The sequence below is a fragment of the Kitasatospora sp. NBC_01266 genome, assembly GCF_036242395.1.
Taxonomy (GTDB): Bacteria; Actinomycetota; Actinomycetes; order Streptomycetales; family Streptomycetaceae; genus Kitasatospora.
Window position 1 is genome coordinate 7,036,071 of sequence record NZ_CP108458.1, and the last position, 55,111, is coordinate 7,091,181.

52 protein-coding genes and 1 riboswitch (2 of these 53 only partly in view) are annotated in these 55,111 nt (G+C 73.4%); of the genes, 30 read left to right on the forward strand and 22 right to left on the reverse strand.

The window, feature by feature from the left end; translation table 11 throughout:
- A protein-coding gene (locus OG403_RS30280; RefSeq protein WP_329569995.1) for a MerR family transcriptional regulator crosses the window boundary here: on the reverse strand, positions 1-394 show its 5' portion. The gene continues 398 nt to the left of window position 1, outside the view; the window shows 394 of its 792 coding nt (coding positions 1-394); it begins with the start codon at positions 392-394; its stop codon lies off the left edge, out of view.
- A 154-nt stretch (positions 395-548) separates the two neighbouring features.
- Between OG403_RS30280 and OG403_RS30285 the strand changes: the two genes are divergently transcribed.
- The 6 genes from OG403_RS30285 (at position 549) to OG403_RS30310 (ending at position 7,902) form a co-directional block, all read left to right on the forward strand.
- The gene (locus OG403_RS30285) at positions 549-2,090 is read left to right on the forward strand and encodes a flavin-containing monooxygenase (RefSeq protein ID WP_329569997.1); all 1,542 of its coding nucleotides are present in this window, start codon (positions 549-551) and stop codon (positions 2,088-2,090) included.
- Positions 2,087-3,022 carry an alpha/beta fold hydrolase gene (locus OG403_RS30290; RefSeq protein ID WP_329569999.1) on the forward strand — a complete coding sequence of 312 codons (936 nt, stop codon included), beginning with the start codon at positions 2,087-2,089 and terminating at the stop codon, positions 3,020-3,022. The genes OG403_RS30285 and OG403_RS30290 overlap by 4 nt, the downstream gene beginning before the upstream one ends.
- Entirely contained in the window at positions 3,019-3,915 is an 897-nt protein-coding gene (locus OG403_RS30295; RefSeq protein ID WP_329570001.1) for an SDR family oxidoreductase, read from the forward strand. Before OG403_RS30290 ends, OG403_RS30295 begins: the two co-directional genes overlap by 4 nt.
- Before the next feature lie 114 nt (positions 3,916-4,029).
- Positions 4,030-5,079, forward strand: a complete 1,050-nt coding sequence (locus OG403_RS30300; protein WP_329570003.1) for a glycosyltransferase family 2 protein — start codon at positions 4,030-4,032, stop codon at positions 5,077-5,079.
- Positions 5,080-5,124: 45 nt separating this feature from the next.
- On the forward strand, positions 5,125-5,898 hold the full coding sequence (locus tag OG403_RS30305) for an SDR family NAD(P)-dependent oxidoreductase (RefSeq protein ID WP_329570005.1): 774 nt from the start codon (positions 5,125-5,127) through the stop codon (positions 5,896-5,898).
- A gap of 123 nt (positions 5,899-6,021) precedes the next feature.
- Positions 6,022-7,902 carry an ABC transporter ATP-binding protein gene (locus OG403_RS30310; protein ID WP_329570007.1) on the forward strand — a complete coding sequence of 627 codons (1,881 nt, stop codon included), beginning with the start codon at positions 6,022-6,024 and terminating at the stop codon, positions 7,900-7,902.
- Here OG403_RS30310 and OG403_RS30315 read toward each other — a convergent pair.
- A complete protein-coding gene (locus OG403_RS30315; RefSeq protein WP_329570009.1) occupies positions 7,875-8,543 on the reverse strand; it encodes a lysophospholipid acyltransferase family protein in 669 nt (222 codons plus the stop codon). The two genes, OG403_RS30310 and OG403_RS30315, sit on opposite strands and share 28 nt — an antisense overlap.
- Positions 8,544-8,648: 105 nt before the next feature.
- Here OG403_RS30315 and OG403_RS30320 point away from each other — a divergent pair, with 105 nt between their 5' ends.
- Positions 8,649-9,113, forward strand: coding sequence for a cation:proton antiporter domain-containing protein (locus OG403_RS30320; RefSeq protein WP_442911014.1), 465 nt, complete (start codon positions 8,649-8,651; stop codon positions 9,111-9,113).
- On the opposite strand, the gene OG403_RS30325 is transcribed toward OG403_RS30320, so the two are convergent.
- Complete coding sequence (locus OG403_RS30325; protein ID WP_329570011.1) at positions 9,036-10,073, reverse strand: glycosyltransferase family 2 protein; 1,038 nt, start codon at positions 10,071-10,073, stop codon at positions 9,036-9,038. The two genes, OG403_RS30320 and OG403_RS30325, sit on opposite strands and share 78 nt — an antisense overlap.
- A gap of 748 nt (positions 10,074-10,821) precedes the next feature.
- On the opposite strand from OG403_RS30325, the gene OG403_RS30330 reads away from it, so the two are divergent.
- The 3 genes from OG403_RS30330 (at position 10,822) to OG403_RS30340 (ending at position 11,846) form a co-directional block, all read left to right on the forward strand.
- Positions 10,822-11,088, forward strand: a complete 267-nt coding sequence (locus OG403_RS30330) for a hypothetical protein (protein ID WP_329570013.1) — start codon at positions 10,822-10,824, stop codon at positions 11,086-11,088.
- 93 nt (positions 11,089-11,181) lie between these two features.
- Positions 11,182-11,604 carry a YjbQ family protein gene (locus OG403_RS30335; RefSeq protein ID WP_329570015.1) on the forward strand — a complete coding sequence of 141 codons (423 nt, stop codon included), beginning with the start codon at positions 11,182-11,184 and terminating at the stop codon, positions 11,602-11,604.
- Positions 11,605-11,624: 20 nt separating this feature from the next.
- Positions 11,625-11,846 (forward strand): hypothetical protein, encoded by a 222-nt coding sequence (locus OG403_RS30340; protein ID WP_329570017.1) that lies wholly within the window; start codon positions 11,625-11,627, stop codon positions 11,844-11,846.
- Between the two features lie 33 nt (positions 11,847-11,879).
- Here the strand turns inward: OG403_RS30340 and OG403_RS30345 are convergent, their stop codons facing one another.
- Complete coding sequence (locus OG403_RS30345; RefSeq protein ID WP_329570019.1) at positions 11,880-14,924, reverse strand: SMC family ATPase; 3,045 nt, start codon at positions 14,922-14,924, stop codon at positions 11,880-11,882.
- Positions 14,921-16,090: an exonuclease SbcCD subunit D gene (locus tag OG403_RS30350; RefSeq protein ID WP_329570021.1), complete on the reverse strand. Its 1,170-nt coding sequence runs from the start codon at positions 16,088-16,090 to the stop codon at positions 14,921-14,923. The genes OG403_RS30345 and OG403_RS30350 overlap by 4 nt, the downstream gene beginning before the upstream one ends.
- A 338-nt stretch (positions 16,091-16,428) precedes the next feature.
- Here OG403_RS30350 and OG403_RS30355 point away from each other — a divergent pair, with 338 nt between their 5' ends.
- From OG403_RS30355 to OG403_RS30365, 3 genes are all read left to right on the forward strand, one after another.
- Positions 16,429-17,037 (forward strand): hypothetical protein, encoded by a 609-nt coding sequence (locus tag OG403_RS30355; protein ID WP_329570023.1) that lies wholly within the window; start codon positions 16,429-16,431, stop codon positions 17,035-17,037.
- Positions 17,038-17,183: 146 nt separating this feature from the next.
- The gene (locus OG403_RS30360) at positions 17,184-17,543 is read left to right on the forward strand and encodes a glyoxalase (protein ID WP_329570025.1); all 360 of its coding nucleotides are present in this window, start codon (positions 17,184-17,186) and stop codon (positions 17,541-17,543) included.
- A 243-nt stretch (positions 17,544-17,786) separates the two neighbouring features.
- Positions 17,787-18,581, forward strand: a complete 795-nt coding sequence (locus OG403_RS30365) for an SGNH/GDSL hydrolase family protein (protein WP_329570027.1) — start codon at positions 17,787-17,789, stop codon at positions 18,579-18,581.
- Between the two features lie 87 nt (positions 18,582-18,668).
- On the opposite strand, the gene OG403_RS30370 is transcribed toward OG403_RS30365, so the two are convergent.
- Positions 18,669-19,982, reverse strand: a complete 1,314-nt coding sequence (locus OG403_RS30370; RefSeq protein ID WP_329570028.1) for a chitinase — start codon at positions 19,980-19,982, stop codon at positions 18,669-18,671.
- Between the two features lie 188 nt (positions 19,983-20,170).
- Positions 20,171-21,997 carry an AMP-dependent synthetase/ligase gene (locus OG403_RS30375; RefSeq protein WP_329572649.1) on the reverse strand — a complete coding sequence of 609 codons (1,827 nt, stop codon included), beginning with the start codon at positions 21,995-21,997 and terminating at the stop codon, positions 20,171-20,173.
- A 355-nt stretch (positions 21,998-22,352) separates the two neighbouring features.
- Between OG403_RS30375 and OG403_RS30380 the strand changes: the two genes are divergently transcribed.
- The 5 genes from OG403_RS30380 to OG403_RS30400 all read left to right on the forward strand — a co-directional run bounded on the left by OG403_RS30380 (position 22,353) and on the right by OG403_RS30400 (position 27,744).
- Complete coding sequence (locus tag OG403_RS30380; RefSeq protein ID WP_329570030.1) at positions 22,353-25,046, forward strand: sensor histidine kinase; 2,694 nt, start codon at positions 22,353-22,355, stop codon at positions 25,044-25,046.
- Entirely contained in the window at positions 25,043-25,450 is a 408-nt protein-coding gene (locus OG403_RS30385; protein WP_329570032.1) for a roadblock/LC7 domain-containing protein, read from the forward strand. Before OG403_RS30380 ends, OG403_RS30385 begins: the two co-directional genes overlap by 4 nt.
- Positions 25,447-25,890, forward strand: a complete 444-nt coding sequence (locus tag OG403_RS30390; protein ID WP_329570034.1) for a DUF742 domain-containing protein — start codon at positions 25,447-25,449, stop codon at positions 25,888-25,890. Before OG403_RS30385 ends, OG403_RS30390 begins: the two co-directional genes overlap by 4 nt.
- Entirely contained in the window at positions 25,871-26,494 is a 624-nt protein-coding gene (locus tag OG403_RS30395) for a GTP-binding protein (RefSeq protein WP_329570035.1), read from the forward strand. Before OG403_RS30390 ends, OG403_RS30395 begins: the two co-directional genes overlap by 20 nt.
- Before the next feature lie 476 nt (positions 26,495-26,970).
- Complete coding sequence (locus tag OG403_RS30400; RefSeq protein WP_329570038.1) at positions 26,971-27,744, forward strand: winged helix-turn-helix domain-containing protein; 774 nt, start codon at positions 26,971-26,973, stop codon at positions 27,742-27,744.
- A gap of 82 nt (positions 27,745-27,826) precedes the next feature.
- Here OG403_RS30400 and OG403_RS30405 read toward each other — a convergent pair whose 3' ends face one another.
- From OG403_RS30405 to OG403_RS30440, 8 genes are all read right to left on the reverse strand, one after another.
- Positions 27,827-28,219, reverse strand: a complete 393-nt coding sequence (locus tag OG403_RS30405; protein WP_329570040.1) for a hypothetical protein — start codon at positions 28,217-28,219, stop codon at positions 27,827-27,829.
- A gap of 46 nt (positions 28,220-28,265) precedes the next feature.
- Entirely contained in the window at positions 28,266-29,255 is a 990-nt protein-coding gene (locus OG403_RS30410; protein WP_329570041.1) for an aldo/keto reductase, read from the reverse strand.
- Between the two features lie 122 nt (positions 29,256-29,377).
- Complete coding sequence (locus OG403_RS30415) at positions 29,378-29,974, reverse strand: Clp protease N-terminal domain-containing protein (protein WP_329570043.1); 597 nt, start codon at positions 29,972-29,974, stop codon at positions 29,378-29,380.
- A gap of 2 nt (positions 29,975-29,976) precedes the next feature.
- Positions 29,977-30,207: an RNA polymerase subunit sigma-70 gene (locus OG403_RS30420; protein ID WP_329570045.1), complete on the reverse strand. Its 231-nt coding sequence runs from the start codon at positions 30,205-30,207 to the stop codon at positions 29,977-29,979.
- 65 nt (positions 30,208-30,272) lie between these two features.
- Positions 30,273-30,821 (reverse strand): ATP/GTP-binding protein, encoded by a 549-nt coding sequence (locus tag OG403_RS30425; protein ID WP_329570047.1) that lies wholly within the window; start codon positions 30,819-30,821, stop codon positions 30,273-30,275.
- Between the two features lie 57 nt (positions 30,822-30,878).
- Complete coding sequence (locus tag OG403_RS30430) at positions 30,879-34,169, reverse strand: error-prone DNA polymerase (protein ID WP_329570048.1); 3,291 nt, start codon at positions 34,167-34,169, stop codon at positions 30,879-30,881.
- A 69-nt stretch (positions 34,170-34,238) separates the two neighbouring features.
- The gene (locus OG403_RS30435) at positions 34,239-35,945 is read right to left on the reverse strand and encodes a DNA polymerase Y family protein (RefSeq protein ID WP_329570049.1); all 1,707 of its coding nucleotides are present in this window, start codon (positions 35,943-35,945) and stop codon (positions 34,239-34,241) included.
- Between the two features lies 1 nt (position 35,946).
- Complete coding sequence (locus OG403_RS30440) at positions 35,947-36,705, reverse strand: hypothetical protein (protein WP_329570052.1); 759 nt, start codon at positions 36,703-36,705, stop codon at positions 35,947-35,949.
- Between the two features lie 246 nt (positions 36,706-36,951).
- Here OG403_RS30440 and OG403_RS30445 point away from each other — a divergent pair, with 246 nt between their 5' ends.
- The 3 genes from OG403_RS30445 to OG403_RS30455 all read left to right on the forward strand — a co-directional run bounded on the left by OG403_RS30445 (position 36,952) and on the right by OG403_RS30455 (position 39,287).
- A complete protein-coding gene (locus tag OG403_RS30445; protein ID WP_329570053.1) occupies positions 36,952-37,479 on the forward strand; it encodes a GNAT family N-acetyltransferase in 528 nt (175 codons plus the stop codon).
- A gap of 157 nt (positions 37,480-37,636) precedes the next feature.
- Positions 37,637-38,302, forward strand: coding sequence for a maleylpyruvate isomerase family mycothiol-dependent enzyme (locus OG403_RS30450; RefSeq protein WP_329570055.1), 666 nt, complete (start codon positions 37,637-37,639; stop codon positions 38,300-38,302).
- 64 nt (positions 38,303-38,366) lie between these two features.
- Positions 38,367-39,287, forward strand: coding sequence for a GNAT family N-acetyltransferase (locus OG403_RS30455; RefSeq protein WP_329570057.1), 921 nt, complete (start codon positions 38,367-38,369; stop codon positions 39,285-39,287).
- 92 nt (positions 39,288-39,379) lie between these two features.
- Here OG403_RS30455 and OG403_RS30460 read toward each other — a convergent pair whose 3' ends face one another.
- The 3 genes from OG403_RS30460 to OG403_RS30470 all read right to left on the reverse strand — a co-directional run bounded on the left by OG403_RS30460 (position 39,380) and on the right by OG403_RS30470 (position 42,200).
- Positions 39,380-39,955 (reverse strand): GrpB family protein, encoded by a 576-nt coding sequence (locus tag OG403_RS30460; protein WP_329570058.1) that lies wholly within the window; start codon positions 39,953-39,955, stop codon positions 39,380-39,382.
- 39 nt (positions 39,956-39,994) lie between these two features.
- Entirely contained in the window at positions 39,995-40,879 is an 885-nt protein-coding gene (locus tag OG403_RS30465; RefSeq protein ID WP_329570060.1) for an NAD-dependent epimerase/dehydratase family protein, read from the reverse strand.
- Positions 40,880-40,967: 88 nt separating this feature from the next.
- The gene (locus OG403_RS30470) at positions 40,968-42,200 is read right to left on the reverse strand and encodes an MFS transporter (RefSeq protein ID WP_329570062.1); all 1,233 of its coding nucleotides are present in this window, start codon (positions 42,198-42,200) and stop codon (positions 40,968-40,970) included.
- Between the two features lie 70 nt (positions 42,201-42,270).
- Between OG403_RS30470 and pdxR the strand changes: the two genes are divergently transcribed.
- From pdxR to OG403_RS30485, 3 genes are all read left to right on the forward strand, one after another.
- Entirely contained in the window at positions 42,271-43,713 is a 1,443-nt protein-coding gene (gene pdxR / locus OG403_RS30475; protein WP_329570064.1) for a MocR-like pyridoxine biosynthesis transcription factor PdxR, read from the forward strand.
- A 345-nt stretch (positions 43,714-44,058) separates the two neighbouring features.
- The gene (locus OG403_RS30480) at positions 44,059-44,652 is read left to right on the forward strand and encodes a DUF4865 family protein (RefSeq protein ID WP_329570066.1); all 594 of its coding nucleotides are present in this window, start codon (positions 44,059-44,061) and stop codon (positions 44,650-44,652) included.
- A gap of 94 nt (positions 44,653-44,746) precedes the next feature.
- The gene (locus tag OG403_RS30485; protein WP_329570069.1) at positions 44,747-45,658 is read left to right on the forward strand and encodes a phosphotriesterase family protein; all 912 of its coding nucleotides are present in this window, start codon (positions 44,747-44,749) and stop codon (positions 45,656-45,658) included.
- A gap of 60 nt (positions 45,659-45,718) precedes the next feature.
- Here OG403_RS30485 and OG403_RS30490 read toward each other — a convergent pair whose 3' ends face one another.
- Positions 45,719-46,483: an SDR family NAD(P)-dependent oxidoreductase gene (locus OG403_RS30490; RefSeq protein WP_329570071.1), complete on the reverse strand. Its 765-nt coding sequence runs from the start codon at positions 46,481-46,483 to the stop codon at positions 45,719-45,721.
- A gap of 138 nt (positions 46,484-46,621) precedes the next feature.
- Between OG403_RS30490 and OG403_RS30495 the strand changes: the two genes are divergently transcribed.
- Entirely contained in the window at positions 46,622-47,314 is a 693-nt protein-coding gene (locus OG403_RS30495; protein WP_329570073.1) for a TetR/AcrR family transcriptional regulator, read from the forward strand.
- Between the two features lie 166 nt (positions 47,315-47,480).
- Here OG403_RS30495 and OG403_RS30500 read toward each other — a convergent pair whose 3' ends face one another.
- Complete coding sequence (locus tag OG403_RS30500; RefSeq protein ID WP_329570075.1) at positions 47,481-47,816, reverse strand: MoaF-related domain-containing protein; 336 nt, start codon at positions 47,814-47,816, stop codon at positions 47,481-47,483.
- A gap of 226 nt (positions 47,817-48,042) precedes the next feature.
- On the opposite strand from OG403_RS30500, the gene OG403_RS30505 reads away from it, so the two are divergent.
- The 3 genes from OG403_RS30505 (at position 48,043) to OG403_RS30515 (ending at position 51,204) form a co-directional block, all read left to right on the forward strand.
- A complete protein-coding gene (locus tag OG403_RS30505; RefSeq protein ID WP_329570076.1) occupies positions 48,043-48,237 on the forward strand; it encodes a DUF1059 domain-containing protein in 195 nt (64 codons plus the stop codon).
- 604 nt (positions 48,238-48,841) lie between these two features.
- Positions 48,842-49,303: a hypothetical protein gene (locus OG403_RS30510; RefSeq protein WP_329570078.1), complete on the forward strand. Its 462-nt coding sequence runs from the start codon at positions 48,842-48,844 to the stop codon at positions 49,301-49,303.
- Positions 49,303-51,204: a WXG100-like domain-containing protein gene (locus tag OG403_RS30515; RefSeq protein WP_329570080.1), complete on the forward strand. Its 1,902-nt coding sequence runs from the start codon at positions 49,303-49,305 to the stop codon at positions 51,202-51,204. The genes OG403_RS30510 and OG403_RS30515 overlap by 1 nt, the downstream gene beginning before the upstream one ends.
- 84 nt (positions 51,205-51,288) lie before the next feature.
- Here the strand turns inward: OG403_RS30515 and OG403_RS30520 are convergent, their stop codons facing one another.
- Positions 51,289-51,681: a ribonuclease domain-containing protein gene (locus OG403_RS30520; RefSeq protein ID WP_329570082.1), complete on the reverse strand. Its 393-nt coding sequence runs from the start codon at positions 51,679-51,681 to the stop codon at positions 51,289-51,291.
- Positions 51,682-51,926: 245 nt separating this feature from the next.
- Positions 51,927-52,115, forward strand: a riboswitch (cyclic di-AMP (ydaO/yuaA leader).
- A gap of 3 nt (positions 52,116-52,118) precedes the next feature.
- On the opposite strand from OG403_RS30520, the gene OG403_RS30525 reads away from it, so the two are divergent.
- Positions 52,119-53,351 carry a glycoside hydrolase family 16 protein gene (locus tag OG403_RS30525; protein ID WP_329570084.1) on the forward strand — a complete coding sequence of 411 codons (1,233 nt, stop codon included), beginning with the start codon at positions 52,119-52,121 and terminating at the stop codon, positions 53,349-53,351.
- A gap of 83 nt (positions 53,352-53,434) precedes the next feature.
- Here OG403_RS30525 and OG403_RS30530 read toward each other — a convergent pair whose 3' ends face one another.
- On the reverse strand, positions 53,435-54,232 hold the full coding sequence (locus tag OG403_RS30530; protein WP_329570087.1) for an IclR family transcriptional regulator: 798 nt from the start codon (positions 54,230-54,232) through the stop codon (positions 53,435-53,437).
- 196 nt (positions 54,233-54,428) lie between these two features.
- Between OG403_RS30530 and aceB the strand changes: the two genes are divergently transcribed.
- A protein-coding gene (gene aceB / locus OG403_RS30535) for a malate synthase A (RefSeq protein ID WP_329570089.1) crosses the window boundary here: on the forward strand, positions 54,429-55,111 show its 5' portion. It continues 994 nt past the right edge of the window; the window shows 683 of its 1,677 coding nt (coding positions 1-683); its start codon is at positions 54,429-54,431; its stop codon lies off the right edge, out of view.

Below are 55,111 nucleotides of genomic sequence, written 5' to 3' on the forward strand. Positions count from 1 at the left end.
CGAAGGCCGCGCGCAGTTCGTCCCAGCTCAGCGAGACCGGGGTCTCGTCCGACCACGGGGAGATGATCGCGGCCTCCAGGCCGATCAGCGCGGCCACGCCCCGGCCGCTCTCGCCGGCGCCGATCAGCTCGGCGATGCCGCCCAGGGTGTGGCCGCGCTCCAGGAGTTCGGCGATCACCCGCAGCCGGGCCAGATGCGCCTGGCCGTACCAGGCGATCCGGCCCGCCATCCGCGGCGGCGGCAGCAGCTTGCGCTCGCGGTAGAAGCGCAGCGTGCGGGTGGTGATGCCGGCCGCCGCCGCGAGCTCGGCCACCCGGTACTCGCGGGGCCCGCTCTCTCCCCCCGAGCCCTCGCTCTCCGCGCCCTCGCTCTCTGGCACCTCGATCTCTGACACGCCGCCAGCATAGGGCGGGGAGCAGGGGAAAATCGGCCCGGTCGGACTCCTTCCTAGACGCGCTGTCAACAGCTACCCTGCCAATCGTGCCAGTAATCACTGGCGCGATTGGCCTCCTCGTACGCTTAGGCGCCCCCAAGAGAGGACCCGCCGCATGGCAGCCAGCAGCTCCGAGCAACGCACCCGGCCGCAGTCACCCGAGGCCGTCCCGCATGTGCGGGTCGCCGTGATCGGCTCCGGCTTCGGTGGGATCGGCGCCGGCGTGCGGCTGCGCCGGGCCGGCATCACCGACTTCGTGATCCTGGAGCGGGCCGACTCGGTCGGCGGCACCTGGCGCGACAACAGCTACCCCGGCTGCGCCTGCGACGTCCCCTCGCACCTCTACTCCTTCTCCTTCGCGCTCAACCCCGACTGGCCGCGCAGCTTCTCCGGCCAGGGCGAGATCCGCGCCTACCTGGAGCGGGTCACCGACACCTTCGGCGTGCGCCCGCACCTGCGGCTCAACCACGAGGTCATCGAGGCCCGCTGGGAGGCCGAGCAGGCCCGCTGGCGGGTCACCACCACGCGCGGCTGCTGGACCGCCGACGCCCTGGTCTCCGCCACCGGACCGCTCTCCGACCCGGCCGTCCCCGAGCTGCCGGGGCTGGCGGAGTTCCCCGGCCAGGTCTTCCACTCCTCCCAGTGGGACCACGACCTCGACCTGACCGGCAAGCGGGTCGCGGTGGTGGGCACCGGCGCCTCGGCGATCCAGATCGTGCCCGCGATCCAGCCCAGGGTCGGCCGGCTGACGCTCTTCCAGCGCACCCCCGGCTGGGTGCTGCCGAAGGTGGACCGGGAGATCAGCGAGCTGGAGAAGCGGGTGCACCGGGCTGTGCCGGCCACCACCGCGCTGCGCCGGGCGGCCCTCTTCGCGACCCGCGAGCTGCAGGTGGACGCCTTCGTGCGCCGCCCCGGCGCGCTCAAGCTGGTGCAGAAGCTGGCCGAGCGGTACCTGGCCCAGCAGATCCGCGACCCCGAGCTGCGGGCCAAGCTCACCCCCGACTACCGGATCGGCTGCAAGCGGATCCTGCTCAGCCAGACCTACTACCCGGCGCTGGCCGCGCCCAACGCCGAGGTGGTCGCCTCCGGGCTGCGCGAGGTGCGCGGCTCGACCCTGGTGGCGGCCGACGGCAGCGAGCACCAGGCCGACGTGATCATCTTCGGCACCGGCTTCCACGTCACCGACATGCCGATCGGCGCCAAGGTCTTCGGCGACCAGGGGCAGAGCCTGGCGGAGGAGTGGAAGGAAGGCATGGAGGCGCTGCGCGGCTCCACCGTGCGCGGCTTCCCCAACCTCTTCTTCGTGATCGGCCCGAACACCGGGCTCGGCAACAGCTCGATGATCCTGATGATCGAGTCCCAGCTGAACTACCTGATCGACGCGCTCGACACGCTGCACTCGGTGGGCGCCACCGCGCTGCAGCCCACCGAGCGGGCCCAGCGGCACTGGAACCAGCGCCTGCAGCACAGGATGTCCCGCACGGTCTGGACCACCGGCGGCTGCCGCAGCTGGTACCTGACCGAGGACGGCAAGAACACCACCCTGTGGCCCGGCTCCACCAGCGCCTTCCGCCGCGCCACCCGCCGGATCGACCTGGCCGAGTACGACCTGATCAAGCGTCAGGTCCCCGCCGCCCCCGTGGAGGTAACCGCGTGAACCACTCCGATCTCGTGCTGCCCGAGCCCGCCGAGCGGCTGCGGGTCCGCTCCGCCGACGGCAGCTGGCTGAACGTGGAGGCCTTCGGTCCCGCCGGTGCGCCGATGGTGGTGCTGGCGCACGGCTGGACCTGCAGCACCGCGTTCTGGGCGCCGGTGGTCAGCCGGCTGGCCACCGACCACCGGGTGTTCGCCTACGACCAGCGCGGCCACGGCCGCAGCGACATCCCCGCCACCCGGCGCGGCTACTCCACCGAGGCGCTGGCCGACGACCTCGAGGCGGTGGTCACCCGGGTGGTGCCCGAGGGCGAGCAGGCCGTGCTGGCGGGTCACAGCATGGGCGGGATGACCATCATGGCGGCCGGCGGCCGCGGTGCGGTGGCCGCCCGGACGGCGGCGGTGCTGCTCTGCAGCACCGGCCCGAACGACCTGACCGACCAGTTGCTGGTGGTCCCGCCGGCCCTGCGCGCACCGGCCGTCCGGCGGCTGCTGCACCGGCAGATCCTGCAGTCCCGGCTGCCGCTCGGCCCGGTCACCGGCCTCTCCAGGGCCCTGCTGAAGTACGCCACGATGGGGCCGGCCACCCCCGCCGAGCGGGTCGCCGCCTGCGCCGCGATCGTGCACGCCTGCCCGACCCCGGTGCGCGCCCACTGGGCCCGGGTGCTCGGCGAACTGGACGTCCGGCCCGGCCTGACCATGCTCGAGGCGCCCACCGCGATCCTGGTCGGCAGCCACGACAAGCTCACCCCGCCGGTGCACGCCCGCGCCATGCGCGCCGCGCTGCGCCGGGCCGACGGCCTGACCGAACTGCCCGGCACCGGCCACATGGCGCCGGTGGAGCGCCCCGACGAGGTCGGCGCCGAGATCCGCCGCCTGGTCACCAGCCATCTGACCGGCACCCACCCGACCCGCGAGAGGACCGACGTCGCATGAGTGTTCCGCCGCTGCACGCCCAGGTCGTCGTGGTCACCGGAGCCGCCCGCGGCCTCGGCGCCCTGATGGCCCGCAAGCTGGCCGACCGCGGGGCCCGGGTGGCCCTGGTCGGCCTGGAACCGGCCGAGCTGAAGGCCGCCGCCGAGCTGTGCGGCCCGGAGGCGACCAGCTGGGAGGCCGACGTCACCGACCTGGTCGCGCTCAGTGCCGCGGCCCAGCGGATCAAGGAGCACTACGGCCGGATCGACACCGTGGTGGCCAACGCCGGCATCGCGATCGGCGGGCCGCTGCTGGACAGCGACCCGGCCGCCTACAACCGGGTGATCGAGGTCAACCTGCTGGGCGGCGTCACCACCGCGCGGGCCTTCCTGCCGGCGCTCACCGAGACCCGCGGCTACCTGCTGCAGATCGCCTCGCTGGCCGCGATCACGCCCGCGCCGCTGATGAGCGCCTACTGCGCCAGCAAGGCGGGCGTCGAGGCCTTCGCGCACGCGCTGCGCGCCGAGGTCGCCCACCAGGGCGTCAAGGTGGGGGTCGGCTACCTGAGCTGGACCGACACCGACATGGTGCGCGGCGCCGACCAGGACGACGTGATGCGCGAGATGCGCGCCAAGCTGCCCTGGCCGGCCAACCGGACCTATCCGATCGGCCCGGCGGTGGACCGGCTGGTGGCCGGGATCGCCCGCCGCTCCGCGCACGTCTACGCCCAGGCCTGGCTGCGCGGGATGCAGCCGGTGCGCTGGATCCTGCCGTCGCTGGTGGCCGCCGTCGGCTCCCGCGAGGTGGCCCGGATGGCGCCCCGGCTGGCCGCCACCGCCGCTGCCCGGCTGCGCCCGGTGGGTGCGGGCGGGGCGGCCGACGAGGCGTCCCGGGGCAGTCGGGCCGGACGGTAGGATCGGCCATCGTCACACCGCTGGCCGGTCACTCCCGGTGACCGGCCACCGGTCGATCGCACGAGCCTGATCGTCCGGTCGCACGCCCCTGATCGTCGAAAGGCCGCGCAGCCGATGGCCCCTCGCCTCTCCGTCGTCGTCCCGATCTACAACGTCGAGCGTTACCTCGAGGAGTGCCTCGACTCGATCGCCGCGCAGACCTTCGAGGACTTCGAGTGCGTCATGGTCGACGACGGCTCGACCGACTCCAGCGCCGCCATCGCCAAGGTGTACGCCGCCAAGGACGCGCGGTTCCGGCTGGTCCAGCAGGAGAACAAGGGCCTGGGGGCGGCCCGCAACACCGGCTGGCGGCAGCTGGCCGAGGGCACCGAGTACCTGGCCTTCGTGGACAGCGACGACACCCTGCCGCCCGGCGCCTACCAGCTGATGATCAGCACGCTGGACCAGACCGGCTCGGACTTCGCGGCCGGCAACGTGCTGCGCTTCCGCTCGACCGGCTCCTACCAGTCCGGCGCGCACGTGAAGCCGTTCCGGCAGACCCGGCTGAAGACCCATGTCACCGAGCTCCCGCCGCTGGTCACCGACCGGACCGCGTGGAACAAGGTCTACCGGCGCGAGTTCTTCGACGGCGCGGGCATCCTGTACCCCGAGGGCATCCTGTACGAGGACGCCCCGGTCAGCGTGCCGCTGCACTACCTGGCCCGCGCCGTGGACGTGCTCGCCGAGCACATCTACCACTGGCGCGAGCGCGAGCTGGACGACCCGTCGATCACCCAGGGGCGCACCAACCCCAGGGGCCTGGTGGACCGGGTCCGCTCGATGGAGCTGGTCCGCGAGTGGCTGCTGGCCCGCCCCGAGCCGAAGTTCGCCGAGCACCTGCGCTCCTACGACCACAACTGCCTGGTCGAGGAGATCCCGATGTTCTTCTGGTGGGTGCCGGACGGCGACAAGGCCTACCGCGAGCTCTACCAGCAGCACGTCAGCCGGCTGCTGCAGTCGATCGGCACCGAGCGGATCCGCGACCTGCGCACCCCGCTGCGGGTCAAGTACCAGCTGACGCTGGGCAACCGGATGGACGAGTTCGTCGCGCTGCAGCGCTTCCACCGGCTGTACCGGCGCCGGATGCGCCAGCTGCGCGCCCGGGCGGCGGCCGCCAAGGCCTGACACCCCGTCAGCGCGGGCAGTCGACCGACCCGCTAGCGTCGCGCCATGACAACTGCTCTCATCACCGGCGCGACCGCCGGTATCGGTGCCGCCTTCGCCCGCCGGCTGGCCGCGGACGGCCACGACCTGGTGCTGGTCGCCCGCGACACCAAGCGCCTGACCGAGGCGGCGCAGGCGCTGACCGACCGCTTCGGCGTGCACACCGAGGTGCTCACCGCCGACCTGGCCACCGAGGCGGGGATCGGCGCGGTCGAGGAGCGGCTGCGGGAGGCGGAGCGGCCGGTCGGGATCCTGGTCAACAACGCCGGCTTCGGCAACCAGGGCGCTTATCTGACCGCCCCGCTGGAGCAGGAACTGGCCATGCTCAAGGTGCACATCGAGGCGGTGCTGCGGCTGACCAGCGCGGCGGTGCCCGGGATGCGCGAGCGCGGCTTCGGCGGCGTGGTCAACGTGGCCTCGGTGGGCGCCTACGTGCCGCGCGGCACCTACGGGGCGAGCAAGGCCTGGATGGTCAGCTTCACCCTGGGCGCCGCGCGCGACCTGGCCGGCAGCGGGGTGCGGCTGCTGGCGCTCTGCCCCGGCTTCACCCGCACCGAGTTCCACCAGCGGGCCGGCATGGGCACCAAGAACGTCCCGTCCTGGGCCTGGCTCGCCGCGGACCGGGTGGTCGACGAGGCGCTGCGCGACCTGGCCCGGGGCCGCAGCCTGTCGGTGCCGAGCAAGCGGTACAAGCTGGTGGTGGCGATCGCCCGGCTGCTGCCGGCGGGCGGGCTCGGCGGCTTCTCCTCGAAGGCGGCCCGGACATATCGGGCAGACTGACAGGATCCAGACGTTCCCCGGGGTGGGCCGGCGGCGTACGGAATAAATGGGTGGGCGTAGCTCATTATTAGGTCAGCTAACAATGAGCTATCCTCTTCATGTTGCCGTCCCCCAGGAGGTCCCATGAGGCCAGACACCATCAACTGGACACCGCCCGTCCGCGACCCGGACGAGCCGCGCCCGCCCGCGCAACTGCGCCGGATCCTGGCGCTGTTCCGCCCCTACCGCGGGCGGCTGGCGGTGGTCGGGCTGCTGGTCGGCGCCTCCGCCGTGGTCTCGGTGGCCACACCGTTCCTGCTGCGGGCCGTGCTCGACGTGGCCATCCCGCAGGGCCGCACCGGCCTGCTCAGCCTGCTCGCGCTCGGCATGATCGCGGCCGCCGTGGTGAACAGCGTCTTCAACGTGCTGCAGACGCTGATCTCCACCACCGTCGGTCAGCTGGTCATGCACGACCTGCGCACCGGCGTCTACACCCACCTGCAGCGGATGTCGCTGGCCTTCTTCACCCGGACCCGCACCGGCGAGGTGCAGTCCCGGATCGCCAACGACATCGGCGGCATGCAGTCCACCGTCACCTCCACCGCCACCTCGCTGGTCTCCAACCTGACCACCGTGGTCGCCACCGTGGTCGCCATGGCCGCGCTCGACTGGCGGCTGACCGTGGTCTCGCTGCTGCTGCTCCCGCTCTTCGTCTGGATCAGCCGCCGGGTGGGCAACGAGCGGCGCCGGATCACCACCGAGCGCCAGAAGCAGCTGGCCCGGCTCTCCTCGGCCGTCCAGGAGTCCCTCTCGGTCAGCGGCATCCTGCTCGGCCGCACCATGGGGCGCTCCGACTCGCTCGCCCGCGAGTTCACCCAGCAGAGCGACGAGCTGGCCGACCTGGAGGTGCGCTCCAGCATGGCCGGGCGCTGGCGGATGAACGTGATCCAGATCGTGATGTCCGCGATGCCGGCGGTGATCTACTGGGCGGCCGGTCTGACCGCGGGCCACGGCGGCACCCCGATCGTCTCGATCGGCACCCTGGTCGCCTTCGTCACGCTCCAGCAGGCGCTCTTCCGCCCCTCCGTCCAGCTGCTCTCCACCGGCGTGGACGTGCAGACCTCGCTCGCGCTCTTCCAGCGGATCTTCGAGTACCTGGACCTGCCGGTGGAGATCGCCGAGCCCGCCGACGCGGTGCGCCTGCCCGCCGTGCGCGGCGAGGTCCGGTTCGAGCACGTGGACTTCGGCTACGACCCCGAGCGCCCGGCCGGCACCCTGGCCGACATCGACCTGACCGTCCCGGCCGGCAGTTCGCTGGCCCTGGTCGGTGAGACCGGTTCCGGCAAGACCTCGCTCAGCTACCTGGTCCCGCGCCTGTACGACGTGACCGGCGGCCGGGTCGCCATCGACGGGGTCGACGTGCGCGAGCTGGCCTTCGAGACGATCTCCTCGGCGGTCGGCGTGGTCTCCCAGGAGACCTACCTGTTCCACGCCTCGGTTGCCGAGAACCTGCGCTTCGCCAAGCCCGAGGCCACCGACGAGGAGCTGGTCGAGGCGGCCCGGGCGGCCCAGATCCACGACCACATCGCCGGCCTGCCGGACGGTTACGACACCCTGGTCGGCGAGCGCGGCTACCGCTTCTCCGGCGGCGAGAAGCAGCGGCTGGCGATCGCCCGCACCATCCTGCGCAACCCGCCGGTGCTGATCCTGGACGAGGCGACCAGCGCGCTGGACAACCAGACCGAACGGGCCGTCCAGCAGGCGATCGACGCGCTGGCGGTGGGGCGCACCACGATCACCATCGCGCACCGCCTCTCCACGATCCGCCAGGCCGACCAGATCGCGGTGCTGGAGGCCGGCCGGGTGGTGGAGCTGGGCACCCACGAGGACCTGCTCGACCTCGGCGGCCGCTACGCGGCGCTGCTGCGCCGCGAAGCGCCGACCGGGCCCGAGCACGCGGGCGGGCCCGGTGAGCCGGTCGCGGTGGGCGCGGCGGCTCAGGCGGCCTTGGGCGACTCGTTGTAGACCGGGGCCAGCTCCTGCTCGGACAGCTCGTGGATCGCGGCCATCACCTGGTCGGTCACCTGGCGGCGGGCCTTGGCCGAGCGGGCCTGGCCGTGCAGCTCGGAGAAGTCCAGCGGCTCGCCGAACCGCACCGTCACCTTGCGCAGCCGTGGTCGGCGCTTGCCCACCGGCAGGATCTTCTCGGTGCCCGCCAGCGCCACCGGCACCACCGGGACGCCGGCGGTCAGCGCCAGCCAGGCGACGCCGGTCTTGCCCCGGTAGAGCCGGCCGTCCAGCGAGCGGGTGCCCTCGGGGTAGATCCCGAAGGCCTTCTTCTCCTCCAGGATCTCCAGCGCGGCGTTCAGCGCGGCCTGGGCCAGGTGGACCTCGCCGCGCTGCACCGGGACGGCGTCGATCGCCTTGAAGAACGCCCGGGACAGCCGGCCCTTGAAGCCGGTCCCGGTGAAGTACTCCGCCTTGGCCAGGAAGCTGATCGGGCGCGGTGCGGTGAGCGGGATCACCACGCTGTCGATGAACGACAGGTGGTTGCTGGCCAGGATCACCCCGCCCTTGCGCGGCACGTTCTCCAGCCCCTCGATCCTCGGCCGGTAGACGGCCTTGGCGAGCGGCTTGAGCACGAGCTTGGTGATGATCTTGATCATGCGGACCCTCCCCGGGCACCTGGTCCTGGACCGTCCCGGTGCCGACTGACGCTTTTTCTAGAATGACCTTTCATACCATCAGCTCGACGGGACGGGGCGGCAAGGGTGAGCGGAGTCACGACGGTTCTGCTGCTGGTGGTGCTGGCCACCGCGGTTGCCACCGGGGCTCGGCACTGGAGCATCCCCGCGCCCTCCCTGCTGGTGGTGGCCGGGGTGCTGGTGGGGCTGCTGCCGTTCCTGCCCAGGTTCCAGGTGCCGCCCGAGGTGATCAGCGTGGTGGTGCTGCCGCCGCTGCTCTACGCCTCCGCCGAGGAGATCTCCTGGCGCGAGCTGAAAGCGGTCTGGCGGCCCGTCACCGTACTCGCCCTCGGGCTGGTGCTGGCCGGTGCCTTCACGGTCGGCGCGATAGCGACCTGGCTCACCCCGCTGCCGGCCCCGATGGCCTTCGTACTGGGCGCGGTGCTGGCGTCCACCGGGGGGAGCTGTGATCCCTCAGCCGCCGCTCTTGCGCAGGCCCGCCTTCAGGGTGCGCGGCAGCCGCCCCGCCCGGCGCAGTTCGTCGTACGGTAGGCGCGCGTCGCGGGCCGCGAGCCGGTACTGCACACCCTGCACACCGCCCGGGTAGCGGTAGCCGGGCGGACGGTGGGCGGCGAAGTGGGCGGCGATCCGGTGGAAGAAGTCCCGGCGCAGCTCGCCGGGGACCAGACCGGGGGTGTCGTAGATGGTCAGCGCCTGCTTCACGGTCCGCTCGAAGACCAGGGTGCGCAGGTCGTCCAGGTCCGGGCGGCGGTCCAGGAAGGCGAAGATCGCCTCGTACTGGGCGAAGGCGTCGGCGTGCTTGGCGGAGGCGGTGGCGGTGATCGCACCGGGGCGGCCGCGGCGGTAGTTGTAGCAGGAGCGGTCGAGGTAGCGCAGCCGGCGGGCGGCCAGCAGGGCCGGGTAGGTGACCGAGATGTCCTCGTAGAAGCCGCGGCCGAAGGAGACGTCCAGGCTGTCCAGGAACGCGCGGGAGAAGACCTTGTTCCAGACCGAGAGCACCGTGCGCAGCAGCGCCGGGTGCTCGCGCAGGGTGGCACCCTCGGGGCGCTCCAGCGGGGAGCCGGCCAGCAGGTGGCGCCAGGGGTTGGGCTCGGTGCTGTCGTCCGGATACACGTGGTCGAAGCCGAGCAGCAGCACGTCCAGCTCACCGGGCCGCTCGGCGCGCAGCTCCGCCAGCACGGCGTCCAGGGCGCCCTCGGGGAGCCAGTCGTCGCTGTCCACGCACCAGAGGTAGCTGCCGCGTGCCTCGGGCAGCGCGGCGATCCGGGCGCCGCCCAGGCCCTGGTTCTCCGCGAGGTGCAGCACCCGCAGGCGCGGGTCGCGGGCGGCGTAGTCGTCCAGGATCGCGCCGCAGCCGTCGGGGGAGCGGTCGTCGACCGCGATCACCTCGAAGTCCTCGCTCGACTGGCCGGCCAGGATCGAGTCCAGGCAGCGCGGCAGGAACTGCTCCACGCCATGGACGGGGACGACGATGCTGAGGAGGGGAGGCACGGGCGCCACTCTATCGACGTCGCACAACGGCCTCGAACGCCCCTGAACGCCGCTGAGCGCCTCTGCGCGCCGGTGCGGGGCCGAGGTGCCGCCGATCCGCCGCCGGACGTGGCGGGCGCCGGTGCCGCGCCGGAAGCGGCGGCACCGGCGGCCGTTGGCGGCCCGGCCGACCCTCAACGGCCTGCCGCCGATCCTCCACCGCCTGAAGCCGAGCCGCCGCGACATCGGGACGGCCGGACAGTAGACCCAGGAGGTGGTGGAAGCTCTGGTGGTGAAGCTCTGCCGATGAAAGCTCTGCGTTCATCAGTCGAAACCTTGAGTGAGGATACTGTGATCCTGCCCACTCGTGGTTGCTCGGAACAGATACTGCTTGGACATAACGGGCGCGTCAATCCCCCGTGAGCATTCAGTTTCCGAAAGCTATCCGATCGGTGCCGGCCGGACCCGCCCGCCCCGGCCGCGCCTACCCCGGTGGCGGGTGTCCCGCGGGGCGCCGATGTGACGCCCTGTCGGCCCGAACTCCCGTCAGGGAGAGGTACGTGGCTCGCGGTCGGCCGGGTTCAGCGGGTTTGCCCCGGTCGATGGTGCTTATCGATGCTCAGTCGTGACCGTGCCAGGGAGCCCTGATGCCACCTGAGTTGTCATCACGCGATACGGTGGCTCAACACCAGGACGGTTGCGTGAGGACCGTCCCTCATGGAACTCTTCGCCTCACGGCCCTGGCGCCTCGTAGGGGTGGGAAAAACTCATGGAACACATGCAAGTGCGGAACAGGCCCCGCGTGCCGGCCATTCAGTGCGGCGTGGGCGCGACCGGGCGGCGGATCGAACGCCACCTGTCCGTACTCGGCGCGCCTGCCCTCCCGGTGGTCGACACCGCGGAGGCGCTCGGCCTGATAAGGGAACTGACGCCCCGTGGCGTGAGTCCGCATGCCGCGCCGCGGCGCACCACCCGGGTGCTGCTGCTGGCCCCGCTGCGGCGGCTCAAGCGCAGCCTCTTCGGCAGCCGGGGGTAGGCCCTCCGATCTCCCCGGCACCGGGTCGAGGTGCGGTGGATCCGTCGGCGGGGGCGCTTGTCGCGCGCCCCGCCCGCGACGGAGGATGGCGTCATGGCCGACTCCTTCCAGACCCGGACCTTCGAGATCACCACCGGCGACCGCGAGGTCGCCCTGGACATCACCGACCGCTGCGCGGACTTCCTCGGCGAGGCGGCGGCCGGCCGGGACGGGCTGCTCAACGTGTTCGTCCCCCATGCCACCGCAGGCGTGGCGGTGCTGGAGACCGGGGCCGGCAGCGATGACGACCTGCTCGCCGTGCTGCGCGACCTGCTGCCCGCCGACGACCGCTGGCGCCACCGCCACGGCAGCCCCGGCCACGGCCGCGACCATGTGCTCCCCGGGCTGGTCGCCCCGCATGCCACCCTGCCGGTGATCGGCGGCCGGATGGCGCTCGGCGTCTGGCAGTCGGTGGTGCTGATCGACACCAACCGCGACAACCCGCGCCGGACGGTGCGGCTCTCGTTCCTGGGCTGAGGTGTCCGATGATGGACGGCATGACCGACGCCGCTACCGCCGACGACTCCTCCTACTGCGCCGTCCCCGCCGCAGCTGAGTCCGCCCTGAGCGCTCTCGCCGCCGCCGGCCCGGGCGCCGGCCCGCGCGCGGACTGCGTGCTGTGCGGCGACCCCACCGAGTACCCGGCGGGCACGCCGGGCAGCACCTGGTGCCCGCGCTGCGCCTGGCAGCAGGCGCAGCGCGGGGCCTGCTCGGGCTGAGGCCTCAGGTCACGCCGCCGCGCCCGGGCCGGATCAGGCCGCGTCCGGGCCGGTGAGCTGCAGAGTCGAGCCCTGCCGGGCCTTGCGGACCAGCAGCTGGGTGGGAATCCGCTGGCGCAGGTCGGCGACGTGGCTGACGATCCCGACGGCGCGGTCGCGCTCGCGCAGGCCGTCGAGGACGTCCATCACCTCTTCCAGGGCCTGCTCGTCCAGGGTGCCGAAGCCCTCGTCGATGAAGAGGGTGTCCAGCGGCATGCCGCCCGCCTCGTCCGTCACCACGTCGGCCAGGCCCAGGGCCAGGGCCAGCGAGGCGAAGAAGCTCTCGCCGCCGGAGAGGGTGGCGGTGTCCCGCTCGGTCCCGGTCCAGGCGTCGACCACCAGCAGGGACAGGCCCGAGCGGCGGCTGCCGGGACCCCGCTCGTCGCTGTGCACCAAGGTGTAGCGGCCACCGGACATCCGGACCAGGCGGGTGCTGGCGGCGGCCGCGACCTGCTCCAGGCGGGCGGCCAGCACATAGGACTCCAGGCGCATCTTCAGCCGGTTGTCGCCGCTGGTGCCGCCGGCCAGCTGGGCGAGGCGGCTGATCTCGCCGAAGGCCGCGAGCCGGGGGCCCAACTCGGTGGCCAGTCGGCCGAGTCGCCGGCCGAGCTCGGCCAGCTCGCCCTGCCGCTCGCGGGCGGTGTGCTCGGTCGCGGTCGCGCCGCGCAGGGCCTCGATGGCCTGGTGCAGCGCCCGCTGGGCGCGTGGCGGGTCGGCGGGGGGCAGCGCGGCGGCGGCGGACAGTTCGGGGCGGGCCAACTCGTCCTGCACGGCGCGGCGCCGGGCGGCGCGCTCGGCCAGCCGGTGGCGCAGCGCGGCCAGTTGCTCGGCGGGCAGCCCGGCCGCCGCGGCCTGGGCCGGGCCCGCGAAGCCGGCCTCGCCGGCGGTCAGCGCCAACTCCCGCTCGGCCTCGCGCAGCTGGGCCGCCGCCTGGTCCGCGCTGCGGGCGGCCTGGGCGGTGGCGGCGAGCGCCTGGGCGAGTCGGCCGAGCCGCTCGGCGCGGGCGGCCACCGACGGGTCGGTGCCGCGGGCCTCGGCCACCCGGTCGGCCAACTCGGCCCGTTCGGCGGCCAGTGCCTCCAGCCGGGCGGTCCCGGCGGCCACCCGCTCGCGGTTCTCCTGCAGTTGGGCGCTGTAGTGCTGTGCTCGGCGCTCCGCCTGCTCGCGTTCCTGGAGCAGTGCGGTCAGCTCCTCGGCGGCCCGCAGCGCGGCGCGGTGCGCGAGGGTCAGCTCGTCGAGCCGGGCGCCGAGCGCCGCGACCGGCTCGGCGCCGGCCGTCGCCTCGGCCGTGGCCGAGGCGACCCGGAGCCTGGTCAGCTCCTGCTCGGCCGCGGCGGCCTCGCGCTCGGTGCGCTGCTGGGCCTCGACGGCGGCCTGTTCGTCCGCCGCGCGGACTGGCGCGGTGGCGGGGGCGGCCGGCGCCGGATGCTCGGTGGCGCCGCAGACCAGGCAGGCCTCGCCCGCGCGCAGCCGGTCGGCCAGCTCGGCGGCCATCCCGTCCAGGCGGCGCTGCCGCAGGTCCAGGGTGTGCTCGCGGGCGGTGAGCGCGACCCGCTTAAGGGCCAGCAGGGAGTGCTCGGCGCGCCGGCCGGCCGCCCGCAGCTCGTCGCGCCGGTGGGCGGCGGCCAGGCACTGCTCGGCCTCGGCCCGCTGGACGGTCAGCTGCTCGGCCCGGGTGGCGGCGGCCCGCGCCGTCTCCTCGCGGCCGGCCCGGGCCTCGGCGGCGGCCTGCTGCTCGGTCAGCCAGCGTTCGGCCTCCTGGGCCAGCTCCTCGGCCTGGCGCAGCTCGGCCGCCTCGCGCCGCTGGTCGCTCGCGAGCGCGGCGCCCCGCCGCTCGTCGGCGGCCGCCGACTCCAGCCGGCCGATCGCGGCCCGCACCTCGCCCTCGACCCCGGCCAGCTGCTCGGCGGGGGCGTTCGCCGCCCCCGCCGGGTCCCAGAGCGTGGCCAGCCGGCGGCGGCCCTGCTGCTCGGCCGCTCGGGCCCGCTCCTCGGCGGCGCTCGCGGCGGCGCGGGCGCGCAGCGCGGACTCGACCGCCAGCGCGGCCTGGGCCAGCGTCAGCCGCCGCTGCTCGGCCTCCTCCTGATCCTGGGTCCGGGCCAGTGCCTCGGCCTGCTGCAGCGCCTCGGCATGGCGCTGCTGACGGCCGGCCAGCTGCTGACGGTCCGTCAGTTCATGCTCGGCGGCCCGCTCGCGCGCCTTGGCGGCGGCCAGGGCGCAGGCGCTGACCTGGAGCGACTCGGCGGCGTCGGCGCGCAGCAGCGCGGCCCAGCCGAGCGCCGCCGAGGTGAGCGCGCCGTCATCGGTGCCCGGCTCGCCCTCGGCGGGGAGGAACTCGGCGGCGGGGTGGGCCGCCGGGCCGGCCGCCTGCTCGATCCGGCTGACCAGCTCGCGCAGCCGGCGCCGGTCGGCCTGCACCGCCGCCTCGTGCTCGCGGCGCCGCTCGCCCAGCCAGCTCTCCACCCGGCGGTAGCGCTCGGTGTCGAAGAGCTTGCCGAGCAGCTCGGCGCGCTGGGTCGCGTCGGCCTTCAGGAAGCGGGCGAAATCGCCCTGCGGCAGCAGCACCACCTGGCAGAACTGCTCGCGGCTCATCCCGATCAGCCGCAGGATCTCCTCGCCGGTCTCCTGGTGCGAGCGGCTGGCCGCGCGCCAGCCCGGCTGCCCCTGGCCGGCGTCCGCGACCCACTCGCGCAGCAGGGTCTGCGCCTTCTCCACGGTCCAGCCGGTGCCGCGCTTCTTGGGCCGGGGCTGCTCGGGCAGCCGGGTGATCTCCAGTCGCCGCCCGCCCAGGGTCAGCTCCAGGGTGACCTCGGTGAGCTGCTGCGCCTCGGCGTGGTCGCTGCGCACCCGGTTGGCCCGGCGGCTGCCGGGCAGCTCGCCGTAGAGGGCGTAGCAGACCGCGTCGAGCACGCTGCTCTTGCCCGCGCCGGTGGCGCCGCGCAGCAGGAAGAGGCCGCCGGCGGCCAGCGCGTCGAAGTCCACCTGCTGGCGACCGGCGAACGGGCCGAAGGCGGTGAGGGAGAGCCGGTGCAGCCTCATCGGGGCAGCTCCGCCCGCTGCTCCTGGTCGGTGCGGACCCGCTCGAAGCCGTCGCGCAGCCAGTCCCGCTCACGCGGCGCCAGCTCGACCCCCGGGCGCACATGGCGCACGAAGCTCTCGGCCACCTCCAGTTCGCCGCGCCCGCGCACCCGCGAGGCGTAGGAGGCCGGGCCCTGCTCGAGTGCCTGATCGGGTTCGAAGAGCAGCTGCAGGGTGTGCGGGAAGCGGCGGCGCAGCCGCTCCATCGGCTCGCTCGGGCGGGCCGGGTCGGTCAGCGTGACCTGGACCCAGGACTGCTCGTGCTCGGCCAGCGCCGGGTCGGTGAGCAGCTGCTCCAGCGGGCCGCGCAGGCAGGCCAGCGGACGCGGCACCGGGCAGTCGATCCGCTCGGCGGCCACCGAGCCGTCGCCGGCCAGGTCGACCAGCCACATGGTCTTGCGCTGGCGGGCCTCGGAGAAGGAGTAGGCGAGCGGGGAGCCGCTGTAGCGCAGGTGCGGAGCCAGCGTCTGCGCGCCGTGCAGGTGGCCGAGCGCCGCGTAGTGCACTCCGTCGAAGACGCTCGCGGGCACGCTCGCCACGCCGCCCACCGCGATGTCCCGCTCGCTGTCGCTGACCGCGCCGCCGGTGACGAAGGCGTGCGCGAGCACCACCGCCCGGGTGCCGGCCGGGCGGGCCGCCAGATCGGCCCGCACCTGGTCCATCGCCGCGCCGAGGACGGCCGCGTGACCGCCGCGCTGCAGCCCGAACCGCTCGCGCACCAGCAGCGGCTCCAGGTAGGGCAGGCCGTAGACCGCGACCTCGCCGTGCCGGTCGGCGAGCAGCACCGGGGCGGCGCAGCCCTCGGGGTCGGTGCGCAGGTGGATGCCGGCCCGCTCGATCAGCCCGGCGCCGACGCCCAGCCGGCGGGCCGAGTCGTGGTTGCCGCTGATGAAGACGGTCGGCACGGCGAGGTCGGCCAGCCGGTGCAGCGCCTCGTCGAACAGGGCGACCGCCTCCAGGCCGGGCAGTGCCCGGTCGTAGACATCGCCGGCGACCAGCACGGCGTCGACGTCCTGCGCCTCGACCACGGCCACCAGGTGGTCGAGGAAGGCGCGCTGGGCGTCGTGCAGGCTCTCCCGGTGGAAGGAACGGCCCAGATGCCAGTCGGAGGTATGCAGCAGTCGCATGGACCCGACCCTAGCGGGGGGCAGTGACAACCCACGGATGGTCGAGCGCCCCAGGAGTCCCACGACACACGGCGCCGATCACCAGGGGGCGGTCGCCGGTGGCGCTCGGTAGCCTCGGCGGCGGCCGATCGGGTCACCGGTCGGGTCACCGGACCGGGTCGCTGGATCGGGTCGCCGGGGTGCCCCGGGCGGGCGCGAGGGCTGTTCATCGACCTCCTGTTCGGGGAAGATCAACACGTCGGACCCGCGCGAACCCCCCGATCCCCGCGCCGGTGCGCCGACGACCGCAGCGGATCAGACCAGCCGGCCCCGACCGGCCCGACACCGGAGGGGGAGCTATGCAGCGGATCGAGTACAGCGCGGAGATCGCCGAGCTGCTGGGCCGCGTCCGGCGCCGCCCGCCCGCCGGCTGGCCCTGGCGTCCGGGCGAGGCGGTACCGCAGTGGCTGCCGGTCAAGCAGTCCTGGGGCTGGCTCTTCGCGCCGGACGGGCGGGTGCTGACGCTGGTCAACCCCAAGGACGGCATCGTCAGCCTGCCCGGCGGTTCGCTGGAGATCGAGGACGCCGGTGACCCCGGGGCGGCGCTGGCCCGGGAGGCGGCCGAGGAGGCGCAGGCGGTGATCGGCCCCGCGCACTACCTGGGCTACCTCTACGACCGGGTCGGCTCCGCCAACGGCGGCCACGAGTGCGCCCGGGTACGGATGGCCGCCGCGCTGCGCGCGGTGGGACCGAGCCGCCCGGATCCGGCCTCCGGGCGGCACTACCGGCGGTTGCTGGTGGCCCCGGGCCTGGCGGTCGAACTGCTCGGCTGGGGCGCCCCCGGGCTGCGGCAGGCCCGGGTCGCGGTGCAGGCGGCGGTGAGCCGGCTCGGCGTGCCGGAGGCGGCCAACGAGGTGATCGAGGAGCTGCCGGTGACGGGGTGCGAGGTCTTCCCGGCCACCGACTGACGCCCGGTGCCGTGCGTGTCGGTGTGCGTTCTGTGGCCGTGGTGCGTCGATCGGTTCGGCGGGGTGTGGGTTTTCCGGTGAGTCGCCACCGGCCGTCGGCTAGGGTCGGTGGCGTTGCGATGGCCATCCGAGGGGGGAACGCGCAGATGCCTGGGCCGAGCGGCGGTCTCATCCATCACGTCGAGCTCTGGGTCGACGACTTGGTGGCAGCCGAGGAGCAGTGGGCGCCGGTGATGCTCGCGCTCGGCTGTGCGCCGTTCCAGAGTTGGCAGGCCGGGCGCAGTTGGCGGCTGGGTGACTGCTACCTGGTGCTGGAGCAGTCGCCGGCGCTGCGCCCCGGCGGGCACGACCGGTTGCGCGCCGGTCTCAACCATGTGGCGGTGCACGGCTCGCGCGCGGTGGTGGGTGCCGCGCTGGCGGCCGGCTGGACGCTGCGGGTGGACACCGGTGACACCGCGCACCTGGTGGACCGTCAAGGATTTGAACTCGAAGTGGTCTGCGCGTAACGGTTCCTGGTCCGTCCGCACGCCCGGCACACCGCCACCGGGAATCCGGCGTATTTCGAGCGTATTTCCAGCCCGCCTCAGGTTTCCCTCCAGAAAGTCGACGCAGAACCGACATCCTGGCCAACTTCAGTTCCCCGAACGAGAATTCCCGTCAACATATTTGGCATGGGCACTTCCCGGGAGTCGGCGTCACTGGTACCACGGAGTAACCCGCGTCACTCTCCCCGTCCTGATGGAGGTGCAATGCGTTCCATCCGTGCTGTCTCCGGCGGCGTCATGGCTTCGCTTCTCGCCGTGACCACTCTTGTCCTCGCCGCACCCGCGAATGCGGCGGCGGTCAACTACGTCGCGCTCGGTGATTCCTACTCGGCCGGCGTCGGAGCCGGAAACTACGACAGCTCCAGCGGCGACTGCAGCCGGAGCTACAGCTCCTACCCGGAGCTGTGGGCCGGCGCCAACAGCCCGTCCAGCTTCAGCTTCGTCGCCTGTTCCGGTGCGACCACCACGGACGTGCTGAACAGCCAGCTCTCCGCGCTCAACTCCGGCACCACGCTGGTCAGCCTCACCATCGGCGGCAACGACGCGGGCTTCTCCAACACCATGGAGACCTGCGTGCTCGACGGCACCAGCTCCTGCCTGAGCGCGGTCTCCACCGCCGAGTCGTACGCCACCAACACGCTGCCCGGCCAGCTCAGCCAGCTGTACGCGGCGATCAGCGCCGCGGCGCCGAACGCCCGGGTCGTGGTGATGGGCTACCCGGAGCTCTACGAGGTCCCCGGGGACTGCTGGTTCGGCATCAGTGACACCTCGAGAACCGCCATCGACGGGGCCGCCGACACGCTGGACAACGTGATCAGCAAGGCGGCGGCCAACGCCGGCTTCACCTATGCGGACGTCCGCAGTGCCTTCGGCGGGCACGAGATCTGCAGCGACGACGAGTGGCTGCACAGCACCACCCTGCCCATCGACGAGAGCTACCACCCCACCGCCGACGGTCAGTCGCTCGGCTACCTGCCGGTCTTCGAGAACGCCGCCTGACCGGCCCTCGACCGTGCGAACGGCGACCGCCCGGGTGTGTCCCCACACCCGGGCGGTCGCCGTCGTCGTCAGGTCGGTCGGGTCAGGTCAGCACGGACCGTCGTCGGCCCAGACGCCGTACTGCCCGCTCGCGCTCGGGACCTCGTTGAGGGTCCACCACTTGGCGTGGTAGTCCTCCCCGTTGTACGAGACCTTGGCACCGGCGGTGTACGTGGTGCTCGCGCTCCAGGCCGGCAGCGTGCAGTTGCCCGGGGGCGGAGTGACCGGCGGGGTGGAGACCGGCGGCGGCGAGACGGGCGGCGTGGTGGGCGGGGTCGCCCCGGCGAACTGGACGGTGTACTTGGTGAAGTCCCACGGGTTCTGCGTCACGCCGGAGCAGGAGCCCGACAGCCCGGGGTCGACCACCGGCGTGCACTGCCGGTCCCGGTTGACCGACCAGAAGGTGTAGCGGGCCAGCCCGTTGGTGGTGGCGAAGTTGAGCACGGTCTGGAAGTCGGCCTGGGTGAAGTACTCGGCCGCGTCGGTGCGCCCGTTCATCATCGAGACGCCCTCGTGGGCGTAGGCGGTGGCCGCGCTCCAGCCGAAGGTGGTCTGCAGGATGCCGTTGAACGCGGTCAGCGCGGCGACCTGGGCGGCGCCGCCGTTGAACCCGCCGTCGAACGGCATGATCGAGTAGTTGTTCGGCGTGAAGCCCTGCGACTTGGCCTCGTTCAGCATCTGGGTGCCGAACCAGCCGGTGCCGGCGGTGGTCCCGGCGGTGGTGATCGAGATGTAGAGCCCGGGGTTGTTCGCCTGGAGGATCTTCGCCGCGCCGATCTCGTTGTGGATCGCCGCGGTGTTCTCGTACTCCGGCTCCTCCAGGTCGAAGTCGATCGCGTGCAGCCCGTACTTGGTGATCACCTTCTGCTCGGCGGCGGCGGTGGCCTCCGGGGTGCCGCAGTCCTGGCCGAGCTTGTTGCCCGCGTAGCCGCCGAAGGAGACCGAGACGTCACCGCCCTTGGCCCGGATCTCCTGGATCACGGCCGGGATGGTGGTGTCGGTGTCGATCGAGGAGGTGCCGCCCCAGGCCGGGTTGCAGCCGCCGGAGTCGAGGATGAAGGCCAGCTGGAAGGCCTTCTGGCCGGTGGCGTCCATCACCGCCCCGGCGTCCGGGGCGCTGTTGTCCTCCGGCATCAGGTACGGCGCGGAGGCGTACCAGTTGCTGGTCAGCGCGCCGCCGGCGTCGGTCGGGGTGACCGGGGCGGCCAGCGCGGAGCCGCCGCCGGCCAGGGCGGCGAGGGCGCCCGCCAGCAGGCCGAGGGTGGCAAGGCCGGTGGTGACGGCGGTGGTGCGGCGTCTGCGGTGCCGCCCGGTCGGGGCGGTCGGGGTGGCGGACGCGGGAGGCAGCTGGGCGCGTTCCATCGGAACCTCTCCGGAGAATGACAGTGGGGGACCGCCCCGCGCACGGTGTGGGGGAGCGCGGGGGCAGGTGTCGCACGGACCTGCCAATAAAGTGGACTAGACCAACTGGGAGGTCAAGGGTTCGGTGCCGACTTAAGGGAGCCTTCAGGTTGGCGGGTGGTGCCGCGTGACCTCGCGATGGCGGCCCGTCAGGGCGTGTAGAGCGCCTCGATGTCGGCCGCGTACCACTGGGCGATCGCCTGCCGGCGCAGCTTGAGCGAGGGCGTCAGCAGGCCCTGTTCGACCGTGAAGCCGCCCGGGAGCAGCCGGAACGCGCGGATCGACTCGGCCCGCGAGACGGCGGTGTTGGCACCGGCCACCGCGCGCTGGATCTCCGCGTGCAGCTCCGGGTCGGCCAGTGCCGTCAACTCGTCCGCCGGGGCCCGCCGGTGCGACAGGTGCCAGTGCTCCAGCGCCTTCGGGTCCAGGGTGATCAGCGCCGCCACGTACGGGCGGTTGTCGCCCACCACCACGCAGTGCGCCACCAGCGGATGCGCCTGGACCCGGTCCTCCAGGGCGGTCGGTGCGAGGTTCTTGCCGCTGCTGGTGACGATCACCTCCTTCTTGCGCCCGGTGATGGTCAGGTATCCGTCCTCGTCCAGCGAGCCCAGGTCGCCGGTGGCCAGCCAGCCCTCGCGCAGCGACTCGGCGGTGCAGCGCGGATGGTTGAGGTAGCCGCCGAAGACGCCGCCGCCGCGTACCCAGACCTCGCCGTCGTCCGCGATCGCCACCTCCGCGCCCGGGATCGGCCTGCCGACCGTGCCGAACTTGGGGCGCTCGGGCGGGTTGGCGGTGATCGCCGCGGTGGACTCGGTCAGCCCGTAGCCCTCGTACACGGTCATCCCGGCGCCCGCGAAGAAGAGGCCGAGTTCGCGGCGGAGCGTCGAGCCGCCGCACATCACGCTGCGCACCCGGCCGCCCAGCGCGGCCCGGATCTTCTGGTAGACCATCCGGTCGTAGGCCAGGTGGCGGATCCGCAGCGCGGGCCCCGGGCCCGACCCGTGGCCCAGGCCCCGCTGCTCGGTGGCCTCGGCCCAGCGCAGCGCGATCTCCTCGGCCTGGCCGAAGAGTTCGCCGCGCCCCGCGTTCTCGGCGCTGCGCCGGGCCGAGGCGTAGAGCTTCTCGAAGACATAGGGGACGGTGAGCAGGAAGGTGGGCCGGAACGCGGCCAGCGCGGGCAGCAGCACCTCGGCGCCGAGTTCCGACTGGTGCCCGAGCCGGATCCCGCCGCGCAGCGCGGCCACCTGCACCACCCGGGCGTAGACATGGGCCAGCGGCAGGAAGAGCAGGGTGGTGGCCTGCTCCTCGGTCCGGTCGCTGAAGACCGGGCCCCAGCAGGCCAGCAGGTTGTCCGCCTCGGCGGTGAAGTTGCCGTGGCTGAGCAGGCAGCCCTTGGGGCGCCCGGTGGTGCCGGAGGTGTAGATCACGGTGGCGATCGACTCGGCGGTGACCGCCGTGCGCTGACGGTGCACCAGGCTCTCCGGCACGCCGGTGCCCTCGGCGGTCAGGGTGCGCACGCAGCCCTGGTCGAGCTGCCAGATCCCGGTCAGCCGGGGCAGCGCGTCGCAGACCGCGCCGACGGTCATCGCGTGGTCCTCGTTCTCCACCACGCAGGCCACCGCGTCGGTCTCGGCGAGGATCCAGCGCACCTGTTCGGGGGCGGCGGTCGGGTAGACCGGCACCGGGATCGCGCCGATCGACCAGAGCGCGTAGTCGAAGAGCGTCCACTCGTACCGGGTCCTGGACATCAGCGCGACCCGGTCGCCGAACCGGACGCCGCGGGCCAGCAGGCCCTTGGCCAGGCCCAGCACCTGGTCCCGGAAGGCGGCCGCGGTGACCGGCACCCAGCGCCCCGAGCCGCCCGCTCGGCGGGACAACTGGACCAGCGCGGGGTTGAGTTCGGCCGTCTCGTAGACCGAGTCGGCCAGCCCGCCGACCGCAGGCTGCGCCAGCGGCGGGGTGCTCAGCTCGCGCAGCATCCTCCCGGCCCTCTCCGGCCCCGCCGCCGGCCACGCTCCGTGGCCCGTACGGAGACCAGCGGTGACCTCCAGGGGCTCGGTAGCGACCGTAGCGGATCGTCGAGGCGCTGCCCAGAGCCGGAGGGTCCGTCCGCCGAAAGCGCACGGAAAAGACAAGGGGAGGAGACACCGTCAGCGGCCGTTGGTGTCACCCGACATGTGCCTGCCAATGCTGGATCATGCGTCTGCCAACAACGGATCAGGACACGGTGAACAACAGATCAGGATCGATCGCCGAGACCCGTCGAACCAGTCAGGATCGAGTAGTAAGCTCGCGCAGACTCCCACCCGGGCACACCCGACCGAGGACTCCATGCGTCTGCGCAGCAGCTCGATCCGCGCGAAGATCATCGCGCTGCTCCTCGTGCCCATTGTGGCGCTTGTGGGCCTCTGGGCCTATGCCACCTTGGTCACCACCAGCGACTTCTGGAACCAGCTGAACGTGGCCTCGACCTACCGGGCCTTCGGCGCCCCGGTCGACCAGGTGGTCCTCGACCTGCAGGACGAGCGCCGGGCCGCGGTGGTGCTGCTGGCCCGACCGCAGGCCGCGGACGTGCAGAACGACTACCTCAACACGCAGAAGACCACCGACCAGGATCTCGCGCTGCTGGAGCAGAAGGCGACCGGCCCCGGCTCCGGACGCCTCAGCGGCACCGAGCGGGCCCGGCTGCAGGACCTGCTGAACGCGACGGGCCTGCTGACCTCGCTGCGCGGCCAGGTCAGCGAGCAGTCGATCAGCTGGGGCTTCGCGATCACCCAGTACAGCGGCCTGATCCTGCCGGCCTTCAACTTCCGGTCCGCCTTCGTCAGCGAGCAGAGCGGCCAACTGCCGCGCGAGGGAACGATCCTGATCGAGCTGACCCGGGCCAGGGAGTACCTCTCGCAGCAGGACGCGGCGATGGAGGGGCTGCTCGCCAGCCCGGGGCCGACCCTGCTCCAGGAGCAGGAGGTGCTCGACCCGATGCACGACCAGGAGGCGCTCTTCGAGGTCTACATCGGCGAGTTGGACCAGCCCGACCAGGGCGACTACCAGGCGCTGCAGAGCGGCGAGGACTGGCAGGCGCTGGACCTCGCCGACCGCGAGTTCGAGAGCGCCAGCGAACCGGCCGACGCGGTGGCCAGCATCAACGAGCCGAGCTGGCACACCACCGCCGACCACATCCTCGACGACCTCTCCCAGGAGAACAGCCAGCTGGCCGACTCGCTCGGCGCCAGCGCCACCGCCGCCGCGATGGGCATGCTGTGGCGCGGGGCGATCGCCGGTCTGGTCGGACTGCTGGCGATCGTGCTGTCGGTGGTGGTCTCGCTGCGGGTCGGCCGCGGACTGGTGCGCGAGCTGATCGGGCTGCGCAATGCCGCCCACGAACTGGCCGGTGTCCGGCTGCCCTCGGTGATGCAGCGGCTGCGCGACGGCCAGCCGGTGGACATCGCCGCCGAGGCGCCCGAACTGAGCTTCGGCGACGCGGAGATCGGGCAGGTCGGCCGGGCCTTCAACCTGGTGCAGCACGCCGCCGTGCGGGCCGCGGTGGAGCAGGCCGAACTGCGGCGCGGGGTCTCGGCGGTCTTCGTCAACCTGGCCCGGCGCAGCCAGGTGCTGCTGCACCGCCAGTTGACCCTGCTCGACACCATGGAGCGGCGCACCGAGGACCCGGCGGAGCTGGAGGACCTGTTCAAGCTCGACCACCTGACCACCCGGATGCGCCGGCACGCCGAGGGTCTGATCATCCTCTCCGGCGGCTCGCCCGGGCGGGCCTGGCGCAAGCCGGTGCGGATGGTCGACGTGGTGCGCGCGGCGGTCGGCGAGGTGGAGGACTACGCGCGGGTCATCGTGCGGCCGTTCCCCAGCACCGGGCTGCTCGGCAGCGCGGTCGCCGACGTCACCCACCTGATCGCCGAACTGGTCGAGAACGCCGCGGTGTTCTCGCCGCCGCAGACCCAGGTGACGGTGCAGGGCGAGGTGGTGGCGCACGGCTTCGCGCTGGAGATAGACGACCGCGGGCTCGGGCTGAGCGAGCCCGCGCTGGCGGAGATCAACCAGCGCCTGGAGGTCGAGCAGGCCTTCGACCTGACCGACACCGACCGGCTCGGGCTCTTCGTGGTCAGCCGGTTGGCCCGGCGGCACGGGATCCGGGTGAGCCTGCGGGCCTCGCCGTACGGCGGGACCACGGCGGTGGTGCTGATACCCCGGGAGCTGCTGGCGGAGGTGCCGGGCGGCAGTGCGATGCCCGGTGCCGTGCGTGGGGGTGCGCCCGGGGTCGGCGCCGCTCCGGTGCCGCGGCAGCGGGATCTGGTCGCCGTGGCGGGTGGGGTGAAGTCGCGGGCCGGCGAGCCCAGGCGCGCCGCGCAGCAGCGGGCGATCACCGGACCGCAGCCGGCCGGCGCCGAGCCGGCCCGGACGCCCGGCGGACTGCCGAGGCGGCGGGCGGCCGGCGGGCCGGTGCTGGTGCCAGCGCCCGGCGGAACGGGGCGGCATCGGCGCCAGGGTACGGATCCTGACGGTGCATCAGCTCTGGCCGATCCGGCCGGTCCCGCTGGTGTGGTCGAGGCCGAGGCGGCGCCGAGCGGTGGCCGGTCGGCCCGGTCCGGGCCGGTGGCCGGCGGACTGCTGCCGCGCCGGGTGCGACAGGCCAATCTCGCACCGCAGTTGAAGGAGTCGACCGCGCGGGAGGCCGGCGACCACGGGGGCGACCCGCAGGCCGCGCGTGAGCGCTCACCGGAGGAGGCGCGGGCCACCTTCAGCTCCTTCCAGCGCGGCTTCAGCCGGGGCCGGGCCGTGCCGCCGGCCGGAACCCTGTCGCCCGCCGCAGCCGCGCCCGCCGCGGCCGCGCCCGCCGGTCCCGGCGCGCTGTCGCCGGGCACACCCGCGGCGGTCGGGCCGCCGCCGTTCGACGGCCGGCCACCCCGGCCGGACGCCCGCCGCGCGCTGGCGGCACCCCCTGTACCCCCGGCTCTGCCGGCTGCTCCACGCCCAGCACCACCCGCACCTGCGGAAGGACCTGATCGATGACCGCAATGACCCAGCCGTCCGGCGACCTCAACTGGCTTCTGGATGACCTGGTAGGACGGGTGGCGTCGCTGCGGCACGCCGTCATCCTCTCCAGCGACGGCTTGGCCACCGGAGCGTCGCAGGGCCTGGAGCGGGAGGATGCCGAGCACCTGGCCGCCGTCGCCGCCGGGTTCCACAGCCTGGCCAAGGGCGCGGGCCGGCACTTCGGCGTCGGCGGCGTGCGGCAGACCATGGTCGAGCTGGACGAGGCGTTCTTCTTCATCACCGCCGCCGGTGACGGGAGTTGCCTGGCGGTGCTGAGTGACGCGGACTCCGACATCGGTCAGATCGCCTACGAGATGGCACTGCTGGTCAAGCGGGTCGGGGAGCACCTCGCCGCCGAACCACGGCATCCGGCCGGATGACCGGGCAGACACCGGAACACCAGCCGACCGGGCCCGCCGCTTCCGACGAACTCGCCTCGCAGGGGCAGTGGTTCGACGACGAGGCGGGCCCGGTGGTGCGGCTCTTCTCGATGACCAGGGGCCGGACCAGACCGGTCGGCGAGGAGTTCTTCGACCTGATCTCGATGATCTCGCTCGCCGACCCCGGCGACCGTGACCCGGACCAGCCGGAGCCGGTGCTGGATCCGGAACACCACGCGATCCTGGACCTCTGCGTCCGGGGAACGCTCTCGGTGGCCGAGCTCGGCTCGTACACCGACCTGCCGGTCAGCATCGTCCGGGTGCTGCTCGGCGACCTGCACGATGCCGGGCTGATCGGCGTCACCCGCCCCGTTCCGCTCGCCGAACTGCCGGACGAGCGCCTGCTCCGCGAAGTGATCAATGGACTCCGAGCACTCTAGATCCTCTGATGGATCATCAGCCTTCCTGCCCTGGCGCACTTCTGACGGTGCGCCGACCATCGCGTTGAAGATCCTGGTGGCCGGCGGCTTCGGGGTCGGCAAGACCACCCTGGTCGGCGCGGTCAGCGAGATCCGCCCGCTGCGCACCGAGGAACGGCTGAGCGAGCTGGGCCGCCCGGTGGACGACACCAGTGCCGTGGCCGCCAAGCGCACCACCACGGTGGCGATGGACTTCGGGCGGATCGACCTGCGTCCCGGGCTGGCGCTCTACCTCTTCGGCACGCCGGGCCAGGACCGGTTCTGGTTCGTCTGGGACGAGTTGGCGAGCGGCGCGCTCGGTGCGGTGGTGCTGGCGGACACCCGCCGACTGGCCGACTGCTTCCCGTCGGTGGACTTCTTCGAGCAGCGCGGGATCCCGTTCGTGATCGCGGTGAACTGCTTCGAGGGCACGGAGGTCTTCGCGGTGGAGGACGTCCGGGCCGCGCTCGACCTCGACCAGGGCGTGCCGGTGGTGCTCTGCGACGCGCGGCGGCGCGCGGACGGCAAGGAGGTGCTGATCCAACTGGTGCGTCACGCGGCCGACCGACGGACCGAGCGCCGGTGACGGGGTGCTGGTACGGGGTGCTGGTACGGGGTGCTGTGCCGGGCCGCCGTCTCGCGGCGCAGTCCGGATATCGGAACGGCGCTTGCCCTGGAGGGCGTCGGCGTGGAAGCCTCTGGGGCAGCACGCCGCGACGCACTCGACGCGTTCGGCTGGAACACCCGGGGGAGGGCAGCACCATGACGGCGGAGCGTTCGCTTCTCACGCGACGGCCGGTGCCTAGCCGCGCCCGGGGAATCCGCTTCACTGAGGCCATGCACTCCTGCGTGGACAGCGGCCGAGGCCGTCAGGACCTCGAGCCGTTCTGGCCGTCCCGGCAGCCGCACCTCTTCGACCAGACCTGTCCGGGTTCGCCTCGCGCGTCCCGGCCCGCCCACCGCTGACCCAGGTCACCCGACCTCGGAACAGCCACGGGCGGCGGAGTCCGGTCCGACGCGCAGACGACGTCCATCCAACGTTCTGTGCGAAAGAGCTGCCTCATGTCTTCCTCCTCCTCGGCCACCCTGACCGCCCCCGCCGCCACCCCGCACCTGCGGGCCGTCCGCTCGGTCTCCGCCGCGCCGAGCGCCGCCGAGCGCCGGCACCCGGCGCCCGGCGCGGCGATCCCGCTCCCACCGACCCTGCTGCCGATCGGCCACGCCCAGCTGGCCGGGTACGAGCAGTCGGCCATGCCTTCCGCACTGCTCGGCGCGCTGCCGGAGGGTGCCGCCGTCGTCGCCACGCTGCCGCAGTCATCCCTGCCGCAGTCGCTACTCGCCCAGTACGGAGCCCAGTTGGGCCTGCCGGGCGGGGCGGTTCAGCCGCTGGTGGGTTACCTGGTGCTGGTGCCGGCCGAGCCGGCGGCCACCGGCCTGGCGCCCGCTGCCGTGCCGGCCGCCGTGCCCGCCGCCGCCCCGGTGGCGTTCGCCGCTCCGGTGCTGCCGGCGGCCGGCACGGGCGGGCGCGGCGCTCGCTCGGCCGCGCGCGGCATCAGCGTCGACCCGGAGCGGCGCAGCGCCCACGTCGACGGCGAGCTGCTCGATCTCACCTACCTGGAGTTCGAGTTGCTCGCCCACCTGACCCAGCACCCGCAGCGCGTGCACACCCGCGACCAGTTGGTCTCCGCTGTCTGGGGCTACGGCCACGTCGGCGACGGCCGCACGGTTGATGTCCATGTCGCCAGGCTGCGCCGCAAGTTGGGTGCGGCACACCGGGACAGCATCGTCACCGTACGGCGGGTCGGCTACAAGTACACGCCGATCACGCAGAGTTGATGATCAGTCAGTGCGCTGAGGGTGCTGTGCTTCGACCGTTCGGCCGGGAGCCGGTGCTCCCGGCCGAACGGTCAGCGGCCGATCAGGTGCAGTGGCCGATCAGGTGCAGCGGCCGGAAGCGGGCGGCCGACCAGGTGGTGTCGACGGAGACCAGGGACACTCCGTGCCAGCCCAGTTCGGTCAGGGCCGGCATGAGGGTGTCGCGGCTCAGGTCCGAGACGCCGCCCTTGCGGTAGGCGATCCAGACCTTGCCGCTCTCCGCCACGGCCGCGAACGCGGCCGGTGCGTGCCGGTGCAGTTCGCCGCTGTCGTGGGCGAACAGCACGACCACGTCGGCCGTGCCGCCGCTGCCCGACTCCAGCGTCACGCCGTCGGGCAGCGGGCCGAGCGGCGCGGCCTGCCCGTCGGGGGTGTTGATGAGGGTGAGGGTGGCGCCGGGCTTGATGCCGAGCTTCTCCGCAGTGGTCTTGGGCACCTGCTTCTCCTTCCGTCCGGGCCGGGTGGGCCGGTGGTGATCCGGCTCAGCGGCTCAACCGGTCGATCTCGGCCAGCTCCTCGGCGCTCAACGGTCCGGCCGCCAAGGCGTCGAGGTTCTGGTCGAGTTGGGCCACGCTGCTGGCGCCGACGATCACCGAGACCACCCGGGGGTCGCGCAGCACCCAGCTCAGCGCCAGCTGGGCCAGGCTCTGCCCGCGCTGCCCGGCCAGCTTGTCCAGGGCCCGCAGCTGCGCCAGCTTGTCCGGGGTCAGCGCCTCCTGCTTCAGGAAGTGCCCGACCGACATCCGGGAGCCGGCCGGCACCTCGCCGCCGAGGTAGCGGTCCGTCAGCAGGCCCTGGGCCAGCGGGGAGTAGGCGATCAGACTGGTCTGGGTGTCGCCCACCGCGTCCAGCACCCCGTCCTCGACCGCGCGGTCCAGGATCGAGTAGCGGGCCTGGTTGAGCAGGGCCGGGGTGCCCAGCTCGCGCAGGATCGCCACCGCCTCCCGGTGCTGCTCGGCCGGGTAGTTGGAGATCGCCGCGTAGAGCGCCTTGCCCTGCTGGACGGCCGAGGCGAGCGCGCCCATGGTCTCCTCCAGGGGCGTGTCGGGGTCGTAGCGGTGCGAGTAGAAGACGTCCACGTAGTCCAGGCCCATCCGGTCCAGCGACTGGTCCAGGCTGGCCAGCAGGTACTTGCGGCTGCCGCCGTCCCCGTACGGGCCCGGCCACATGTCGTAGCCGGCCTTGGAGGCGATGAACAGCTCGTCGCGGTACGGGCGGAAGTCCTGGGCGAACAGGGTGCCGAAGTTGCGCTCCGCCGAGCCGTACGGCGGGCCGTAGTTGTTGGCCAGGTCGAAGTGGGTGACGCCCCGGTCGAAGGCGCGGCGCAGCACGGCGCGCTGCACCTCCAACGGCTGGCTGTCACCGAAGTTGTGCCACAGCCCGAGCGAGACGGCGGGCAGTCGCACGCCGCTGCGCCCGGCGCGGCGGTAGGTCATCGAGGCGTAGCGGGAGTCGGCCGCGAGGTAGCTCATACCGGCATCCTGCCAGGTGGCGATGGGTGCCCGGAGCAGCGGCACGGTCCTCGCCCCGGGGGCCGGTGAGCTGCGGGTGTCCGGCGGTCGGTGGTCGGCGGCCAGTGGTCAGTGGTCAGTGGTCAGTGGTCCAGGGCGGCGAGCACGGCGGGGTGGACGGTGGCCAGGACCAGCCCGCGATCCTGCAGCACCCGGGCCGCCAGCCCCTGGCGCTGCCCCAGGCTCGGGGGCTGCTGGGCCTCCTGGAGCAGTCCGACCAGCAGGTGGCCGGGTTCGATGGTCTTCGCCTTGCGCGCCACCGCCGCGCTCAGTCCCAGCGCGATGGCCTGCTTGGCGCGGTGGCTGAAGCGCACCCGGCGGGCGCTGTCCCGGCCACCGCTCCGGCCGCTGCTCGGGCCACCGCTCCGGCCGTCCAGCGCGCCCGGCCCGAAGGTCGCCTCCACGGCCTCGCGCACCGCCGTCAGATCGATGCCGATGGAGCCCAGCGCCTCGGCGTCGACGGTGGCCGAGCCGTCGCCGAGCAGGCGGACCACGGCGGCCCGCGCGCTCGGCAGGTCGAGCCCGTGGTCGACCAGGACCGCGACGCACGGGTCCTCGGGGTGGTGCAGCAGTCCGAGCAGCAGGTGCTCGGTGCCGAGGAACTCGTGGCGCAGCTGGGCGGCTTCGCGCTGGGCCTCGGTGATCGCCTGCCGGGTGGGCGCGGTGAAACGTTCGAACATGGTCACTCTCCGTCCAGGAAGAGGGGGCGCCGGGCGTGCTTCTTGTGCACCGCCTGCCGACTGACGCCGAGGCAGGCGGCGATCTCCTGCCAGGACCAGCCATGGGCCCGGGCGCTGCCGACCTGAAGGTCCTCCAGCCGGTCGGCGAGGTCGCGCAGGGCACGGACGGCCCGTAGGCCGGTGGCGGGGTCGGGGCTGCTCGCGTCTGCGGCGAGCTGGTTGGTCTCGCTCATGGTGTCAACATAGGTTGACGCCGCCTGAGTGTCAACCAAAGTTGACAGTCGCGCTGGGTGAAGCCTCATGCCGCAGAGCGCGACAGCTCGCCGAGGGTGTCCCGGACCAGGGCCACCCGCTCGGTGAGCGGGCCGGCCGGGATCTCGATCAGCTCGAAGCCGAAGGCCCGGTAGCTCTCCCGGTGGATCCGCTCGAACTCCAGGGAGTCCGCGAAGCTGATCCGGCGGGCCGGTGTCGGCTCGCAGAAGCCGAGGTTGCGGATGAAGAAGACCTGGGGTTCATAGCTCCGCTCGCGGGTGATCCGGGTCAGCTCGGCGGCCAGTGCGGGGCTGACCGGACGGTCCAGGAAGACGCTCAGCGCATGGGTGCAGACGGGGGAGCGGTCGTGGATCTGGAGCGCCGCCGTGCCGCGGAGCCGGCGGTCGCGCTGCTCGGCGGTGATCCGGTCGACGAAGTCGGCGCGCTGCCACGGTTCCGGCACGCCCCGGGCCTGCTCGGCGGCGATCACGTCGGTTGCGGCCTCGGCCACCGTGTGGTGGCCGAGGGCCGCCAACTCCCGCAGGATCGAGGTCTTCCCGGCTCCGGGGGTGCCGGTGAGGATGTAGCGCCGCATGATGCTCCTCGTTTCGTCGGGGTTGGGTCTGGCTCTGGGTCGGGGTCTGGGTCGGGATCAGATCGCCACCCGCAGCGGCCGGATCCTGGTGGCGACCACATTGGTGGCGCCCTGGTCGCGCTCGACCCGGCCGTGGATGAGCAGGCCGGCCCGGTCGAGGGCGGTGCGGCGGTGGGGCTCCCAGACCGGGCGGTTGCAGACCACGTTGATCAGGCCGGTCTCGTCCTCCAGGCTGAGGAAGAGCACGCCGCCCGCCGTGGGCGGTCGCTGACGGTGCGTCACCAGGCCGCCGACCAGCACGGGGCTGCCGTGGGCCAGGGCGGGCAGCTCGGCGGCGGGGGTGGCACCGATATGGGTCAGGTCGGGGCGGACGTGCTCGACCGGGTGGCTGGTGGCGCAGGACCCGGTGGCCCACAGATCGGCGATGGTCTCCTCGACGGGTGTCATCGCCGGCAGTTCGGGCGCGACGGTCCCCGGAGTGGTGCCGGGCAGCAGGACCAGGTCGCCACCGAGCGCCAAAGCGCCAGCAGACCACAGGGCCTGACGCCTGGTCAACCCGAAGCAGCGGAACGCCCCCGCGGTGGCCAGTGCCTCCAGCACCGGGGCCGGCAGGGCGGTGCGGTGCGCGAAGTCCTCCAGGTCCCGGTACGGCTGCCCGGCGGCCACCGCCCGGGCCTGCTCCTCGCCGAGGCCGCGCACCGTGGCCAGCCCGAGCCGGATCGCCGGGCCGTCCCCGGGCCCCTCCAGAGTCGGGCCCGCCGCACTGGCGTTGACGTCCACCGGATGCACCGTCACGCCGTGCCGGCGGACGTCCGCGATCAGGCTGAGCGGCGAGTAGAAGCCCATCGGCTGGTTGGCCAGCAGCGCACAGGTGAAGGCCGCCGGATAGTGGTACTTCAACCAGGCGCTGGCATACACCAGATGGGCGAAGCTGATCGAATGCGACTCCGGGAAGCCGTAGTTGGAGAAGGCCTCGATCTTGGTGAAGATGTCCTCGGCGGTCTGCGACGGGATGCCGCGCTCCGCCATCCCGTCCAGCAGCCGCCGGCGCAGCTCGGCCACCCGCTGGTGCGAGCGCTTGGCACCCATCGCCTGCCGCAGCCGGTCGGCCTCGGCACCGGTGAACCCCGCGCAGTCGATGGCCAGTTGCATCATCTGCTCCTGGAACAGCGGAACCCCGAGGGTCTTGTCCAGGGCCCGCCTCATCAGCGGGTGCGGGCAGTCGGCCTTCTCCTGCCCGGCCCGGCGGCGCAGGTAGGGGTGGACCGAGCCGCCCTGGATCGGGCCGGGGCGGATCAGGGCGACCTCCACCACCAGGTCGTAGAACGTGGTCGGCTTCAGCCTCGGCAGGGTGGACATCTGGGCCCGCGACTCGACCTGGAACACCCCGACGGTGTCGGCCCGGCAGAGCATCCGGTAGACGTCCTCGTCGTCCCTGGGGATGCTGGTGAGGTCGAGCCGGCGGCCGTGCTGCTCGGCCACCAGCGTGCAGGCGTCGTGCAGGGCGGAGAGCATGCCGAGCCCCAGCAGGTCGATCTTGACCAGGCCCGCGCCGGCCGTCGACTCCTTGTCCCACTGCAGCACCGAACGGCCCGGCATGCGGGCCCACTCGGTCGGGCAGATCTGGCCGACCGGCTGACCGGTCAGCACCATGCCGCCCGAATGGATTCCCAAGTGGCGTGGTAGGCCGTGCAGTTGGCTGCCCAGCTCGAGCACGTCGGCCGGGATCACGGCGTCCGCCCCGGGAGCGGAGCGGAAGTCGACCTGCCGGGAGAAGGCGTTGACCTGGTCCATCGGGTAGCCGAGCACCCGGGCCGCGTCGCGCAGTGCCAGCCGGGGGCGGTAGGTGATCACGTTGGCCACCTGGGCGGCGTGCGCGCGGCCGTAGCGCTGGTAGACGTACTGGATCACCTCCTCGCGGCGCCGGTGCTCGATGTCCAGGTCGATGTCGGGCGGCCCGTCCCGCTCCATGCTGAGGAAGCGTTCGAAGAGCAGCCCGTAGTGGATCGGGTCGACGGCGGTGATGCCCAGCGCGTAGCAGACCGCCGAGTTGGCGGCCGAACCGCGCCCCTGGCACCAGATGTCCTGGCGCCGGCAGAACTCCACCAGGTCGTGGACGATCAGGAAGTAGCCCGCCAGCTCCCGCCGCCGGATCACCTCCAGCTCCCTGGCCAGCTGCTCCTCGGCCCGCCGGTGGTCCGGGCCGAAGCGAACTGCCGCTCCCCGGAGCGTCAGTTCGCGCAGGAAGCTGAACCCGGTGTGCCCGTCCGGCACCGGGAAGACGGGCAACTCCGGTTTCAGGGTGGTGAATTCGAAGGCGCAGGCGCGGCCGAGTTCGGCGGTGGCGGCCCGCACCCCGGGGAACCGGTCCAGCCGGGCCGCCATCTCGGCCCCCGACCGCAGGTGCGCGGTGCCCGCCGCCCTGGTCCATCCGGCCGCCTGGGCGAGCGTCCGGCGGGCCCGCAGCGCGGCCAGCCCCTGCGCCAACCGCCCCTGGGCGGGGGTGGCGTGGTGCACGTTGTTGGAGGCCACCACCGCGAGGCCGGCCCGGGCGGCCAGCGCCGCCAGCGCGTCGTTGCGCGGGTCGTCCCCGGGCAGCCGGTGATCGATCAGCTCGACGAAGACGTTCGCCGCCCCGAACGCCTCGGTGAGCAGGTGCAGTTCGCGCAGTGCGGCGTCCGGTCCGCGCTCCTCCAGGGCCCGTTGCACCCGGCCGTTGCGGCAGCCGGTGAGCACCGCCCACTCGCCGCCGTGCGCGCCGGCGACCTCCTCGAACGTGTAGGCGGGGCGGCCCTTGCCCTGGCCGGCCAGCTGGGCGGCGGCGATCGCGGCGGACAGGCGCCGGTAGCCCTCGGCGGAGCGGGCCAGTACCAGCAGGTGCTCGTCCCGCAGGCCGGGCGCGCCAAGGGAGTTGGGGGCGTCCGGGGAACCGGGCAGGTTGAGCTCGGCCCCGAAGGCGGTGCGCAGGCCGGTGCCCTGGGCGGCCAGATGGAGCCGGACCGCTCCGTAGAGGCCGTCGTGGTCGGTGATCGCCAGGGTCTCCACGCCGAGCCGCAGCGCCTCGGCGACCAAGTCCTCCGGTTCGCTCGCGCCGTCCAGGAAGCTGAACGCGGAGTGCACGTGCAGCTCGGCCCAGGGCGTGCTCGTGCGGGGCCGGTCGGGGGAGCCGGGCAGGCGCAGCACGTCGGCGAACTGACCCGCGTCCGCGCGGTGGTCGCTCTCCCTGCCGCGCTCCCGGTCGCTCTCCCCGCCGCGCCCCCGGCCGCTGTCCCGTTTGCCGCCGTCCCGGCCGTGCATCCGGTCGCGGAGTTCGCTCCAGGGGAGCTTGGACTGACTGTCGAATCCCATGGTGCCGGGCCGTTCGTTCTTCGTTCCGTCCGGGATCCCGCGGGATCCCGCTGATTCGCTGATGGTCCGTCAGGTATAGGCCGCCTCCACCGCCCAGCCCCCGCCCTCCCGGACGAGCAGCAGCGCCCGCCCGTCGGCCAGGGTGACCTGGAGCCGGGCCCGGCGTCGCCCCAGGTCCGGCTCCCACCACCGCTCGACGGCGGGCCACGGGCCGGCCCAGCCGGTGACCACCGTCACCCGTCCGTCCAGCACCAGCTGGGCCGGCGGCGCGGAGACCTCGGCCCGCCCGGTCACGGCGACCGGCAGCCCGGCCGCGTCCAGCACGGCCACCGGCACCGGCGTCGGCGGCACCACGCCGGGCGCCGGGTGGCCGAGCCGTCCCGGCCAGGGCGCGTCCCGGTCGGTGGCCGGCGCCGGCCGCTCGCCCCAGGGGACCTTGACCAGCACCTCGTCCGGACCGCGCCCGCCGACCCGTTCGACCCGGGTCAGCCCGCCGTACCCCAGCAGCGCCTGCACCCGGGCCGCCGCCCGCTCCACCCGGTCCTCGACCACCGCCTGTCCCCAGAGCGCCAACTGCCGCCCGTGGTCGGCCACCAGCTCGTCCGGCACCAGCCGCAGCGCGGTGAACCCGCCGGCGGTGGGCGCGAAGAACCCCGAGCCCTGCCAGGCCTGCAGCTGCCAGCGCACCCGCTCGGCCAGCGCGGGCGCGGACAGCCGCCCCTCGTGCTGCCAGAGCCGGCTGGCGCTGCCGCCGTCCGCGCAGGTCACCTCCACGGCCACCCGGCGGCAGGCCAGCCCGGCCCCGGCCAGCGCCTCGTGCAGGCGCTCGGCGAGCGCGCGGCCGACGAAGACCAGCGGCTCGACCAGCAGTTCGGGCGGGTCGAAGCGCTGCTCGACCGCCAGCTCGGGCCCGGGGGTCCGGCCGGCCGGCGGTCGCGCGGTGCGGCCTTGGGCCAGCCGGTGCGCGGCCCGCCCGGCGGGCCCGAACCGGTCGGCCACGGTGGCGGCCGGCAGCCGGGCGAAGTCGCCCAGGGTGGGTACGCCGAGCCGGACCAGCAGCTCGGCCAGCGGTTCGTCCTCCAGCGCGGCGACCGGGTACGGAGCCAGGAACTCGGCCGTCCGTCCGGCGGGCACCACGACCCCGGCACGGGCGGCGAGCACGGCGGCGAAGACGCCGTCCGCGGCCCCGAGTCGCGGGGCCGGGGCGCCGGTGGACCCGGGAGCGGCGGCCGTCACCGGGGCCGGCTCCACCGGCCCGCCCCAGTCCGTGGCGCGGTCCGCCGCCGGGTCCACCGCCACCCGCAGCCCGGCCAGGGCCGCCGACACCGCCGCGACCAGCGCCCGCTCCCCGCCGAAGTACCGGGCCGGCCCCTTCACCTGGATCGCGCAGAGCCCGGGTCGCAGCACCTCCACCCGAGGCGTGAACGCCTCGACGGCGGCCACCACGGGTTCGAAGCAGCGGGTCTCGCCCGCCGGGTCCCGCTCCCGCAGCCGCAGCTCGGGGCAGAGCCGGTGGGCCAGCCGCAGCCGCTGCCCGCGCCGCACCCCGGCCAGCCGCGCCGCGTCCGAACAGGCCAGCACCCGATCACCTGCCACCACGGCCACCGCCCGGCCGGGCTCGGCCAGGCCACCGGTGGCGACGATCGGCCAGTCCGGGTACCAGACCACCAGCACCCGCACCGGGTCGACCCGGGTGTCGTCGACGCCGTTGACGTCATCGACGCCGACGCCGTTGACGTCGCCCCGTTCACCCGCACCGCTCTCGACAGCAGCCATCTCACACCGCCGCCAGCCGCCCCCGCCCCACCGCGTCGCCCGACTCCACGTCGAGCCCCACCCCGACAGCGGCGGGCCCGAGGGCACCGTCCCGCGTCTCGATCACCTCGGGCGCCGTCCCGGGCGCCGCTTCCTCCGCCGCCCGGACCACCCCGTGCTCGTCCGGCAGCCAGACCCGCGCCGTGCGGGCACGCGCGGCCGCACCCCGGCCCTCGACCTGGACCAGCGCCCGCCGCCCGGCCAGCAGCCCGTACCCGGGGCCCAGCCCGACCCAGCGGCTCTCCCGCACGCTCAGCCGCAGCTCCGCCCCGGGCCACTCGCCGGCCACCAGCAGCACACACCCGCTCCGCCGCAGCACCGCGCCCAGCCGGGTCGCCAGCTGCGGCGCCACCGCCCCGGACGGACGCAGCAGGATCACCTCCACCGCCCCCGCCAGCGCCGCCACCACCTCGGGCCACTGCCGTCCGGGCGCGTCCACCAGCAGCAGCCGTCCGGGATCGATCCCGTACCCGCTGGCCGCCAGCAGCCCGAGCTCGGGCAGCCCCACCGCCGCGTACCACCCGTCCCGGTTCCCCGAGGCGAGCGCCAGCAGCAGCCCGGCGTCGTCCGACACCGACACCGCCGCCCCGCGCCGCAGCCCGCCCGCCGGCAGCACCCCGGCCAGCGCGGCGGGCACCGGCAGGGGCACCGGCGCCGCTCCGTCTCCCGACGGCACCGGCACCGGTGCTGCCTGCTGCTGGAGGAGGACGGGGGTGGCCATGGGTCCAGGATCGAACATCCGTTCGTAAAGATTCAAGTCAGAATCGAACTCTTGAGCCAATTCGAGGGTGATCGAGATCTCGTGGTGACGGAGAGTGGCTGTGATTGGTCGAAATGGTTGTCACCTGGTCGCGACAACTGTCACCTCAGGTCTTCAGCGTGGCTGTCGATCTGGCCCGAAAATCGACAGCTGGCACATCATCAGGATCTGTCACCTGGACCACGCGGAGGGCCTAGGGTGATCGGGATGAGCGATGATCCCGTGATGCTGCGTCCTGTGGCCGAGGACGACCTGCCGGTGCTCGAGCGGTTTCTCACGGATCCTGAGGCGACCGGGCCGTTCCAATGGCTCGGTTGGTCGGATCCCGGGCGGTGGCGACGGCGCTGGGAGCAGGACGGTCTGCTCGGCGATGACGGCGGCCAGCTGATGGTGGTGACTGGTGCCGACAGGTTCGGCTTCGTGGCATGGCGGAAGGTCGTGATGTCGCGGAGCTCGTACTGCTGGAATGTTGGAGCCCAGCTGCTGCCGGAGGGCCGGGGCCGTGGGGTCGGCACGCAGGCCCAGCGGCTGCTGGTGCGCTACCTTTTCGCGCACACACCGGTGGTCAGACTTGAAGCGGACACCGAGACGGAGAACATCGCCGAGCAACGCGCACTACAGAAATCCGGCTTCACCCGCGAAGGCGTGCTGCGCAGCGCTGTGTTCCGGGACGGGCAGTGGCGGGACGTCGTCCGCTACAGCGTGCTCCGCAGCGACAGCCTCGGACAGCGGTGACAACTGAGCCGAAAGCTCGGAGCAGGTGACAATAGGCGAGCCACGTCCGAGATCCGGTGGCAGCAGGTGGCGACCTCGTCGAGGATCTCGTCGGCTGCTCGATTGCTCGGCTGCTCGGTTGCCGCCGGCCCGACCAACGCACAGGAGCAGTGCCCGCATGTCACCGTCGACACCGACCGACGACCCCCGACCTGTGACCGGTCTCTGGGGGCAGATCCACGCCGAGCGGGCCGCCTTGGCCGCCGACCTGGTGGGGCTGGATGAGGAGCAGTGGGCCACCCGGTCCCTCTGCGACCGGTTCACGGTCCGCGAGGTACTCGCGCACATGACCGCGGGGGCGAGCCTCACCCCCGTGCGGTGGATGGCGGGTGTTGTCCGCTGCCGCTTCGACTTCGACCGGCAGGTCGCACTGCGGCTGGCCGAGCACATGGGCGCGGCTCCGGCCGAGACGCTCGCACGGTTCCGCCGGGTGATCACCAGCACGACCAAGCCGCCCCTGCCGAGAGTGGCGATGCTCGGGGAGACGGTCGTGCACGCGGAGGACATCCGCCGACCGCTTGGCATCAAGCGCGACTATCCGGTCGACGCCCTGACCGCCCTGGCCGCCTACTACCAGGGCTCCGACTTGCCCGTCCTGTCGAAGAAGCGCGCAGTCGGCCTACGACTGGCGGCGACCGACGGCCCCTTCGTCGCCGGTGACGGCGTGCCGGTGTCCGGCACCACGCTGGCCCTGGTGATGGCGATGGCCGGCCGCGCACCCTACTGCGACCAGCTCGACGGCGAAGGGGTCGCCCTCCTGCGCGAGCGCCAGGCGATGGCCTGACCGACGGCACGACCACCGGGCAAACGGGTCGACAGGGCGGGTGCGGAGGGAGCAGGGTGCACGCATGTCTGATCTTCTGCCACTGCCGCTGCCGACCGGCTATCGGAGCCGGCCGGCAACCATCGCCGACGTCGACGCGATCCATCGCCTGGTCGCGACCTGCGAGCGTGCACTGTACGGCCGCGCCGAGGTCGATCCCGACGGTGTCGCCGCCGACCTCGCCCGTCCCGGCCTGGACCTGGCCCTGGACACGTTGCTCGTGCACGACCCGGCGGGGGAGCTGGCCGGCCGGGCCTGGGTGAACCGGCGCTCCGAGGTCGACGTCCATCCCGACCACCAGGGGCGGGGGTTGGGCGGCTCACTGCTCGCCTGGGTCGAGGCGCGGGCCCGTGAAGCGGGCGGCGAACGGATCGTCCAGACGGTCCCGGACGGCGACCGGCGGGCCGTCGCGCTGCTGCGCTCGCACGGCTACGAACCGCACGCCATCGCCTGGTTCCTGGAGATCGCGCTGCCCGTCGAACCGGTGGTGCCCGAGCCGCCGGCGGGCATCACGGTGCGGCCGTTCCGGGCCGGCGACGAGCGGGCGGCGTACCAGCTCACCGAGGACGCGTTCGACGAGTGGCAGCAGCGGCGGAAGTCCTACGAGGAGTGGGCCCTGTTGACCGTCGAGCGCGACATCTTCGCGCCGGCGGTCTCGTCGGTGGCGTTCGCCGGCGACCAGATGGTCGGCGCGGTGCTCTCGCTGGACCTCCCGGATACCGACGAGGGGTACATCGAGCGGGTCGCGGTCCGACGTGACCACCGCAACCAGGGCATCGCCCGCGTGCTGCTGCGGCACACCTTCCGTGACGTCCACCGGCAGGGGCGGCGGACCTGCACGCTGTGGACGCACTCGCAGACCGGTGCGCTGTCGCTGTACGAGCGGGTGGGTATGACGGTCCGGCACAGTTCCACGGTCTTCGGCAAGGCGCTCACCACCCGGTAGCGGAGCAGCTCCTGCGGGCCGGCCCCGGTGCGCCGGCCCGTGGCCTGTCCGGCCCCGCCGCCCGGGCTCCGGGCGGCGGGCCCGGCGATCCGTCATGCCCGGGCGGCCCGCCAGCCGGTGTCCGCCGCCCAGCGCTCGGCCGCGGCCATCAGGATCTCCCAGGCGGGCGCTTTGATCTGCCCGTAGTCGCCGAGGTCCGGCACGCTCTGCGCCAGCCGCTGCTTGAAGGCGCCCCAGGAGCGGCGGGCGGCCTCGTCCGCGCGCAGGTAGTCGCGGAACAGCAGTGCGTGGCGCGCGGCGCGGCCGTCGCTCTCGCGCAGGTGGACGTTGCAGCGGCGGGCGCCGACCGGGGGAGCGAAGACGAGCTTTCGGCTCTGCCGGCCGGCGGTCACCTCCAGGTGGTTCCACGGCTCGGGCCGGCAGCGGAAGCCGATCGTGGCGAACAGCGCGACCTCGCGAGCCTGCTCGATCGACCGCATCCGCACCTGGACGTCGATGCAGTCCTTGGCCGCCAGTCCGGGTACCGAGGTGGACCCCACATGGTCGACAGCGAGCGCGAGTTCGCCCAGCACGGCACGTAACCGCTCGGCCAGCAGCTCGAATTCGGCCGACCAGCCGGCCTGGTAGTCGACGACCGCGACGGGAGCCTGCTCATCGGGAAAGGGCATGCCCACCAGATTAGTGGCGTACCGGCTCCGTCGGACGGCTTACGCCGGGTGCTGCCGGCCCAGTTCGGCGAACCCCGCCCGCCAGGACGCCCGGGTCGGGCGCCAGCCCCGGGCCTGCCGGGCCAGCGTGTTGTCGGCGCCGCGCTCCCAGCCGGCCCGCCCGCCGCCCCGCCCGTCGGTGGCTCCCACCACCGGCGGCGGTGCCCCGACGGCGGCGGCCAGCACCGGGACCCAGTCGCGGGCCGCCGCCGGTTCGTCGTCCACGATGTTGACCGTCCCGCTGGGCCAGTCCAGCGCCGCGAGCGCCGCCAGTGCCGCGTCCTCGACGTGCAGGAAGGAGCTCACGGCGGCGCCGGCGGTCAACTCGCCCCGGTGCAGCCGCTGCGCCGTCAGGCCGTCCGGCGCGTACCAGGTGCCCGGTCCGTAGAGGGTGCCGTAGCGCAGCACCACGTGCTCGGGCAGCTCGGCGGCGGCCTCCTCCAGGGCGCGCAGGCCGGCGACCGTGGTGGCGCGCGGCTGCTCGGTGGTGTCGTCCAGCGCGGTGGCCTCGGTGGCCGGGGTGTCACCGCCCTGGTAGGCCCAGGAGATGGACTGCGCGACGATCCGCCCCACCCCGGCGCGGTGCGCGGCGTCCACCAGGTTGCGGGTGCCCTCCCGGCGGATCCTGGCGTTCGCGGCGAAGTCGAGGGCGGCGAGCGCGGTCAGCTGGTGCATGATCGCGTCCGGGGCGGCCTCGGCGACGGCCCGTTCGACCGCCGCCCGGTCGAAGACGTCCAGCCGGATCGCCTCGGCACCGCGCTCGCGCAGCGCGGCCACGCCCTCGGCGGAGCGGGAGGTGGCGGCGACCTGGTGGCCGGCGTCCAGCAGCAGCGGCAGCAACTGGCGGCCGATGGCGCCGGTGGCCCCGGCGAGGAGGATGCGCATGGCGGTGAACTCTTTCGCTTCGTGCTGACGATGGCAGGGGTGGCAGGGGTGGCAGGGGTGGCTGGGAGCGAGGTGAGCTGACGGTACGTCAGACAGGCGGCGCGGCACGCCGATCGGTGAGCCAGAGCCCGCCCGCGAGTACGGCGAGGCCGAGGCCGCTCAGGCAGCTGCCGGACCAACCCGCCTCGCTGTACAGGGTGGTGGCGACGCCGGCGCCGGCCGCCCCGCCGAGGAAGTAGGCGGTCATGTAGGCGGTGGTCACCCGTGAGCGCACTGCCGCCGGGTAGGCGTAGATCCGGGCCTGGTTGAGCACGTTGACGCCCTGCGCCCCGGCGTCCAGCAGCAGGATCCCGGCGATCAGCGGCAGCAGGTGGTGACCGCCGGTCAGCAGGGCCCAGGCGATGCCGACGGTGAGCAGCAGCAGTCCGGTCGCGCGGTGCGCGATGCCCCGGTCCTGCAGCCGTCCGGCGGGCTGCGCGCCGGCGGCACCGGCCGCACCGAGCAGGCCGAACAGGCCGATGGTGGCGGGGGAGTAGTGGTACGGGCGGTCGGTGAGCAGGAACGGCAGTGCGGTCCACAGGAGTTGGAAGCAGGCGAAGGCGAGCGCGCCCGCCGCCATCCGACGGCGCAGGAAGGGCTCGCGCCGGACCAGGGCGACGATCGAGCCGAGCAGTCGCGGGTAGCTCTGCCCCTGGTCGGCCGCCGGCAGCCGCGGCAGGCCGAACCGCAGCGCGAGGGCCAGCAGGGCGACGGCCGCCGCCGCGATGCCGTACACCGCGCGCCAGCCGGCCAGTTCCTCGAGCAGGCCGGAGGCGGTGCGGGCCAGCAGGACCCCGAGCAGCAGCCCGGTCATCAGGGTGCCCACCACCCGCCCGCGCTGCTCGGGGCGGGCGAGCGTGGCGGCCAGCGGGATCAGCACGCTGATGGCCGAGCCGGTCAACCCGACCACGGCCAGCAGCGGCAGCAGCACCCCCATCCCCGGCGCCAGCGCGACGCCCGCCAGCGCCACCGCGTCCACGCAGAGCATCACCACCACCAGTCGCCGCCGGGCGAGCAGATCGCCGAGCGGCACCAGCAGGACCAGGCCGAGCGCGTACCCGACCTGGTTGACCGTCATGCAGAGCCCGGCCACCCCGGACGACACCCGCAGGCTGCGGGCCAGCACGGGCAGCAGCGGCTGCGCGTAGTAGTTGTCGGCCACGACCAGTCCGCACGCCGTGGCCAGCAGCAGCACCAGCGGCCTGGACAGCCCGGCGGCGGGAGCGGGTGGGGGAGCGGGTGGCGGGACAGGGGTGGCGGCGACGGCCCGAGGAATGGTCACGTGATCAAATTAGAAGCCGATCGGACCAATGACATGAGCCAATCGCCTGCCAGTGAAGTGAGCCAAAACCATGCCCAGCCCGCACCCCTCCGCCGGTCTCGACCTGCTGATCGAACTCGGCCCCCCGGGGCCCCGGGGCGCACGCCGCCGCTCGGTCGAGGAGGCGCTGCGCACGGCGATCCGGGAGGGGCGGCTGGCGCCCGGGGTCCGGCTGCCGGCCACCCGTGACCTGGCCGAGCAACTCGGCCTGGCCCGGGGCACGGTGACCCAGGCCTACGAGCAACTGATCGCCGAGGGCTGGCTGACCGCCCGCACCAAGGCGGGCACCCGGGTCGCCGCCGGTGGTGCCGCTCAGGCGGTGCGCGCCACCGACCCGCCGCCGTCCCCGCCGCCGCCCGCCGCGCCGACCGAGCCGCGTCACGACCTCAGCCCCGGCCGCCCCGACCTCTCCTCCTTCCCGCGCGCCGCCTGGTCCCGCGCCCTGCGCCGGGCGATCCACGAGGCGCCGGCGGAGGCGTTCGGCTACGGCGACCCGCGCGGCCGGATCGAGCTGCGCACCGCGCTGGCCGCCTACCTCGGCCGGGTGCGCGGGGTCCGGGTGGCCCCGGAGCAGCTGCTGATCTGCTCGGGCTTCACCCAGGCACTCGGCCTGCTCGCCGAGGTCCTCGCCGGGACGGGCGTGCGCGCCCTCGCGATCGAGAACCCCGCGATGCCCGAGCACGTGGCGATCGCCGCGGCCCGGCTCGCGGTGCGGGACGTCACCGTGGACGACCAGGGCCTGCGGGTCGGCGAGTTGGCCGACGGCGATGCCCGGGCGGTGGTCTGCACCCCGGCGCACCAGTTCCCGCTGGGGGTCAGCATGTCCCCGGCCCGCCGGGCGGCCCTGCTGGCCTGGGCCGAGGAGTGCGACGGCTGGATCGTGGAGGACGACTACGACGGCGAATTCCGGTACGACCGAAGGCCAGTGGGCGCCCTCCAGGCCCGCCGGCCGGACCGGGTGGTGTACGCCGGATCGGTCAGCAAGGCGCTGGGCCCGGCGGTGCGGCTCGGCTGGATCGCCTGCCCGCCCCGGCTGTTGGAGCCGCTGGTGACGGCCAAGTACCTGGCGGACCGTCAGACCCCGGTGATGGAGCAGCTGGCACTCGCGGAGCTGCTGGATTCCGGTGCCTACGACCACCACCTGCGCACCATGCGGCGCGGCTACCGGCGTCGCCGGGACACCCTGGTGCGGGCGGTGGCCGAGCAACTGCCGCCGGGTGCCCGGCTCTCCGGGATCGCCGCCGGCCTGCACGCGATCGTCCGACTCCCCGCCGACCGGGGCCTGGACGAGCAGCGGATCGGCGCCGCGCTGCGCCAGGGGTCGGTCCGGGCCCGACTGCTCGGCGAGTACCTGCGCGGTGCGGCCGGGGCCGAGGCGCCGCCTGCCCTGGTGGTCGGCTACGCGACCCCGAGCGCGCACGCCTACGCCGGCGCGGTGGACGCGCTGCTCGGCGTGCTGCGCGGTCTGGGGTAGCGGTCCGGGTGGGCGGGGCCGAGGTAGTGGTCCGGGGAGGCGGGTCCGAGGTGGTGATCCGGGGCTGCGGGCGGGCAGCACGGGGAGCCGCCCGCCCGCGTGGGGGTGCGGGCGGGCGGCGGTCCGGTGGGGGGAGAGAAGCGGCGTGGGTGACCGCGGTGGCGGCGCCATGCAGATGGGTGGGCATGGCGAACGACACGTGAAGATTCAACTATTCGGATAACACTATTCCGTGTCTGCATGTCCCTGTCCAGCTTTTCGTGCATTAATGCGTGATGGCTGTACCTACTAGTATGTACAGTGTTCCGCGAAAGCAGCAGCCGGACCGAACAGGGGAGGCGCCCGATGCACGCGATGCAGTACGAGATCACGCTGCCGGCCGACTACGACATGGAGATCATCCGCCACCGGGTCGCGACCAGGGGCGGGCAACTGGACCGGTTCCCGGGCCTGGCGCTGAAGGCCTACCTGATCCGCGAGCGCGGGGTGGCCGGCTCGACCGTCAACCAGTACGCGCCGTTCTACCTCTGGCGGACGGACGAGGGGGCCAACCGCTTCCTCTGGGGCCCCGGATTCCGCGGCCTCAGCCAGGACTTCGGGCGGCCGGTGGTCCGCTCCTGGCTCGGCCTGGCCGTGCAGGACGGGCCGGACCGCGCCGCGGACCCGACCGTCGCCGACCGCCTGCGCACGCCCATCGGGCCCGACCGGGACCCGGCCGAGGCGATCGAGCAGGCCCTGGCCGAGCTGCCCGCCGACCGTCCGGGCGTGCACACCATCGCGCTGGCCGTCGACACCGCCCGCTGGGAGCTGCTGACCTTCACCCTCTGGGCCGGGGAGCCCGAGGCCGACGCGCCCGGCCCCGAACTCGGCGAGCGCTACCGGGTGCTGCACCTCAGCCGCCCGGAGCTGGCGGACCTGCCACGCGGCCGGCACTGGTGACCGGCGGTCAACTCCAGCCCTCCGACAGCGCCGGCAGTCCCGCCGGCGCCGACAGCCCAGACCACGCCGCCCCCCAGAGCCGAGGAGCCCGGGTATGACCACCCCAGCCGTCCGCACCGTGCTCGGCGATCTCGACCCCGCCGAACTGGGCGTCACCGACGCGCACGACCACCTCTTCCTGAGCAGCGCCAAGCTCCCCGGCCAGGAGCTGGACGACCCGCTCGCCGCCGCCGCCGAACTCGCGGCGTTCCGCGCGGCGGGCGGCCGGGCGGTGATCCAGTGGACGCCGTACGGCATGGGCCGTCGCGCCGCCGAACTGCCCGCCCTGTCCCGGGCGAGCGGGGTGCACCTGGTCGCGGCCACCGGGTTGCACCAGGCCGGACACTACGAGCGGCTCCCCGACCTGGACACCCTGGCCGAGCTCTTCGTCCGTGAGCTGACCCGGGGCATCGGCGGCGGGGAAGCGCCCAGGGTCGGTCTGATCAAGGTGGCCGGCGGCTACCACGGGCTGGATCCGCACGCCCGCCGCACCATGACGGCCGCCGCCGAGGCGCATCACGCCACCGGCGCGCCGATCGCCGTCCACCACGAGCACGGCACGGCCGCGCCCGAGGTGGTCGAACTGCTCTGCGGGCGGCTCGCGGTGCCGCCGAGCAGCGTGATCCTCGGCCACCTCAACCGCTTCCCCGAGCCGGGGATCCACCAGGAGCTGGCCGCCACCGGCGCGTACCTGGCCTTCGACGGGCCCTCCCGGGCGCACCACGCCACCGACTGGCGGTTGCTCGACTGCCTGGCCGCACTCGCCGGGGCCGGCCACGGCGAGCGCCTGCTGCTGGGCGGGGACACCGTGGTCAGGTCGGCCCGCGCGGCCGACGGCGAAGGGCCGGGGATGCCGTTCCTGCTCACCGGCCTGCGCCCGAGGCTGCGCCGCGCGCTGGGTGAGGAGCAGACCGACCTGATCTTCCGGCAGAACCCGGCCCGCGCCTTCGCGGCCGACTGGCGCTGACGCCTGCGGGCCGGGGGATCCGCCTGTCCCCCGGCCCGATGCCTCCCCGGCCCGCGGGGGTCACATGTGGGTGCCGCCGTCGATCCGGATCTCGGTGCCGGTGACGAAGGCGCCGTCCTCGCTCGCCAGCATCGCGATCACGCCGGCCACCGTCTCCGGGCCGGCGAAGCCCGAGCCGAGCGCGGGCGAGAGCTTGGCCAGCAGGCTGAAGTCGGCATCGGCCGGCAGGCCGGGGTTGTTGGTCATGCCGCTGTCGATGCTGCCCGGCGCGACGCAGACCGCGCGCAGGCCCTGCTTGCTGTACTCCTGCGCGATCGCGTGGGTGAAGGACTGGATGCCGCCCTTGGTCGCGGCGTACGCGGCCATGTACGGGTGGGCGAAACTCGCCGAGGTGGAGCTGAAGTTGACCACCACGCCGGAGCCCGAGGCGAGCAGCGCGGGCAGCGCCTCGCGGGTCATCAGGAAGGTGCCGGTCAGGTTCACCTTCAGCAGGGTGTTCCAGAACTCCAGGCTGGTCAGGTGGGTGTGCGAGGAGCGCAGGATCCCGGCGGCGTTGACCAGGACGTCGAGGCCGCCCAGGCGCTCGATCGCGGCGGCCACCCCGGCCTGGACCGACGACTCGTCGGAGATGTCCAGCACGGCGGTGGTCAGCCGCTCGGCGGTGCCCTCGGCGGCGGCCCGCTCGGCGGTCTCGCGCAGCCCGGCCTCGTTCACGTCCACCGCGACGACCTGGCCGCCCTCGGCCAGCAGACGGTGCACGGTGGCCCGGCCGATGCCGGAACCGCCGCCGGTGACCAGGATTCGACGACCGGAAAAGCGCTGCATGGTGGTGCTCCGTTCTCAGGGCTGCTCTCAAGCGGCGAACGCTGTGCCGCGGTCGCACAGTCACCGTACGCCGGGATGGCACGTTGTGCCACTTTGACATGCAATGCCAGGTAGGCAGGAACGGCGTAGCGTGGGGGCATGACCGACCGTCCCGTTCCGACCGCCGACCGCCTGTCCCCGCTCGCCCAGGGCCTGCCCGCTGCCGCCCGCCCGTCCCTCACGGACCGGCGCCGGGCCGAGACCCAGCTGGAGATCGCCATCACGGCCGCCGCGCTCTTCGCCGAACGCGGCGTGGAGGGGACCGGGGCCGAGGAGATCGCCCGCGCCTCGGGCGTCGCGCTGCGCACCTTCTACCGCTACTTCCGCACCAAGGAGGAGGCCGTCGCCCCGCTGCTCGCCGCCGGGGGCCGGCGCTGGCTGGAGCTGGTCGCCGCCGGCCCGGCCGAGCTGCCGGTGCCACTGGTGCTGGAGCGGGCGGCCGTCGAGGCGCTCGCGGCGGCGGACGAGCGGGCGGTGACGGCGCTGCGCTGGACCCGCGCGCTGCTCACCGATCCGGGGCTGCGCCGGGTCTGGCAGGGGGTGCACCAGGACTCGGAGGAGGCGCTGGTGCCGATCCTGGCCGAGCGCTGCGGCGCGGGCGTCGACCCGCTGGAGGTGCGGCTGGCGGCGGCGGCGGCCACCGCCGCGATCCGGGTCGCACTGGAGACCTGGGCGGCCGCCGAGGACGCCCCGACCGAGGGCCCGCAGGCGCCGGGCCCGCTGGCCGCGCGCTGCCTGCGTGAGTTGACGGCGGGGCTGCGGCTCTGGAACGGCGAGGCCGGCCGGGACTGAGCCGGCAGCCGGTGACCGACGCGGCAGCCGGTGACCGACGCGGCAGCCGGTGACCGACGCGACGGGGTCGGTGGACGGGACGACGGGTCGGTGGACGACGCGACGGCGGGGTCCGGCCTGCTCCCAGGCCGGACCCCGCCGTCGTCTCAGCGGGAGTGCCGCAGTGTCAGGCGACCGGCTCCAGCGTCCCGGTGTGCAGCTCGCCGACCCGGCCGCCCTCGCCCTCGTAGGTCCAGAAGACCCGCACGGTCAGCGCGCCCAGATCCATCACGTGGCTGACCGTGATGCCGCTCTGCTCGGTCCAGCTCACGAAGTACACGTCCGGCGCGACCCGCGCGACGTGCAGGGCCACGTCCTCCCACTGGCCCGCCGACTCGCCCAGGCCCTCCCAGCGCAGGCGCCGGCCGTCGGCCGAGTAGGCGTTGCGGAAGGCGGCGCCGTTGTCGACCTGGAAGAGGTAGGTCCGGCCGGCGAAGCCGGGCAGGTCAGCGGTCTCGGTCATGCGGGCGGGTGTCCTCGTCTCTGGTCCGGCGTCGAAAAGTCGTGCGCCCCCAAGTTATCCGACCGGTGGCACGGCACGCGTGAAAACGAAGCCCGGGTAGCGGCGAGCGGCGGCAGAACGGAGGGACAATGGTTGCGCGACACGCCTGTGCCGCCGCGCGCCGGTCCTCGGGCCAGCGGGTGGCCCGCTGACGGGCGGGGCACAGTGGCGGGTCGGGAGGTCGAACATGCGCAAGGTCGTCGACTGCCGGGACTTCCCGAGCGAGACCAACTGCTCGCTGGCCATCTCCGGCGAGGAGGAAGAAGTGGTGCGGGCCGCCACCGAACACGCGGTCTCGGTCCACGGGCACACCGATTCCCCGGAACTGCGGGACCAGATCCGGGCCGGCCTCAAGGACGAGCTGCTTCTCCAGCACACCTGAGCACGCCCGACGTGGCACCTCTTGACCACGGTGGCACGATGGAGATGAGGGGTGCCGAAGGAGACGAACTTCGGCAACCGCGATCACCACACCCACCCGGAGGAGACGAACCCCGGGGCCCGACGGTGACCGCGGGTGATCCGGTATCCGGGCGCCGGCTCCGTGGAGCCCGAGGGGTACGGCGATCAAGTGACTCCGCGGTGTACCTGGGATCGCGTTCAACGAGTTTTGCACACCCTGAACGGCACGCCCCCGGGATGGGGGACGTTGCCCACCTCGTCAGTGGGCCCCGCCCGGCACGGCGGACGCCCACCGGGCCGCCGGCCGCGACCGGCCGCCGATCGGCGGCGCGCCGACCGTGCCGCACCACCAGGCGCGACCGATCCCCGGCCTGCGCGGGACGGCCACCAGCCCAACTGATCTGCCCTAGGCACCCACTGGCCCACGGTCTCGCGAACCGCGGGCCAGTGCGCTGGGTGGGACTGGGGCTGGTTCTGAGCAGGCGTCAGGAGGCGCGTCAGTAATGCGTCAGGGTCGGGGTGATGGCCGTCGGGATGTCGTCAAGAACGGGCGAACCGGAGGTGAACTCCGGTGAGCTGGAGGGATGTCGACCCCGCCAGAGAAAACGCCCGACGTACCCGGTCCGACCGGCGGCTACCGCAATGCCCCGGTCTCGGATCCGCCGTACAACGGGTCGTCGCCGTCGCAGCTGCCGCCGTTGCCGACGCTCGACGGCAGCCTGGTGGTCGACTTCTCCCTGCTGGCCAAGGCGGGCGGTGACGCGAGCAGCGCGGCCGCCACCATGGACTCCGCCTGGCAGGCGCTGAGTGCCGTCGCCCTGTTCGGTGCGGCGCCCTGGGGGGACGACGCGGCTCTCGGCCAGGGCTTCGACCAGGCCTTCGCGCAGCCGCGAGACGATCTCCTGAAGGCGGTGCAGGCGCTGCCGGCCACGCTGCGGAACCTCGCCGACGCCCTCGGCGGTGTCCACAGCGTCCTCAAGAACGGCGATGACACGGCAAAGGAGATCGTCGGGCCGTCCCCGTCCCTCGGTCACGGGAGTGTGTGATGGCGGTCGACGCTCCCAACGCCCACCTGTCGCAGGGGGTCGAGGACCTGGTGATGATCCTGGTGGGCAACCAGTGGCCCACCGGGAACGAGAGTGCGCTGCGGGCCGAGGCCGCGGGCTGGAGCGCGGCGGGGGACGCGGTCCGCACCTGCATCGCCGACCTCACGGACGCCAGGACCCAGCTCGCCCACGCCCTGAGCGGCAGTGCCCAGCAGACCTTCGACACCTATCTGGTCGCACTCGCGATCGGCGACAATGCCGCGCTGCCGCTGATCGCCCAGTGCTGCGATGCCGCCGCCGACGCGTTGAACAACCTGGCGAACGAGATCGAGACGCTGCGGATCGAGATCATCGGCGCGGCGGTGGTGCTCGCCGTCCAACTGGCGATCGACGCCGTGGCGTGGTTCTTCGGTGGTGCGGTGGCGGCGCCCGAGGAGATCATCATCACCCGGGCCGTCGTACTGGCGTTCCTGAAGAAGGCGTTGATCAGCGCGGTGACCCGGGTCGCCGAGTCGGTGCTGGCCCAGGTCGGCTTCGACCTGCTGGCCCAGGTGATCGAACTGGCCCAGCACCACCGCAAGTCGATCGACGGGTCCGAGTTGGGCACCGCCGCCATCAACGGGGCGATCGGCGGCGCGGTCGGCTTCGGCGCGGGGCTGCTCGGCAAGGGGCTTGCCAAGGGGCTGGGGAAGGGGCTGGGGAAGGGGTTCGCCGGGCTGGCCGGCCACGAAGCCGGGGAATTCGTCAAAGGCGCGGCCGAGCTGGTCTGGAACACCGGCTACGGGGCGCTGACCGGGATGGCCGAAGGCGCGGCGCAGGACGCGGCGTTCGGGCTCTCCGGCGACTGGGTCTCCGGCGCGGCCAACGGCTCGTTCGCCGGGGCCTGGGGCTCACGGCACGAGGCGATGAACCCGGGGAACAAGTTCTCGATCTCGCCGGCGGACCACCTCGAAGGCTTGCTGTACTCCAAGCTGCTGGGGCCCCGGCCGACGACGGGCGGCGGCACGACGGAGATCGAGCTGGAACCGGTCACGCCGTCGGATCTGCCGCACGAAACACCGCCCCTGTCCGACGGGCCGACGAACTCCAGTACGACGTCCGTGGATTCGCCGCCGATCAACGCCCCCGGGCCGGTGGTGGGTGGGGAGGAGCATCCCGAGCCGGAGCCGGAGCCGGAGCCGGAGCCGGAGCCGGAGCCGCAGCCTGAGGTGCAGGAGTCGCCGGTGCCTCGGCCGACGGTGGGTGGGGAGGGTGAGCCGCAGCCGCAGCCGCAGCCGCAGCCGCAGGTGCAGGAGTCGCCGGCACCTCAGCCGGTGGTGGTGGAGCATCCCGAGCCGGAGCCTGAGCCGCAGCCGCAGCCTGAGGTGCAGGAGTCACCGGTGCCTCAACCGGTGGTGGGTGGGGAGGGTGAGCCACAGCCGCAGGAGTCGCCGGCACCTCAGCCGGTGGTGGTGGAGCATCCCGAGCCGCAGCCGCAGCCTGAGGTGCAGGAGTCACCGGTGCCTCAGTCGACGGTCGGTGGCCAGGGTCAGCCGCAGCCTCAGCCGCAGGAGCGGCCGGTGCCTCAGTCGACGGTCGGCGGGCAGGGTCAGCCGCAGCCTCAGCCGCAGGAGCGGCCGGCACCCCAGCCGGTGGTGGGTGGCCAGGGTCAGTCCCAGCCGCCGGTGCAGGGAGGCCCCCCGCCCCGGTCGACGGTCGGCGGGGGAGGTCAACCCCGCCCCCGGCCGGGCGTCCGAGAACAGCCGCCCAGGTCGACCAGCTATCCCCCCGCTCCCACCCTCCCGCCGCTGGACCTCGGGCCGCCCTTCACCCACCAGGTCCTCCCGTACGACGACCTCGACGAGGACCCACCCCCGTCCCTCGCGGACTTCGTGGCGAGTCAGCTCAACCCGGGTCGCTGACCGGAGCGCCCGATCGGGCAGCGCGGTGGCCGGGTGGTCCGCAACGTCGGCAACCACCCGGCCACAGCACGCGAACCAGCTGTCTCAGCAGGTGGAGTCGATCAGGTAGAACGACTCGTAGTGGTCCGAGGTGTAGTAGTCCGACCCGTCCTCGCCGGTCACGATCCGGCGGGTGCTGCGGTTGGAGGCACCCGGGGTGTCGACCGTGTACTCCTGGTAGAAGCCGTACGGCTCGCTCGGCAGCACGCCCTCGCGGTTCTGGAAGGTCTCGCCGTCCTCGGAGTACGGGAACGGGCCACCCTGGGCGATCAGGTTGAGGGTGTCGTCGGCCTGGCTGGGCAGGGCGGTCTGGCAGATGTTGCCGCTGACGTCCGCGTGGGCGGCGGAGGCGAACACGGCGGTGGGGGCCAGGGTGAGCAGGCCGACGGTGACAACGGAAGCGGTACGCGTCTTCAACGCGCGTAGAAGAGTCTGCATGGACAGCAGTGTGAGGGGCCGTCAGGAAGCCTGGGAAGGAGCTGGGAGCAGACTGAGTGAGTCTTCATGTCCATGTAACTGGGGCGGCGGCCAGGCGACGGGAGTGCTTCGCTTTTGCGGCGGATGTGAAGCTGTGTGACTCGTGTGACATTGATGATGATCAGTTCATCTGCCTACTCTGCAGACGGCTCGCCACCCAGCGGCGGGCCCAGCCACGGGACGCCTAGTCCTGCCTGCCCGGGGTCGGAACCAGAGCACCGCACCAGGCAGGAGCGGGGGACCCAGGTAGTACTGCCGTGTCCCCGCCCGCCCGCGTATCGCCAGGGTGTGTGAGGGTGCGGCTCGGGGTGAGGCCGACCGGCAGTGCCGGCTCGGCCGGGCCATCTTGCGGTCCGAACCCGACAGCTCACCTCGCAGGCGTCGCAAGAGGAACTCCCGTGATCCCTACCGCCACCCCTGCCCGCCTCGGCGTCGTCGCCGCCGCGCTCGGCCTGGTCGCCGTCCCGATGGTCGGCCAGGCGAACGCCCTCACCCGGCACCCGGCGACCAGCGCCGCGCCCACCGTGACCCAGGACCGGCTGACCCCGACCACCGCCACCGCCGGCGCGGCGACCACTGCCGCCCTGACGCTGCACGCAAGCTCCTGCTTCACCGCGAAGACGGTGGGCGTGGGCGTGCGGGACGCCGCGGGGAACAACCTCGACTTCCCCGGGGACCTCAGCAACCAGCAGATCTGCCCGAGCGGCCTGTCGCTGACCACCGGCGCGCGGACCTTCGCGAGCGGGGCGTACACCGTCTTCGGCTTCTACCAGGACCAGGCCGGCGCCTGGCACAACCTGGCCTCGCAGACCCTGACCGTCTCGGCGGCCGGCAGTGCGGCCGGCAGCGGCACCAGCACCCCGACGCCCGCTCCGGCGCCCACCCCCACCCCGGCGCCCACCCCGGCGCCGGCTCCCGCGCCGACCCCCGCCCCCAGCGGCTCGCCCGTCCCCGGCAAGACGCTGACCTGGTCCGACGAGTTCAACGGCCCGCTCGACGCGACCAAGTGGAACGACAGCTCCACCACCTCGTACCAGTACGGCAACCACAACCCGAACGACAACAAGCTCGACTGGATCGACCCGTCCGACGTCTCGGTCGCGGGCGGCGTGGCCACCTTCACCGCCCAGCCCTCCAGCCACACCCTGGAGAACGGCAAGCAGGCCTGGACCACCGGCCTGCTCACCACCGAGGGCACCCAGCAGGGCTTCAAGGTCAAGACCGGTGACTACGCCGAGGCCCGGGTCCAGATGCCGTCCGCGCCCGGCGCCTGGCCTGCCCTGTGGACCTGGGCGAACGGTGGCAGCGAGATCGACTCCTTCGAGTACCACCCGGACAACCCGAACCTGCTGGAGCTGACCAACCACGTCAACTTCGCGCAGAAGTACTACACCGACGCGAACGCGGTGCAGCCGGGCCAGTGGGTGACCATCGGCACCTACTACGGCGCCAACTCGGTCGACTACTACGTCAACGGCGTCAAGGTCTTCTCCGACAACACCGGTGTCGGCGCCAACTGGTCGGCCTACCTGATCCTCAACCTGTCGATCAGCGCGGGCGAGTACCACCCGGCCCCGAGCGGCTCCGCGCCGATCAGCTTCGCGGCCGACTACGTGCGGGTCTACCGCTGACCCCCACCGGCCGACCCTGACGAGCACGACGGCTGTGGCCCGGATCCCCAAGGATCCGGGCCACAGCCGTCTCTGACGGAGTGTCAGGGTGCCAGCACGGCCCCCAGGCGCTGCGCGATCTGGCGCATCACCGGGACCAGGGCCGAGGCGCCGGTCTGCTCCTCCAGGGCGCGGATCCGCGCCTCCGGGCCCGACACCGAGAGCGCGGTCGGGGTCGGGGCGCCCGGCACCGCGACGGCGATGCAGCGCACGCCGATCTCCTGCTCCTGGTCGTCCACCACATAGCCGGCCTCCCGGGCGGTGGCCAGCTGGGCGAACAGGGCTTCGGGGTCGGTGACGGTGAACTCGGTGTGCGCGGGCAGGGCTTGGGTGCCGAGCACGGCGCGCGCCTCGTCCTCGGGGAGCTGGGCGAGCAGTGCCTTGCCGACGCCGGTGCAGTGCGGCTGCACCCGGCGGCCGACCTCGGTGAACATCCGCATCGAGCGGCGCGACTGCACCTGGCCGACGTAGACCACCTCGCCGCCCTCCAGGACGGCCAGGTTGGCGGTCTCGCCGGTGGCCTCCATCAGCTCGGCCAGGTAGGGGCGGGCCCAGCTGCCGAGCAGCCGGCCCGCGGTCTCGCCGAGCCGGATCAGCCGGGGGCCCAGGGTGTAGCGCCGCGCGGTGTCCTGGCGGACATATCCCTGCTGTGCGAGGGTACGAACCAGCCGGTGGATGGTCGGCATCGGGAGGCCCGAGGTGGTGGACAGCTCGCTGAGGGTCGCGACGCCACCCGAGTCGGCCAGGGCCTCCAGGAGTTGGAAAGCGCGCTCGACGGACTGCACGCCCCCCGCGGAGGCGCGCTCGGATCCGGTCGAAGCTGCGGCAGGGGTGCTGGCCACCGGCGTTCCCTTTGCTGTCGGGGGAGGAGTAGAGTCCCAGCGATCTACCTCAACAAACCGTTGAAATTCTGTATCGCGGAAACTAGTGTCCACCTTACAGAATCGAACTCGCCAGTAGGTGGGTCAGATCAGATGAGGGAAGCCCCCTACCGGGAGCTCCCTACACAGGTTCTACCGTCCAAGGAGTGTCCTGCCCATGGCTACAGACCAGGGACCCGCCGCCAGCCTTCGACCGGGAGTGCCCCCAGGTGCCTCGGCCGCTCCGGTCGTCACCGTCGCCGGTCCGCGCGTCCCCCGTGCGGAGGAGGTGCTGACGCCCGAGGCGGTCGCGTTCGTGGTCGGTCTGCACCGGACCTTCGAGAGCCGCCGGCAGGAACTCCTCGCCCGCCGCCGGGCCCGCCGGGTGGAGATCGCCCAGGCCGGGACCCTCGACTTCCTGCCCGAGACCGCCGAGATCCGCGCCGCGGACTGGCAGGTCGCCCCGGCCCCCCGGGCGCTGCAGGACCGCCGGGTGGAGATCACCGGCCCGACCGACCGGAAGATGGTGATCAACGCGCTCAACTCCGGCGCCAAGGTCTGGCTGGCCGACTTCGAGGACGCCACCTCGCCCACCTGGCAGTCGGTGGTCTCCGGCCAGCTCAACCTGATCGACGCCTACGAGGGCCGGATCGACTTCACCTCGCCCGAGGGCAAGCAGTACACGCTCAAGCCCGCCGCCGAACTCGCCACCGTGGTGGTCCGCCCGCGCGGCTGGCACCTGGACGAGAGCCACCTGCTGGTGGACGGCGTGCCGGTGGCCGGCGCGTTCTTCGACTTCGGGCTCTACTTCTTCCACAACGCCGCGCGGCTGCTGGCCAAGGGACCGCAGGACCCCAACTC

Excerpts from the sequence above, each read along its gene's own strand:
- OG403_RS30285 (WP_329569997.1), top strand. The coding sequence starts at position 549 with ATGGCAGCCAGCAGCTCCGAGCAACGCACCCGGCCGCAGTCACCCGAG.
- OG403_RS30295 (WP_329570001.1), top strand. The coding sequence starts at position 3,019 with ATGAGTGTTCCGCCGCTGCACGCCCAGGTCGTCGTGGTCACCGGAGCC.
- OG403_RS30300 (WP_329570003.1), top strand. The coding sequence starts at position 4,030 with ATGGCCCCTCGCCTCTCCGTCGTCGTCCCGATCTACAACGTCGAGCGT.
- OG403_RS30305 (WP_329570005.1), top strand. The coding sequence starts at position 5,125 with ATGACAACTGCTCTCATCACCGGCGCGACCGCCGGTATCGGTGCCGCC.
- OG403_RS30310 (WP_329570007.1), top strand. The coding sequence starts at position 6,022 with ATGAGGCCAGACACCATCAACTGGACACCGCCCGTCCGCGACCCGGAC.
- OG403_RS30315 (WP_329570009.1), bottom strand. The coding sequence starts at position 8,543 with ATGATCAAGATCATCACCAAGCTCGTGCTCAAGCCGCTCGCCAAGGCC.
- OG403_RS30330 (WP_329570013.1), top strand. The coding sequence starts at position 10,822 with ATGGAACACATGCAAGTGCGGAACAGGCCCCGCGTGCCGGCCATTCAG.
- OG403_RS30335 (WP_329570015.1), top strand. The coding sequence starts at position 11,182 with ATGGCCGACTCCTTCCAGACCCGGACCTTCGAGATCACCACCGGCGAC.
- OG403_RS30340 (WP_329570017.1), top strand. The coding sequence starts at position 11,625 with ATGACCGACGCCGCTACCGCCGACGACTCCTCCTACTGCGCCGTCCCC.
- OG403_RS30345 (WP_329570019.1), bottom strand. The coding sequence starts at position 14,924 with ATGAGGCTGCACCGGCTCTCCCTCACCGCCTTCGGCCCGTTCGCCGGT.
- OG403_RS30350 (WP_329570021.1), bottom strand. The coding sequence starts at position 16,090 with ATGCGACTGCTGCATACCTCCGACTGGCATCTGGGCCGTTCCTTCCAC.
- OG403_RS30355 (WP_329570023.1), top strand. The coding sequence starts at position 16,429 with ATGCAGCGGATCGAGTACAGCGCGGAGATCGCCGAGCTGCTGGGCCGC.
- OG403_RS30360 (WP_329570025.1), top strand. The coding sequence starts at position 17,184 with ATGCCTGGGCCGAGCGGCGGTCTCATCCATCACGTCGAGCTCTGGGTC.
- OG403_RS30365 (WP_329570027.1), top strand. The coding sequence starts at position 17,787 with ATGCGTTCCATCCGTGCTGTCTCCGGCGGCGTCATGGCTTCGCTTCTC.
- OG403_RS30370 (WP_329570028.1), bottom strand. The coding sequence starts at position 19,982 with ATGGAACGCGCCCAGCTGCCTCCCGCGTCCGCCACCCCGACCGCCCCG.
- OG403_RS30380 (WP_329570030.1), top strand. The coding sequence starts at position 22,353 with ATGCGTCTGCGCAGCAGCTCGATCCGCGCGAAGATCATCGCGCTGCTC.
- OG403_RS30385 (WP_329570032.1), top strand. The coding sequence starts at position 25,043 with ATGACCGCAATGACCCAGCCGTCCGGCGACCTCAACTGGCTTCTGGAT.
- OG403_RS30390 (WP_329570034.1), top strand. The coding sequence starts at position 25,447 with ATGACCGGGCAGACACCGGAACACCAGCCGACCGGGCCCGCCGCTTCC.
- OG403_RS30395 (WP_329570035.1), top strand. The coding sequence starts at position 25,871 with ATGGACTCCGAGCACTCTAGATCCTCTGATGGATCATCAGCCTTCCTG.
- OG403_RS30400 (WP_329570038.1), top strand. The coding sequence starts at position 26,971 with ATGTCTTCCTCCTCCTCGGCCACCCTGACCGCCCCCGCCGCCACCCCG.
- OG403_RS30410 (WP_329570041.1), bottom strand. The coding sequence starts at position 29,255 with ATGAGCTACCTCGCGGCCGACTCCCGCTACGCCTCGATGACCTACCGC.
- OG403_RS30415 (WP_329570043.1), bottom strand. The coding sequence starts at position 29,974 with ATGTTCGAACGTTTCACCGCGCCCACCCGGCAGGCGATCACCGAGGCC.
- OG403_RS30420 (WP_329570045.1), bottom strand. The coding sequence starts at position 30,207 with ATGAGCGAGACCAACCAGCTCGCCGCAGACGCGAGCAGCCCCGACCCC.
- OG403_RS30425 (WP_329570047.1), bottom strand. The coding sequence starts at position 30,821 with ATGCGGCGCTACATCCTCACCGGCACCCCCGGAGCCGGGAAGACCTCG.
- OG403_RS30430 (WP_329570048.1), bottom strand. The coding sequence starts at position 34,169 with ATGGGATTCGACAGTCAGTCCAAGCTCCCCTGGAGCGAACTCCGCGAC.
- OG403_RS30435 (WP_329570049.1), bottom strand. The coding sequence starts at position 35,945 with ATGGCTGCTGTCGAGAGCGGTGCGGGTGAACGGGGCGACGTCAACGGC.
- OG403_RS30440 (WP_329570052.1), bottom strand. The coding sequence starts at position 36,705 with ATGGCCACCCCCGTCCTCCTCCAGCAGCAGGCAGCACCGGTGCCGGTG.
- OG403_RS30445 (WP_329570053.1), top strand. The coding sequence starts at position 36,952 with ATGAGCGATGATCCCGTGATGCTGCGTCCTGTGGCCGAGGACGACCTG.
- OG403_RS30450 (WP_329570055.1), top strand. The coding sequence starts at position 37,637 with ATGTCACCGTCGACACCGACCGACGACCCCCGACCTGTGACCGGTCTC.
- OG403_RS30455 (WP_329570057.1), top strand. The coding sequence starts at position 38,367 with ATGTCTGATCTTCTGCCACTGCCGCTGCCGACCGGCTATCGGAGCCGG.
- OG403_RS30460 (WP_329570058.1), bottom strand. The coding sequence starts at position 39,955 with ATGCCCTTTCCCGATGAGCAGGCTCCCGTCGCGGTCGTCGACTACCAG.
- OG403_RS30465 (WP_329570060.1), bottom strand. The coding sequence starts at position 40,879 with ATGCGCATCCTCCTCGCCGGGGCCACCGGCGCCATCGGCCGCCAGTTG.
- pdxR (WP_329570064.1), top strand. The coding sequence starts at position 42,271 with ATGCCCAGCCCGCACCCCTCCGCCGGTCTCGACCTGCTGATCGAACTC.
- OG403_RS30480 (WP_329570066.1), top strand. The coding sequence starts at position 44,059 with ATGCACGCGATGCAGTACGAGATCACGCTGCCGGCCGACTACGACATG.
- OG403_RS30485 (WP_329570069.1), top strand. The coding sequence starts at position 44,747 with ATGACCACCCCAGCCGTCCGCACCGTGCTCGGCGATCTCGACCCCGCC.
- OG403_RS30490 (WP_329570071.1), bottom strand. The coding sequence starts at position 46,483 with ATGCAGCGCTTTTCCGGTCGTCGAATCCTGGTCACCGGCGGCGGTTCC.
- OG403_RS30495 (WP_329570073.1), top strand. The coding sequence starts at position 46,622 with ATGACCGACCGTCCCGTTCCGACCGCCGACCGCCTGTCCCCGCTCGCC.
- OG403_RS30500 (WP_329570075.1), bottom strand. The coding sequence starts at position 47,816 with ATGACCGAGACCGCTGACCTGCCCGGCTTCGCCGGCCGGACCTACCTC.
- OG403_RS30505 (WP_329570076.1), top strand. The coding sequence starts at position 48,043 with ATGCGCAAGGTCGTCGACTGCCGGGACTTCCCGAGCGAGACCAACTGC.
- OG403_RS30510 (WP_329570078.1), top strand. The coding sequence starts at position 48,842 with ATGTCGACCCCGCCAGAGAAAACGCCCGACGTACCCGGTCCGACCGGC.
- OG403_RS30515 (WP_329570080.1), top strand. The coding sequence starts at position 49,303 with ATGGCGGTCGACGCTCCCAACGCCCACCTGTCGCAGGGGGTCGAGGAC.
- OG403_RS30520 (WP_329570082.1), bottom strand. The coding sequence starts at position 51,681 with ATGCAGACTCTTCTACGCGCGTTGAAGACGCGTACCGCTTCCGTTGTC.